The 42,289-nt window shown below is 61.2% G+C and carries 40 protein-coding genes and 4 pseudogenes; 29 read left to right on the top strand and 15 right to left on the bottom strand.

From position 1 onward, the window contains the following. A pseudogene (locus BJG92_RS06465) lies at positions 1–394 on the bottom strand (hypothetical protein); the annotation flags it as partial. A gap of 88 nt (positions 395–482) precedes the next feature. Here BJG92_RS06465 and BJG92_RS06460 point away from each other — a divergent pair. From BJG92_RS06460 to BJG92_RS06445, 4 genes are all read left to right on the top strand, one after another. Continuing rightward, on the top strand, positions 483–776 hold the full coding sequence (locus tag BJG92_RS06460) for a transposase (RefSeq protein ID WP_232083199.1): 294 nt from the start codon (positions 483–485) through the stop codon (positions 774–776). A 17-nt stretch (positions 777–793) separates the two neighbouring features. After that, a complete protein-coding gene (locus BJG92_RS06455) occupies positions 794–1,690 on the top strand; it encodes an IS3 family transposase (protein ID WP_232083203.1) in 897 nt (298 codons plus the stop codon). A gap of 174 nt (positions 1,691–1,864) precedes the next feature. After that, the gene (locus BJG92_RS06450) at positions 1,865–2,476 is read left to right on the top strand and encodes an RNA polymerase sigma factor (protein WP_232083198.1); all 612 of its coding nucleotides are present in this window, start codon (positions 1,865–1,867) and stop codon (positions 2,474–2,476) included. Then, positions 2,473–3,084, top strand: coding sequence for a hypothetical protein (locus BJG92_RS06445; RefSeq protein WP_232083197.1), 612 nt, complete (start codon positions 2,473–2,475; stop codon positions 3,082–3,084). Before BJG92_RS06450 ends, BJG92_RS06445 begins: the two co-directional genes overlap by 4 nt. Positions 3,085–3,602: 518 nt before the next feature. On the opposite strand, the gene BJG92_RS06440 is transcribed toward BJG92_RS06445, so the two are convergent. Then, entirely contained in the window at positions 3,603–4,097 is a 495-nt protein-coding gene (locus BJG92_RS06440) for a hypothetical protein (protein WP_232083196.1), read from the bottom strand. 400 nt (positions 4,098–4,497) lie between these two features. Between BJG92_RS06440 and BJG92_RS06435 the strand changes: the two genes are divergently transcribed. The 4 genes from BJG92_RS06435 to BJG92_RS06420 all read left to right on the top strand — a co-directional run bounded on the left by BJG92_RS06435 (position 4,498) and on the right by BJG92_RS06420 (position 8,426). Next, complete coding sequence (locus BJG92_RS06435; protein ID WP_232083195.1) at positions 4,498–4,872, top strand: hypothetical protein; 375 nt, start codon at positions 4,498–4,500, stop codon at positions 4,870–4,872. Positions 4,873–5,081: 209 nt separating this feature from the next. Further along, positions 5,082–6,227 (top strand): tyrosine-type recombinase/integrase, encoded by a 1,146-nt coding sequence (locus BJG92_RS06430; protein WP_232083194.1) that lies wholly within the window; start codon positions 5,082–5,084, stop codon positions 6,225–6,227. 13 nt (positions 6,228–6,240) lie between these two features. Continuing rightward, a complete protein-coding gene (locus tag BJG92_RS06425) occupies positions 6,241–7,881 on the top strand; it encodes a tyrosine-type recombinase/integrase (RefSeq protein WP_232083202.1) in 1,641 nt (546 codons plus the stop codon). Further along, the gene (locus BJG92_RS06420; protein ID WP_232083193.1) at positions 7,878–8,426 is read left to right on the top strand and encodes a DUF6262 family protein; all 549 of its coding nucleotides are present in this window, start codon (positions 7,878–7,880) and stop codon (positions 8,424–8,426) included. The genes BJG92_RS06425 and BJG92_RS06420 overlap by 4 nt, the downstream gene beginning before the upstream one ends. A 38-nt stretch (positions 8,427–8,464) precedes the next feature. Here BJG92_RS06420 and BJG92_RS06415 read toward each other — a convergent pair whose 3' ends face one another. Beyond that, the gene (locus BJG92_RS06415; RefSeq protein WP_232083192.1) at positions 8,465–8,731 is read right to left on the bottom strand and encodes a hypothetical protein; all 267 of its coding nucleotides are present in this window, start codon (positions 8,729–8,731) and stop codon (positions 8,465–8,467) included. Positions 8,732–9,959: 1,228 nt separating this feature from the next. Between BJG92_RS06415 and BJG92_RS06410 the strand changes: the two genes are divergently transcribed. Next, on the top strand, positions 9,960–10,511 hold the full coding sequence (locus BJG92_RS06410) for a hypothetical protein (RefSeq protein ID WP_232083191.1): 552 nt from the start codon (positions 9,960–9,962) through the stop codon (positions 10,509–10,511). Between the two features lie 292 nt (positions 10,512–10,803). On the opposite strand, the gene BJG92_RS06405 is transcribed toward BJG92_RS06410, so the two are convergent. From BJG92_RS06405 to BJG92_RS06395, 3 genes are read right to left on the bottom strand one after another with little or no spacing between them, the layout of a single operon-like run. Continuing rightward, complete coding sequence (locus tag BJG92_RS06405; protein ID WP_232083190.1) at positions 10,804–11,598, bottom strand: hypothetical protein; 795 nt, start codon at positions 11,596–11,598, stop codon at positions 10,804–10,806. Next, positions 11,595–12,266 carry a hypothetical protein gene (locus tag BJG92_RS06400; protein ID WP_232083189.1) on the bottom strand — a complete coding sequence of 224 codons (672 nt, stop codon included), beginning with the start codon at positions 12,264–12,266 and terminating at the stop codon, positions 11,595–11,597. Before BJG92_RS06400 ends, BJG92_RS06405 begins: the two co-directional genes overlap by 4 nt. A gap of 1 nt (position 12,267) precedes the next feature. Continuing rightward, the gene (locus tag BJG92_RS06395) at positions 12,268–13,080 is read right to left on the bottom strand and encodes a TIGR04255 family protein (protein WP_232083188.1); all 813 of its coding nucleotides are present in this window, start codon (positions 13,078–13,080) and stop codon (positions 12,268–12,270) included. A gap of 795 nt (positions 13,081–13,875) precedes the next feature. Here BJG92_RS06395 and BJG92_RS06390 point away from each other — a divergent pair. Next, complete coding sequence (locus BJG92_RS06390; RefSeq protein WP_232083187.1) at positions 13,876–14,937, top strand: hypothetical protein; 1,062 nt, start codon at positions 13,876–13,878, stop codon at positions 14,935–14,937. A gap of 284 nt (positions 14,938–15,221) precedes the next feature. Then, complete coding sequence (locus BJG92_RS06385; RefSeq protein WP_232083186.1) at positions 15,222–15,794, top strand: recombinase family protein; 573 nt, start codon at positions 15,222–15,224, stop codon at positions 15,792–15,794. A gap of 125 nt (positions 15,795–15,919) precedes the next feature. Here the strand turns inward: BJG92_RS06385 and BJG92_RS06380 are convergent, their stop codons facing one another. Beyond that, positions 15,920–16,429 (bottom strand): hypothetical protein, encoded by a 510-nt coding sequence (locus BJG92_RS06380; protein WP_232083185.1) that lies wholly within the window; start codon positions 16,427–16,429, stop codon positions 15,920–15,922. Between the two features lie 336 nt (positions 16,430–16,765). Here BJG92_RS06380 and BJG92_RS06375 point away from each other — a divergent pair, with 336 nt between their 5' ends. The 4 genes from BJG92_RS06375 (at position 16,766) to BJG92_RS06360 (ending at position 19,821) form a co-directional block, all read left to right on the top strand. Continuing rightward, positions 16,766–17,209, top strand: coding sequence for a GNAT family N-acetyltransferase (locus BJG92_RS06375; protein ID WP_232083184.1), 444 nt, complete (start codon positions 16,766–16,768; stop codon positions 17,207–17,209). Positions 17,210–17,295: 86 nt separating this feature from the next. Next, positions 17,296–17,838, top strand: coding sequence for a GNAT family N-acetyltransferase (locus tag BJG92_RS06370; protein ID WP_232083183.1), 543 nt, complete (start codon positions 17,296–17,298; stop codon positions 17,836–17,838). 388 nt (positions 17,839–18,226) lie between these two features. Next, positions 18,227–18,793, top strand: coding sequence for an RNA polymerase sigma factor (locus BJG92_RS06365; RefSeq protein ID WP_232083182.1), 567 nt, complete (start codon positions 18,227–18,229; stop codon positions 18,791–18,793). A gap of 35 nt (positions 18,794–18,828) precedes the next feature. Further along, positions 18,829–19,821, top strand: a complete 993-nt coding sequence (locus BJG92_RS06360; protein WP_232083181.1) for a CU044_5270 family protein — start codon at positions 18,829–18,831, stop codon at positions 19,819–19,821. Between the two features lie 244 nt (positions 19,822–20,065). Here the strand turns inward: BJG92_RS06360 and soxR are convergent, their stop codons facing one another. Further along, entirely contained in the window at positions 20,066–20,566 is a 501-nt protein-coding gene (soxR, locus tag BJG92_RS06355; protein ID WP_232083180.1) for a redox-sensitive transcriptional activator SoxR, read from the bottom strand. A 63-nt stretch (positions 20,567–20,629) separates the two neighbouring features. Between soxR and BJG92_RS06350 the strand changes: the two genes are divergently transcribed. Beyond that, positions 20,630–22,027: an MFS transporter gene (locus BJG92_RS06350; protein WP_232083179.1), complete on the top strand. Its 1,398-nt coding sequence runs from the start codon at positions 20,630–20,632 to the stop codon at positions 22,025–22,027. A gap of 110 nt (positions 22,028–22,137) precedes the next feature. Here the strand turns inward: BJG92_RS06350 and BJG92_RS06345 are convergent, their stop codons facing one another. Beyond that, entirely contained in the window at positions 22,138–22,653 is a 516-nt protein-coding gene (locus tag BJG92_RS06345; protein WP_232083178.1) for a DUF4265 domain-containing protein, read from the bottom strand. A 255-nt stretch (positions 22,654–22,908) separates the two neighbouring features. Here BJG92_RS06345 and istA point away from each other — a divergent pair. Beyond that, positions 22,909–24,583: pseudogene (gene istA, locus BJG92_RS06340) on the top strand (IS21 family transposase). Beyond that, a complete protein-coding gene (istB, locus tag BJG92_RS06335) occupies positions 24,580–25,398 on the top strand; it encodes an IS21-like element helper ATPase IstB (protein WP_232083177.1) in 819 nt (272 codons plus the stop codon). Before istA ends, istB begins: the two are co-directional and overlap by 4 nt. 191 nt (positions 25,399–25,589) lie before the next feature. Here the strand turns inward: istB and BJG92_RS06330 are convergent, their stop codons facing one another. Then, on the bottom strand, positions 25,590–26,201 hold the full coding sequence (locus BJG92_RS06330) for a hypothetical protein (RefSeq protein WP_232083176.1): 612 nt from the start codon (positions 26,199–26,201) through the stop codon (positions 25,590–25,592). A 501-nt stretch (positions 26,202–26,702) separates the two neighbouring features. Between BJG92_RS06330 and BJG92_RS06325 the strand changes: the two genes are divergently transcribed. After that, positions 26,703–27,854, top strand: a complete 1,152-nt coding sequence (locus tag BJG92_RS06325; protein WP_232083175.1) for an MFS transporter — start codon at positions 26,703–26,705, stop codon at positions 27,852–27,854. Between the two features lie 35 nt (positions 27,855–27,889). Continuing rightward, entirely contained in the window at positions 27,890–28,459 is a 570-nt protein-coding gene (locus tag BJG92_RS06320; protein ID WP_232083174.1) for a GNAT family N-acetyltransferase, read from the top strand. Positions 28,460–28,534: 75 nt separating this feature from the next. Here the strand turns inward: BJG92_RS06320 and BJG92_RS06315 are convergent, their stop codons facing one another. The 3 genes and pseudogenes from BJG92_RS06315 to BJG92_RS06305 all read right to left on the bottom strand — a co-directional run bounded on the left by BJG92_RS06315 (position 28,535) and on the right by BJG92_RS06305 (position 30,798). Next, positions 28,535–28,738 (bottom strand): tautomerase family protein, encoded by a 204-nt coding sequence (locus tag BJG92_RS06315; protein WP_232083173.1) that lies wholly within the window; start codon positions 28,736–28,738, stop codon positions 28,535–28,537. A gap of 64 nt (positions 28,739–28,802) precedes the next feature. Then, positions 28,803–29,552 carry a phosphotransferase gene (locus BJG92_RS06310; RefSeq protein ID WP_232083172.1) on the bottom strand — a complete coding sequence of 250 codons (750 nt, stop codon included), beginning with the start codon at positions 29,550–29,552 and terminating at the stop codon, positions 28,803–28,805. Between the two features lie 77 nt (positions 29,553–29,629). Beyond that, positions 29,630–30,798: pseudogene (locus tag BJG92_RS06305) on the bottom strand (IS30 family transposase). A 454-nt stretch (positions 30,799–31,252) separates the two neighbouring features. On the opposite strand from BJG92_RS06305, the gene BJG92_RS06300 reads away from it, so the two are divergent. Further along, complete coding sequence (locus BJG92_RS06300) at positions 31,253–32,368, top strand: hypothetical protein (RefSeq protein WP_232083171.1); 1,116 nt, start codon at positions 31,253–31,255, stop codon at positions 32,366–32,368. A 3-nt stretch (positions 32,369–32,371) separates the two neighbouring features. Further along, positions 32,372–33,340: an abortive infection family protein gene (locus tag BJG92_RS18535; protein ID WP_232083170.1), complete on the top strand. Its 969-nt coding sequence runs from the start codon at positions 32,372–32,374 to the stop codon at positions 33,338–33,340. Positions 33,341–33,497: 157 nt separating this feature from the next. Here the strand turns inward: BJG92_RS18535 and BJG92_RS06290 are convergent, their stop codons facing one another. Continuing rightward, on the bottom strand, positions 33,498–34,358 hold the full coding sequence (locus tag BJG92_RS06290; RefSeq protein WP_232083169.1) for a helix-turn-helix transcriptional regulator: 861 nt from the start codon (positions 34,356–34,358) through the stop codon (positions 33,498–33,500). Between the two features lie 217 nt (positions 34,359–34,575). Between BJG92_RS06290 and BJG92_RS06285 the strand changes: the two genes are divergently transcribed. From BJG92_RS06285 to BJG92_RS06270, 4 genes are all read left to right on the top strand, one after another. After that, complete coding sequence (locus tag BJG92_RS06285; RefSeq protein WP_232083168.1) at positions 34,576–35,976, top strand: MFS transporter; 1,401 nt, start codon at positions 34,576–34,578, stop codon at positions 35,974–35,976. A gap of 393 nt (positions 35,977–36,369) precedes the next feature. After that, complete coding sequence (locus BJG92_RS06280) at positions 36,370–37,128, top strand: phosphotransferase (RefSeq protein WP_232083167.1); 759 nt, start codon at positions 36,370–36,372, stop codon at positions 37,126–37,128. Between the two features lie 517 nt (positions 37,129–37,645). Beyond that, entirely contained in the window at positions 37,646–39,310 is a 1,665-nt protein-coding gene (locus BJG92_RS06275; RefSeq protein ID WP_232083166.1) for a class I SAM-dependent DNA methyltransferase, read from the top strand. Next, positions 39,300–40,349: a hypothetical protein gene (locus BJG92_RS06270; protein ID WP_232083165.1), complete on the top strand. Its 1,050-nt coding sequence runs from the start codon at positions 39,300–39,302 to the stop codon at positions 40,347–40,349. The genes BJG92_RS06275 and BJG92_RS06270 overlap by 11 nt, the downstream gene beginning before the upstream one ends. A 144-nt stretch (positions 40,350–40,493) precedes the next feature. Here the strand turns inward: BJG92_RS06270 and BJG92_RS06265 are convergent, their stop codons facing one another. Further along, on the bottom strand, positions 40,494–40,814 hold the full coding sequence (locus BJG92_RS06265) for a hypothetical protein (RefSeq protein WP_232083164.1): 321 nt from the start codon (positions 40,812–40,814) through the stop codon (positions 40,494–40,496). Positions 40,815–40,962: 148 nt separating this feature from the next. Here BJG92_RS06265 and BJG92_RS06260 point away from each other — a divergent pair, with 148 nt between their 5' ends. From BJG92_RS06260 to BJG92_RS06250, 3 genes and pseudogenes are all read left to right on the top strand, one after another. After that, on the top strand, positions 40,963–41,472 hold the full coding sequence (locus tag BJG92_RS06260) for a DUF4365 domain-containing protein (protein WP_232083163.1): 510 nt from the start codon (positions 40,963–40,965) through the stop codon (positions 41,470–41,472). Continuing rightward, complete coding sequence (locus tag BJG92_RS06255; RefSeq protein ID WP_232083162.1) at positions 41,469–41,912, top strand: hypothetical protein; 444 nt, start codon at positions 41,469–41,471, stop codon at positions 41,910–41,912. The genes BJG92_RS06260 and BJG92_RS06255 overlap by 4 nt, the downstream gene beginning before the upstream one ends. A 62-nt stretch (positions 41,913–41,974) precedes the next feature. After that, a pseudogene (locus BJG92_RS06250) lies at positions 41,975–42,289 on the top strand (IS21 family transposase); the annotation flags it as partial.

Raw genomic sequence — 42,289 nt, 5'->3', positions numbered from 1 at the left:
TATGGTTATCAACAGCCAGCCCTGGCAGCGTAGAAGAATCCACTAATTCCGCTGTCCGAAATACCCGCAGCAGCCCAGACCCGGGGGCGCCCGGTCCGGCGTTAACCGCAGGTTCTGCATTTTCCGGCGCTCTGGTTCCTGCCGTGTTCAGGTCATCGGGCGTGGGTTGGCAATCCCACGATCTTCCCAGGAAGGCCATGAGGCGCCGATGGGCTGGTGCTGTCGGTGGCGAGTTGAGTTCGGGTCCGAAGACATCCGGGACGCGGAATTGCTTCATCATTGGCATTTCTTGCATGGTGCCCAGCAAATGCTGAGCCGATGCCTCGTCAATGAGATGTTCTTGACTCGTGGCGACCGCTAGGTCGATTCCATGAACGATGACCTCGGTAGGCACCCGCCCGGCGTGTCAGGCCAACCATGGATCCACCGTTATTTGCGGCCGTATGGTTTTGTGAGACAGCTTGTTAGGAGCCTTTCTTCGCATGACCGACGGTAAGAGGTATAGCCAGAAGTACAAGGACGACGCCGTGGAGCTGGTGATTTCCTCGGGTCGTCCGATCGCCCAGGTGGCGACGGATATCGGTGTGAACGAGGGCACTCTGGGGACCTGGGTGCGCAGATACCGGGAGGATCATCCTGACCGGTTCGCGGCCGGGGAGAAGGATGCCGTGCCTTGGGAAGAGCATCAGAAAGCGCTGGCCGAGAACGCAAAGCTGAGACAGGAAATTGAGTTCCTGGGAAAAGTCAGCGCCTTCTTTGCAGCGAAGCAACGGTAGAGGATTTCTACGAGTTCATCGAAGCGGAGAAGGCGAACCATCCCGTCGCCTGGCTATGCCGGGCCCTGAAGGTCTCCCGGGCCTCGTTCTACCGGTGGCGCAACCCTGCGGGCCCGTCCCCGCGGGCCGTGCGCCACCAGGCGCTGGTGGAAGCGGTGGCCGGGAAGTTCAAAGACGCCGCCGGCAAGGCCGGCAGGGATCAGCTGGCCCGGATGCTCAAGGAGGACGGGATCAGCGTTTCCCAACCCACCGTCGGGGCCATCATGCGCGAGCGGGGCCTGCGCGCCGTCCGGACCCGGGCGTGGAAGAAGACCACCGAACAGGACCCGCAGGCGAAGACCGCCCATATCGAGAACCACATGCTCGATGAAAACGGCAAGCGGAACTTCTCCTCCGCGGTGCCCGGCACCCGGCTGTGCGGAGACATCACGTACCTGAAGACCGGCGAGGGCTGGCTGTATCTGGCCACCGTGATCGATTTGTGCACCGGCATGGTCATCGGCTGGAACATGGACCGCCACATGCGCACCGAGCTGTGCACCGGGGCGCTGGCCATGGCCCGCGACCACGGCTACCTGCACGCGGACGGGGCAGTCTTCCATTCGGACCGCGGCACCCAGTACACCTCTGCCGAATTCCAGGGCTGGTGCGGCGGGAACAACGTCACCCAATCCATGGGCAAGGTCGGCGTGTGCTGGGACAACGCCGTCGCGGAAAATTTCTTCTCACATCTGAAGACCGAGTTCTACCACCACCACAGCTTCACCAGCCGGCTCGCCGCCCGCACCTCGGTCATGGACTATATCGAGTCCTGGTACAACCGCAAACGGCCAAACGCCAGAGCGGGCCACCGAACCCCGGTCGCAGCCCTCACCGCCCACCAGACCCGCGGTCAGGAATCCCTGGCCGCGTAACCGAAATACAACGACGAAACTGTCTCAGAAACTTGACGTGCGCAATTCAGACAGTCCCGCTCTTTCAGGGCGAAGAGCATGAAGGATTGGCAGCGGCTTAGGTAAGTAGTTCCTAGCATCAGATTAGGCAGAGCCAAATATGGAACCACTTGAGCTGACCGGACATTATTAGGTATGGGCGAAGAGTCGGATATTTCAGACGGGGTCTTATGGTGCCGCGTAGTCAGCGGGGACGGTGACGCATTCGGTGCGGTTTTCGACCGACATCATGGCCGGGTATTGAGCCACGCGCTAAGGGTGCTGGGTGTGCCTCATCAAGCTGATGATGTGACGGCCGTGGTTTTCTATGAGGCCTGGCGTTGCCGCATACGTGTTCGGATCGTCAATGACTCGGTATTGCCTTGGTTGCTAGTTACCACGAACAACACGATTCGCAATCACTCCCGTCAACAGCAGCGGTATAGGCACTTTTTGAGCCAGCTCCCATCACCAGAAGCCGCCCCAGACGTAGCAGAGGACGTCGTAGACGCAGCCCAACGCATGAGCGAATCCTCCGTTATCAGAAGAGCCTTCGCTCAGCTGAGACCGCTGGACCGCGACATACTCACTCTCTGTGTCATTGAGGGTTTGAGCACCAAAGTGGCAGGAACCACCCTTGGCATAGCCGATGGGACCGTTAAGTCACGACTCCATCGCGCAAAATCCCGGCTCGGAATCCTGTTCAGCGAAGTTTCACGAGAGCATGCACCTGGGAATCAGGTAATGCATGGATGGAGGACGCAATGAATAAGCCCGCGTTTCAGGTAGACCGGAGAGTGGCTCTACGGAGGCAACTCGTTAGCATGGCGACTGCTACGAGCACAGAATCTCAGCCCACGATCATGCACAGGGTCGCATCGATGCGCCTTGGACTCAAGATTGTGATTTCCGGAGCCGTGGTTACAGGCGCTGCAGCAGCGGTTATTGCCACGGCTCCGTCTCCAGAAGACAATTCCCTGGACGCCTCACGGATCATACCGTCACTTTCCAACCCGCAGCAGGCCGCGGATAAAGTACCGGCGGCAGTGATGACCATGCTTGACCCGGGCCTGAAACTCGACCCTTCGCAGACACGCCTGCTTGGAAAAGTCGATACCGTCACGTACTACGGCGTCGCAGCGGGCGACAAGATCTGCATGGTTCCTGTCGATGCCACCGGAAAAGACAACGGGTTCATCGGTTGCACGCTGCTGAAAAGCTTCGAATCCGGCGGTTTGAAGTTCGAAAACGCGGAGCGGACGGAAGCGGCCTGGTTGATAGCTCCCGCAGCGGCAGCGAAGGCCCTGGGGTCCGTCAAGAGTGAAGCAGGCTGGAGCCAACAGGCCCCAAACTTCCTGGTCCGCAACAACAAGTAAATCTGGACCAGCCCATCGCCTATCGCCAGCTGCGTCTGTAGATACAACGCAAAAGGCCCGACTGGATCGCCCAGCCGGGCCATTGCGCGATCTAATACTAAGACTCAAGTGCGGCGTCCGCCGCTGTCACCCCAAGAATGGAATCCACCCCACCTGTAATCGTTGACATAGGCAGGGTAGGAAGAATAGGCCCAGTTGGAAGCAACGACGTAAGGGCCTCGGACGCTGCTCCACTCGTCATGAATGGCAGTTGCCACCTTAACATTTCCAATCCAGCAGAAATTGTTGGATTCGGTAGTGTACGCCTTGGCATAAGAAGCATCGAACCAGCTTGAGCCGTAGAAAGTTCCAGGATTGCATCCATATGGTTGTGCGCTCCAAGTTCCGTTTGCATAGGCATTGGCGGGCGATGCCTGAAGAGTGAGGAGAAGTGCCAATGCGGCTGCACCAATGCCGACTGTATTTCGCAAATTATTCAACGAGCTCTCACTTGTTCCTTTCAAAGATGGTCAAAGGAATTACTTGCTGTTCCGTACCAGGAAGTTTGGTGCTTGTTGGCTCCAGCCTGCTTCACTCTTGACGGACCCCATGCTCTTCGCTGCCGCTGCGGGAGCTATTAACCAGGCCGCTTCCGTCCGCTCCGCGTTTTCGAACTTCAAACCGCCGGATTCGAAGCTTTTCAGCAGCGTGCAACCGATGAACCCGTTGTCTTTTCCGGTGGCATCGACAGGAACCATGCAGATCTTGTCGCCCGCTGCGACGCCGTAGTACGTGACGGTATCGACTTTTCCAAGCAGGCGTGTCTGCGAAGGGTCGAGTTTCAACGTTGGGTCAAGCACGGTCATCACTGCCGCCGGTACTTTATCCGCGGCCTGCTGCGGGTTGGAAAGTGACGGTATGATCCGTGAGGCATCCAGGGAATTGTCTTCTGGAGACGGAACCAAAGCTGTGACTGCTACTGCAGCGCCCGTAACAATAACTCCCGCCACAGCCATTTTCAGCATACTTTTCATGACGTGCTCCCCCTTTGCAAGTCCAATATTGCTCCGAGGCTAGCGGTGCGGTCGTCGGGAAGCAAGCGTTTCAGACTAGAAATCTAACGGATGGAGAAAACCTGCGGAGAACCTTAGGATTGCGCCCGTTACTATGCAAGGATGGCCTTCTCAGAATAGATTGATCAATTAGCATTCCATGCGAAAAAAGCGCTTGCTCAACCTGGGCGCGGGGGTTTGGAGCCGAGAACCTGAAGCTTACCGAGCAGGAGCTTTCCCGACGCAACCACTCTTACCTAGCCTGGGGGTTTCATGGCGTGATTGTTGATGGCGCTTGTTTAAGCAGGGAAAGGGTGCCCTGAACTGGGAAAATATTCGTTGTCGAGACCTATATTTTGTCTGGCGAAGGAGCGCCCTTTCGATGCAGAAGCTGGCCTGTCTTTTCCCATTGGTTCCGATCGTTTTTACCGGCCGGTCGCTCGTTCCCCACGCCGCCGTGGCTGTACTGACCGGCTTCATGGACGCTGCGGGATTCGGGGCGTCGTGCGAGGATCGGCTGGGCCAGTGCGTTCCCGCCGGAGCGACGCATCGTCTCGGACGGCTGCTCGGGTCGCTGGCGGCGATGCTGGCCGCGGGCGGGGAACACGTCTCGGATCTGGACATCCAGCGTGCCTCACCCGGCGTGTTCGGCCAGGTTCCCTCGAACGCGACCATGTCGCGGTTCTTCGAGCGAACCGTGGTGAACTCGAAACACATTCCATACCAACCGGCTGGCGCCGCAGAACCGCCATTTTGAGTTGCGATTAAACCGCCATCCCGAACGAACAGTCACTCCCGCGCCACTGGCTTCTTGCGGGTCCCACTTCCTTGGTTCTATGGGGGTCCGATCGCCTGTCGTGGACTGTGGCACAGGCTGGGTCGCTTGCTTGGTGGACGACGGGTTCTCTCCGTGTGTCGGTCAGGTGTTCTTCGTCATGGCGGCCATGATTGGCATAGGAGATGACTATGCGAACTTTTCCAGTCCAGATGCCTTCTGGAATGCGCTACTGGACAGTGATCGGCGAGGACCTGCTGGTCATGTCTGTGGCGGATGCATACCTGCGGTACTTACGGTTCGGGCGTGACGCTGCCGAGTCGACGACTAAGACCTACGCGGGCGCGGTCGCACTGTATCTGTCGTGGTGCGCGGCCACCGGGCAGGATTGGCGTGCGGCTGCGGGGAAGATGCCGGCGTTCGTATTGTGGCTCCGCCACTCCCCGTCACAGCCGGGGACAACGCCCGGCGGTCCGGTCGAGGCTGCGGTCCGAGGACCGCGGCGGATTAACTGCGTGCTCGCAGGGGTGCGGGGCTTCCTGACCTTTGCGGTGGATCACGGCGAGGCTCCGAGAGGAGTGCTTGGTCATCTTTACGAGCTTGCCAATAGCCAGGATCTGCCGGCTGAGGCGCGCGGTGAGGACGGCGCCTGGAGGCTGCGGATGAAGGCCCGGCACCGGGTTCCGGCTATCAGGCAACGGCCGGACCGGGCCAGCGATGAAGACGTCCTCGCACTGCTGAGGGCATGCCTCTCGGCCCGTGACCGGCTGCTGGTGATGCTGCTCGCGCGGGCGGGGTTGCGTCGCGGCGAGCTGGTGGGGCTGCGGCGTGAGGACGTCCATTTCCTGGTCGACTCATCGTCCTTGGGCTGTGGCTTCCCTGGATCTCACCTGCATGTGGTGCGGAGGCAGAATACCAACGGCGCGTGGGCAAAAGCGCGGCACTCCCGCATCGTCCCCGTGGATTCACTGGTCGTGCATGCCCACGACCAGTACTTCACCGAGAGAGTCATGAATCCCGCGGCGGGTGAGAGCGATTTCGTGTTCGTGAACCTGTTCCGGGCACCCATGGGCGCGCCGATGACTCCGGCTGCGGTAAACGAATTGCTGGCCGCGGCCTCCCGCCGTGCGGGTCTGGATCCGGCCGTGCACCCGCATGCGCTGCGTCATGGATTTGCCAGTAACGTCCTGGACGCCGGCGGGAGCATCGACGAGGTCCAGGAGCTCCTCGGCCATGCCTCGATCAGCTCGAGCCAGGTGTATCTCCACCCGGCACCGGAGCGGTTGCGCGCAGCGGTGGAGCGGGTAGCCCTGGCCGCCACGTCACCGGGAACGTGACGAGGTGACCGCGATGACAGCCCGTGCTCTGGTCACGTCGACGCACGAGCACCAGCTGGAAGCAGAACGGGCCAAAGACATCTGGGCGATGTCCCTGTTTGGCCACAGCGGGCGGTTGGACTTCACGGCGATCAGCCAACCCTGGTTACGCGAGGGTGCGAAACGGTGGGCGATCCACGACCTGATACGTCGTCGGGGCGAGGGCGCCACCACGGTGCTGAGGGCCCACGTGGCGGCAATGGCGGGGCTCTCAGAAAGCTTGTGCGCCCATAGAAGCGACCGCGGCCTGATCATCCGTGACCTCGGGCGCCCCGACATTGAGTTGTTTCTGCAACGTCTCGCCTACCTGGAGGATTGCGGGAAGATCACCGCGTTGTCCCGATCCCTGAGCTGTCGAAAGGCTCATCATGCGCTGCGTCAGATGCGGCTGCTCGGCCTGACACGGGCTGGTGACCCGCTCAGCGGGCTGCCTGACGACTTCGCGTTCCGCCGCGAGGACGTTCCCCGGCGCCCAGACCGGCAAACTCCCAACCGGTCGCTGCCGTCCGAGATCCTCGCCCAGCTCTGCGATGCCCTGCCGCTGCTGCGCACCCGCGTGCCGAAAGAGTTGGCCGTTGCGATCGAGTTGCTCATCGACACAGGCCGCCGGCCCGGGGAGATCCTGAACCTGCCCTGGGACTGCATGGACCGCGACCACGACGGGAACTATGTCCTGGTCTACGACGACCTCAAGAACAACAGGCCGGGCCGGCGGCTTCCGATCACCCACACGACCGCCGACCTGATCACCGCCCAACAGCAGGAAATCCGGGAGCGGTTCCCCGGCAGCAACCCGGCGTCGCTGGTTCTGCTGCCCTCTGACGAAGACCCGGACGGCCGGCGTCCGCTGGCTCGGCATCGTATCGGCCGGGCCCACCGCGGCTGGCTCGCTTCGCTGCCCTCTCCTCTCCGGCGGTCCGACGGCAGCAGCTACGATCTGACCACGATCACGCCCTACTCCTATCGGCACACCTACGCGCAACGGCATGCAGACGCCGGCGTCGCGCTCGATGTACTCGCCGAGCTGATGGGCCACGAGCTATTGAGCTCGACTCAGGCCTATTACCAGGTCGGCGAGAAACGCCGCCGTGCCGCGGTCGACCGGCTGGCCGACCACCGGTTCGACCGGCACGGAAACCACCTCTGGCGGGACGCCCAGGCTCTACTCGACGACGAGCACGCGCGCCACACGCTCGGCCAGGTATCGGTGCCGTACGGCAACTGTCACGAACCCTCTAACGTCCAGGCAGGGGGTGGTGCCTGTCCATTCCGGTTTCGCTGCGTCGGCTGCGATCACTTCCACACCGATCCCTCGCATCTGCCGGAGTTGAAGGCATACCTGCATGACCTGCTCAGTGACCGCGAACGCGTGCTGGCCACCACCGATCTTGAAAACTGGGCCAGAACAGAAGCTCTACCCTCGGAGGAGGAAATCCGCCGGGTGAAAGAACTCGTGCACCGGGTCGGGGAACACCTTGAACAGCTCGCCCCCGCCGAGCAAGCCGACATCGTCGCCGCAATTTCAGCCGTCCGGCGCACCCGCCAAGTGACCAATCTGGGCATGCCCGCGATCAGGGGCGAGCCCGGTCCCAGCGCGGGAATGGAGAAACTGTGAACAGCAACACCAGCGGCATCGCCGCGGCCCGGCAGGCCCACAGCACACGATGCCGGCAACGTGTCCTCGCCGCGCTCGAGCAAGCTGTCCATCTGGGCGCCGAAATCAGCATCTCCTCGATCGCCCGCCGCGCCGGGGTGGACCGCAGCTTTCTCTATCGCCACAGCGACCTCCACGCCGCGGTGCTTCTCAAGGCCGCCGAACCAACCACCGCAAAGACCGGAGGACCGAGCGTCAGCAGGCCATCCCTCATTACAGACCTGGCCAACGCCCATGAGCGCATCGCCCGTCTGTCCCGCGAAAACGCCCAAGTCCGCCAGCGTCTGTCCGAGCATCTCGGTGAAGAGGTGTGGCGGGAGTCCGGCCTCGGGGCCCCCGACGATGTCGACCGTCTGCATCACCGCGTCACCGAACTGGAACAACACACCGCAGAACAACGTCGACAACTCTCAGAACGCGACGACGAGCTCGACGCGGCACGGGCCGCAAACCGAGAGCTCATGACCCGACTTAACCGGCCGCACCCCGACGAGAGCAACCACTAGGCCCACACCTGCGGGCGCCAGAGTAACGCCCGATCAAATCAGCTGCACTTCACATCCGAATAGACCTCGATGAGGCGGGTGGGCGCGTCTGGGAACCCCGCTTCAGCCAGACCCGATCTGACTTCAGCCCTAACTGCCTCAACGTGCGCGAACCCTTCGAGCCGGCTCTCGGTGATCTCTCGGTCGCCGGACTGAGATTCCGTGATGGTCCTCTTCCACTCCTCTAGCTCAGACGCTTCAACCTCGGCCGAGGTGAGCGCCCGGCTGGCTGCGTCAGACGCTGCCCTGGGGACATCGTCAACCATTGGTTCAAGCCACCATTGAGCAGTACATTCTGCTCCTTGGACAGCGAAAGTTTCCTCCCTGTCGGGAGCGCCTCGAGCTTCGCCGCATCCTGAAACCAACGCCGCAACTACCAAAGCGAAAACACTGATCAATGAAAATCTCCCCATACGACCACCCTACAGAGGCTCTTCCAATGATGAATCGTCAGGATCCAGATCAGAGTTCGCTTGGCGGCTCAAGATGTCGTGGTCTAGGACTGGCCGATGAGTCTGCCCCGGTGCGAGCTGATGGCCCGACTCAACCGGCCCCACTCCAACAGGTGAAAACACTAGGACCACACATGTGGCCCACGTCAGTAGGGCGTCCGACGACGCCTGACCTGCACAAACGAGCTCTGTTCCTTGCCGGAGTCCTCTCGACCCCGAGAGAACCTTGGAAGTGGAACGCCCGGGGCCGGTTCTTTGAAAAATGGCGACACGCCATCCGATTTCGTTCCACAACTATGTTCTCTTCGGCGTCCCACGCGGCGCCGTGTTGAAGCGTGACGAGGCATCGAGCACTGCCGCGGTCATCAAGGGTGCTTAATAATTCAGCGTCTCGAAACGCTAGGGTTTTGAGGCGCGGAGATTTCGAGACACTGCTACGGGGCTGGCCTACGACCGCTTCGGCGAAAACTGACGCCTCAGCGGGGTCGTGATGAAATCAACTATGGACCGCAAATCACTTGAGAGCCTGGGCTTCGAGAAATTCCACCCCTTCACGACCATGGACCCGATGGCTCCACCACTCGACTTCGGGGCATACGTAGTTCTCCGACCCTCTTCCGAAGAGCCGAACTTTCTCCGGGAGAGCCGAGGAGGACGATTTAAGGGTCAGGATCGAACTGTGCGGCCCGCTGACGCTCTCATTAGAAACTGGGTTCCGCATACCCCGGTGCTCTATATCGGAGGCGCGGGCATGAAAGCCGGTCAGATGACACATCTTCGTGGTCGCATAGATTCCTACCGTCAATATGGCAAGGGTTTCCCTAAATCGCATGCCGGCGGGTGCCGTATCTGGCAACTCGCCGATTGTGAGGAGCTCCTCATCACATGGAAAGCGACTCCTGGAGTGCCAGGGCTGATTTTGGAACGCAGGCTGCGAAAGATCTTTGCGGATGAACACTCCGGAGCAAGACCGTTCGCAAACGGACCCCTCAAAGAGAATTAAGCTTCTCCGGTGCTGTTCTAACGACGATTGGATCTGCTCATGTCCGACCCTCTATCACCCCTCCAGCGAGCGACGAAACTGGTTGCTGGTACATACAAAGGGCCACACTGTGTGGAAGCGGCTGCTCTGATGCTCGAGGTAGGGGAGCGCTTGGGCTACGACCTCGAAGCCCGCCCCGTCTCGTTGTTCGCCGTCAACGTGGGGACTGGACGGAGTGTAGCCACTGGGGAATACGGCCGGGCCTTCGGGCAGAACTTCCTCGGCCGATACGGCTCCGTCACCATCGGGGGCGAATTAGAGGAAGGGACGGCCTTCCAGCGCCACGCAGGACACATGATCGTCGTTTCAAAAACGCACGAGTTACTTCTCGATCCCACCTTCGCTCAGTTCCAGCAACTTGGCGACCTGGCTGTGGCTCTCTTCGCGTCAGAGACGCGTCTCCACAAGAGCGGGCGGTTCTGGCACGTGGGTGACGAGGACTTTTTCGCTCGCTACTTTACAGCGGATGACTTTATGGAGCTGGACTTCGAATTGGTCCGCAAAACTGCCGTTGACCGCGCTGAGAAGATCGTCGCGTACCTCAACAAGTAAACTCTGCCCTCGCCCCACGTGTGACCTGCCCGGGTGAGCGACGTCGCGGCCTCAATCGTCCTGATGCCCTTTTGGACGGCTCCCTACTCTGCAACATGCATTCATCTCTCGAAACCCTAGGGATGCGAGAGGCTCTGGTTGCATGACACCTGAGTGCACCAAGTAGCGGCCCTGCTGCTGCGTGCACCTCACACGTCAGCGATTAGCCCTGGCCTGAGCTCGCGCACACACATCACCTGGCAACCGAACCGCGTCTTACGACCCAGAATCGATCATCGGGAACCGCGGCCTGCTAGATCGAGATCGAAAGCGGCTGGTCGCCGGCTTCATCGCCACGAATTGTGTAGGAGTCGAAGTCGAGCCGCGTGTAAGTCCTGAGCATGCTGATCGGGACGTCATCTTCGGATTCGACGAAGTGTTTGTCCACAATGATCCCCTTCTCGTCGTTCCATAGGTCGACGATCTGGTCGGCGGCCTTGTTCGCGTCGGCCCAGGCCGAAGGGTCATTGAGCACCTCTGGGAGAATAGTGAACAGCAAGGTGACCGTATAGACCTCGTCGTCGCCGAGCTCCGCGTCTGCCACATCGATGTACACCCCCGACAGGCTTGAGCCAAGCCGCTTCAGGGCCGTGTTGACACGTTTTGACGATGGCTGCCGGCGGTCGTTGAACGCATCTGGGAAGAACGGCCGGGAGTACCGGCTGCCCAACCACTGAGCGAACGTGCGGGCCGACTTCTTGTCCAGGTTCCCGGCGGGCGTAACGTTTCCGAGCAGTTCCCGACTTAGCGTCCGCCGACCGATCAGGTCGGCTTCGAATGCGCGTTCAACGATGTCGACGTGGAGTTTTCTGGGGTTCGCCCCGAAGGCGTAGGTGCCGTCAACTGCGTCGACCAGGCGCACGGGCACGAGGTCCACGAAAGGTTCGTTGCCCAAACTCCGGGAGACTACATCACACGGGTGAGACGCGACGAGCCATCCGTCGATGTCGTCACCGTCGAGCCCGATGTCGCGTGCGGCGTCAGTGCCGAGAAAAGATCCCTGCGTCCATCCCCTCGCAGTGATTGCCTCGAGCTCACTGAAGCTCATCTGATCGTCTGGGGGCCGAGGGGTCTTCCCGTCGCAACGTCAAAGTTTGACTCTGAACGTCGCGGGGTACGCGACCTGAGGTCTTCCCGGAAGCGGCTACGACGCGTGACGCTCCTCGCCGCCGTCGCCTCATCTGCCAGTGTCATCCGAATACCATCGGCGTCGAAAACTTCGGAAGACAGAAGTTCGACGAAGTCCCTCGACGGCGCTGCAGCATGGAGGGAGGTGGGCCCCTGCACCCCAGGCACGAGCTTCAGCCACTCATCCGCCAGCGATGCCATGAGGCGAAGACGATCCTCATTCTCCGGGCGAAGCTCGGGATTGTCCTTCAACCACGAGTAGATTGTTGGACGCTTGACGCGCAGCACCGACGCGAGCTCGGTGACGGACAGTTGGAATGCCGACCGGATAGTGTCGACGAGGTCTGAGACAGGACGACGCTCTAAGACGGGTGCCTGCGGTTCCCGGTCGAACAAGGACCACGACCTGGTCGACGACATGTGACTGCAGTAAGCCAGCCACCGAACAGGGTCGGATCCCGTCCCTAAGCCCGCCGAAAGCGCCTCGACCAGCTGCCGCGTGGCATTTGCCCCGCTGTCGCTTCCCGCGGCCAATGGCGTGAATGCCCACTGGGTGCCGGTTCGCGGACGTTCGAGTGTGGTGGTCATTTCATTCTCCTGTCTGGTCGCTTGGCACGAGTCCCCACTTCTTCATGGCTTCCGGCCTCACGGATTTCCAAAAGGCCGCGCTGGCCGGCCCGTGCACCGACCAGAGTCGGGGCTCGATCACGTCGAAGTTGAATGCGGTTCGGGACTCATCCGAGCTGTCAATGTCCAATATTGCATGGATACCCGGCTTAACCGCGGCCAACTGCGGAAAGTCGGGTGTCAGCAGGTCCGGCGGGAGAATCGGGGTGTTCTCCACCTGGTTCATCCGGATCAGGAGCTGCCCGACTGCCGACCGGGCGAGGATCTGTTGGCTGGACAGCAGCGATTCCACCCCCAAGTCCTCCGGGCTAAACGTTGTAACGGCTTCCGTGAAGGTTTCGGTGAGATCGGAGCCGACGTTCACGACGGCGTCGACATACCTCAGGCCTATCCGGTCGGCATAGCTAGGTTGAACCTCTCGTCTCAGCACATCGACGACGAGACGCAACGCCTCCTGAAAGTCCTCGAACGTCCGGTAATCGGTCACCTGCAACGCGATCGAGGAAGTTGTCAGGGTTATCACGCGCTTCTTGTCGGCCGAGGCGAACGACCAGCGAAGACTCGGCTGCAGCTGGACGCCTCCATCGACGCCGAACTGAATCTGCTGCTGGGTGGCGACGGAGTAGTCGGGGAAACCGTTGTTGCGAAGATGGTCCTGAATAGCGGTGACGTGTTGATCAATTGCCAGCACGGGAGAGAAGCGGATTTCGCAGAGGACGAGCACTAAGGGCGAGTTCTCCAAGTGGGGACGACGTGAAGCGGCGACATCTGTCATGACCGCAGTTTACACACAACTTTACACTCGGAACATACATTCAGAAGAAGGACATAGGTGCGTCATGAACTGAGCCTTCCCGTATTCTGTCGGTCAGTAAACCCGCCTTCTGCGGTCAAGCACGTCGAGGTCTTGTCCACTTGCCAAGGATGAACGCCTGAACGACCCGAGCGGTCGTAAACGACCATCAGATTGGCACCTTCGAGGTAGACGTACCCCGCAGGTGCCGTGTATCGCAGTGAGGGGATCTTCCACGACGATCTCAACTCGGTCGTCGCCGTCGATAAATTGAAGCAAAGCGGCACAGGCCTCCGGCTGCCACGCTCCCGGCCACGAAATGGATTCCCTGGCACGATCTTTCCCTATGCCGAGCAACTCTGCGGCGCCCGCCCTGCATAAGGCAGTGTCCGCGACACCGCCCTGGTAAGCCGTTCGGCACCATTTGCCAATGTTAAAGGTCCCGGCAGTTCCCATCCCCAACCGGATGCCTCTCACAACCCTTGAGATACGAGACGTCTCACCGACCAGCGACCGCTGCGACGGTAGTTGTCAGTTTCCGAAGTCGACTGCACAGAATGTCCAAAGTCGTCTGCACAACCCCGCCCGTTGGGAGACCGCCTGAATCCGCCGATCCTCAAACGGGGCTTCGTGGAAGCGAACCAGCTGGCGGGCATCGATGTCCTAGACGGCCATGGCGGCGAAGTACGTGTGGTGCGGTGGATCTCCCATCGACTCAGGGATTCCGCCGCCGATACGATTGCGTCGCCCGCAGCGGACCGCGTCTAACATTTGAGGATGAACTCCAGCAATCCCACTACCGTGAATCTCACATCTGATGAGGTAACCGTCCTCACCGCGCTGATGGGTGACATCCAGGTGGCCGCATCGGCGTTCTACGCGAAGACCGCAACGTCGGCGGATATTGAGTCACTGGGCACTGAGGTCCGAACTTTCCTCTCCGCAGCTCAAACCTTGAATGAGCGCCTGGGCGGCAGCATCCTTGAAAAGAAGGCGTACCAATCGGAGCTCTTGAGCACAGACATTGGTGAGCTAATCGACGCCGTCAAGTATGTGCGAAACGTCAGCCAACACGTGCTTCATGTCGTCCGTCCTTCGGAAGACTCCGGTGTTTTGGTGGGAGGACTCCATGGCCTCCGTATCTACGTAGCCTGGGACGACGTGCCCCTAGCAGCGCATAGTTCCCTCCGCCCGAGCACTCAGGCGCTACGGCCGGCGTTTGAGGCACGGCTCCGTGGGCAGGAGGTCGCTGGCACGATGCTTTCGGTGCTGCGCGCGTTCGCAACACTTGCGCCTCAGATTGTTCATCGTGAACAGCGTGGGGAGTGGACGGGGTTCCCCCTCAAAACGCAGCCGTCTATGCCGGGGCGCCTCCATCCCGAGGAGCCTGAGGATCTCGAAGAGTCGTTCGCGTGGCTGGACTCACGCCCACCCAACGGAGATGCACGACTGGTGGTCGGTCAGGTGACCATTGAGGGCGGTCGTCACCTCCTGGGTTACACCATCGACGGCCGGCTGGCTCCTGGAGTGTTCGTCGAATCTAGTCGCCAAGTTACGGACGACATCGCCGCGGGTTTCAGATACCTCTTAGGTGATCCGGCGGGTCACGTAGAACTGGAACACGACCCTCATAGCCGCTTTCCCAGTCGTCAAGTGCTTCGCATCGTCGACCCTATAAGCGAATGGGCGACGCCACTAGCAGGTGCGGAGCAGAGTGAGGATTGGGGCGTTGATCTAACGGACCCAGAATGGGCACGCGTGGTCAGATTTGCGCAAAACGACTACCTGCCGGACGTTGGCAGGTATGAAGTGCGACGCTCGCAGCGACTCAACGCATAGCGAGATCATTGCCGAATTGCAGGGCAGGCCCGACATTTCGGTGCCCGTTCCTGCACTATCTGGCGACCTTGTTGTGACAATCCCACCTTCTCGACAAATGTGTTGCCCACGGGACAAGGAACTCGGGCTGCCGTGGGTGCCCGTAAGCCGGTCCCCCACCGCGACACCTTCGACCCGCTCCCCCGCCGTGAAAAATCCCACATAGATGCTGGGATCCGAGATTCGCGTATACCCCGCCCGCAAAACTGTCCCGCTTAGGTCGCTCAACCGCTACAGTTGCACCCATGACTGCGCACATCATCGGCTACGCCCGGGTATCCACCAACGAACAGGACCTGACCGCGCAGCGCAACGGCCTCGCCGCCCTCGGCGTCCCCGCTGACCGGATCTACGTCGACCACGGCCTGACCGGCAGAAACAAAGAACGACCCGGACTGCGCGAAGCCCTCGCCGCCGTCCGGGCCGGCGACACCCTCGTCATCACCAAACTCGACCGGCTCGCCCGCTCCCTGCCGGATGCGCGGGACATCATCGAAGACCTCACCAAGCGAAACGTGAAGCTCAGCATCGGCGGATCCGTCCACGACCCCACCGACCCCGTCGGACGACTCCTCTTCAACGTCCTGGCTATGGTCGCCGAATTCGAATCAGACCTCATCCGCGCCCGCACCCGCGAAGGCATGCAGGTCGCCAAAGCCAAAGGCCGGCTCCGCGGCAAACAACCCAAACTCAGCAAAAGCCAGGAAGCCCACCTCGTCTCCCTATATAAGGGAGGTCAACACACCACCACCGAGATCGCTGAGCTGTTCAAGGTCGCCAGGAGCACGGTGTACCGCATCGTCCAACGCACCCCGTAGTCATCGAGTCAATCAAAAGCCTCTGCAGTCCCATTCTTGAGGGCAGTGTCGACGGAGCTGCCCAGCACACGGCGACTTGGACCCAGGCGGGGGCGCTGCTCAGTTTGAAAGGCAGAGCCGCCTATCTATCCCACCGGCTGGCCGGGCTGCCGCTCAAGGAATGCCTTCACCCGCTCGACATACTGTCGGCAGTAGAGTCTGTGCTGCCGTTCGTATTCGCCGAGATATCCGGCCGCCCCGGCCGGCAGTGTGAAGTACTGCCCATGTTCGAGGACCGTTGCACCATCGTCACCATCACGAAGTACTGTCCGTCCCCGCCCAGCTGGATCTTCTCCCCCCACGGACCTGGTGATCGCCAGCTCCTGCGGAATCTCTTCCATCACTTCCAGGGCCGAGACACGTTCCAGTCCGTCGCGGATCGAGATGAATACTTGGAGCTCTCCCACACCCTCTGTGCCCGGCGCCTTGAAGCCGCACACAATGTCGGGGTCCATGAGAACGCCGTTCTCTGGTGGCTTGATGAATTCCCAGACCTGTCGACGTGTGGCTTGGATGGCCGTAGCAGCTGATACGAAATGCACGGAAGCTTCAATCGATAGCGGCGGGACCTTCTTGCGTTCAAACAGAGGACTCATGGCGAGAGTGTTTCATCGTCAAGACCGTCCAACAACGCGACCCGCTGGAGTGTCATTCGGACGGCGTCAAGATCGGTCAATCAAAAACGCTTCCCCGGGTCTTATGACCAACTTTGATAACGATGGCGAGTTCTGACCATCAGCAGCAACCTGCACCCACATCCAGAAATTGGCGGGCCAACGCGATAGACAAGCCGCAATGGCGCACCTACCAATACCGCCCAGGATGGCCCCACCGGGCAAGTCACTAAGGGTCGTTTTTGACGTGGGCCTGCTGCTGGGACTGGATCACGAGCATTGCGGGTGCTGCTGTAACCCCGAAGTATGGTGGGTGCCATGATCACAATTCGGGAAGGAAGCCCAGATGACGCGCCCGGTCTTGCAACGCTAAGAGCTATGTGGGCGTCCGAACAGGAGCCTGCCATCCAGGAAGATCCAGACTTTGAAGACACCTACCGCGATTGGATGGATGCCAATCCTCGAAAGTTCTTTGTGGCCCAGCAGGACGGCGAGCTTATCGGGATGCTCAACCTCATGATCTTCGAGAGGATGCCCAAACCAGGGAAGGCATCTTCCCGGTGGGTCTACCTGGGCAACGCCTACGTGCTCCCAGCCTTTCGGAACGCCGGAATTGGGGGCCGGCTCGTGGAGGCATCGATTCAGTTCTCCAAGAGCATCAAGGCGGCACGGATGGTGCTTTCTCCCTCAGTCGAGTCGAGGGACTTCTACGCACGACTAGGTTTCCAGCCTGCCGCGGAGTTGAACATTCGCACGTTCTAACTTGAGGGGCATCCTCACCTTACCCGGGGGCGCTGATCGGCGGCCGAGCCTGATTGGAAATCGACGATTTGGGCTAATGTTGACCGATGATTAAATCGCACCAGCTCAGCGAGAGCGTCAGCATGCGCGTATTGCGCCTGAGTGATGCGGGAGCGCTTGCCGCCGCGTACGTGCGCAACCGTGAGTACCTTTCACACTGGGAGCCGGTACGGCCCGAGGAGTATTACACCGAGTCCTGGCAGGCTGCCGACATTGCCAGCCGCCTCGTCGCGCATGAAACCGGCGAGGGGCATCCGTTCGGCCTGTTTGCCGGCGATACACTCGTCGGTCGATTCAACGTGGCTGGAATCGTGCGCGGCCCGTTCCAGAATGCGGGGCTGGGTTACTGGGTGGATAGCGATTATGCGGGCCGCGGGTTGGCATCCGCTGCGGTCCAGAGGATAGTCGAAATGGCACGCGACGAACTCGGACTGCATCGCATCGAGGCGAGCACTCTTCTACACAACGTTGGCTCGCAGCGGGTGCTGCAGAAGGCCGGGTTCCAGCAGATTGGCATGGCACCGCGATACCTGCAGATTGCCGGAAAATGGCAAGACCACAACCTCTACCAGGTAGTCCTGCGCGACTGAAGCGTCGAGTGCATGCACCAGCTGGGCTAGGAATATGTCGCGGCCGGCCTAACAACCGGAAGCTGCGCGGTTCTGTTGTCACTGATCAGCCAGGTCACCAGGACGCCGCCGGATCTCGCTACGAATTGCACGCGACCTTGCTCCGGTTTCGACCCACATAAGTCAGAACTCATCGGCCAGCAGTTTTGCAGCACCCGAATTTCGATAACGGTCGTTATTGATGTTCTCGACAGGGCCTCTCCCCTGGCGTTCCCGTCGCGGCGGACCGCCATGGTGTTCGACGCATCAAGCCGCCAAGGGTTACTAAACGGAACGACCGCGACGTTGATTTCCAGAATTAATTGCCTGCGTGCGACACACTTGGTCGGGTAGCAGACAGGTATAGGGCATGAGGCACTTTTCGCAAGCTCCTGATCGGGAGCACACCTTCAGATCGTTGTATGAAGTGGTCTACCCAGACCTCATTCGATTTGTGCAACGTCGCGCACACCCAGACCACGCCGAAGACGTGGCCGCCGACGCGTTCCTTGTCGTGTGGCGCCGCCTCGATGAGTTGCCGGGCCGCCATGAGGACGCGAGAGCCTGGATCTTCGGCATCACGCGAAACATTCTGTTGAACACGCATCGAGGCGAACAGCGTCGCTTCGCACTCGGTGTTCGCCTCGCAGATGCCGCAGCTCTGACCTACCTGGACCAAGACGCTGACCCGATCGTGAATCGCGTGGACCTGGGAAGAGCCTGGCGCATACTCTCAGAGGTCCATCAGGAGGCATTGGGCCTCGTTGTCTTCGAAGACCTCACCGCGCCGCAGGCAGCGGCCGTGCTCGGCATCTCACCGGTCGCCTTCCGTCTGCGACTGAGCCGGGCCCGCCGGGCGCTCCGCCTCCTTCTCGAACACCTGCCCCAGCCCTGCCGCGCACCAGCTTCCTCCCTTGAAAGGACAACCACGCCATGACCCGCAATCAAGACATCGACACTTTGCTTCGATCGTTGGACGCCGCAGACCACAGGGGCTCCGCCGATACGCTACGGGCGCGCGCCGATCTTAACCGCATTCTGGCCACAGACCCAGCCACGGCGAGTCCCATCCGCATCCGGCGCCGTGTCCTGATGGCATCGGCGGCCGCCGCACTGCTCGTCGGCGGCATTGTAGTGGCCGACGTCGTCGTCCCCGGCCGCCCTGGAGCGACCGCCGAAGCAGCCGAAGTGTTGAACGCCGCCGCAGCCGCAACCATCACCACCTCTGACCCGGTCGTCGGGCCGGCCCAATACTTGAAGATTGATACCACTTCCGTCTACTCTTCCGCCGTCCGATCAGAAGACGGCAGTCTGCTTGCGTGGCTGGACAAGACGTCCGATCATCTCTATGTCCCCGCCGATCACACAGCCGAATGGACCTGGAACCGCGAAGCCCGGATCCCGACCACGTTCTTCAGTGAGGCAGCCAAAGCAGAAGCCAGCAAACAGCAGCAGTTGATGGCTGACGCAGGGAGGGACGGCAGCGAACTGCTGCGGGCTCCTGGAGGGAAGTTCTACAAATCGGAGCGTCAGCTCTTCGGCATGCCCCTGGACGAGGGCATAAAAACTCTGCCCCGCGACCCCAAGGCTCTCCTGAAAATCATTCAGGCGTGGAACAAGGGCGCCGGTCGCTCACCGGAAACCAAGGCGCTAACAGACATCGCGGAGACCTTGCGCACCGGAGTCATCCCGGCAGACCTGCGGGCCGCGCTCTACAAATCGGCCGCACTCATTCCCGGAGTCAGCGTCGTAGACCGGCAGGCAACCTTGGACGGCAAGACCGGCGTGGCGATCGGGATTGATTATCCGGATGGACGAAGCCGGATGGACATCATTATTGGTCCGGCCACCGGGCTGCTGATCGGTGAACGGGAGGTCATGCTGAAAGCCGATGAGAACTTTCCAGCAGGAACGGCAATCAAGTGGACGTCGGTCCAGACCTCAGTGGTCAATTCAGCGCCATAGCCATCCAAGCAACCGCGGGAAAACGCCGAGGCGGCCGACCACTCTTTGGGTGGCCGGCCGCCTGAATGTGTCAACACAAACGGAGCCCACTAGGATCCAAACGGTACCCACCTGGCGCCGTGTGAGGGAAGCCCGATGTCGCGTACAACTGCGGATAACGAGTGGATTTGCGGCGATGGACCCACGTACCCATCGTTAATTTACGTGCTAGGCCGTGGGACGTTGTAGGAATCGCACAAAACGGTCACTGAGCGCGAAGCGGCCTGCCCACGGTTGTCTTCTTCGCGCCATCGGCAGCGGTGATGATCCACCGGGATCCGGGACCCCCGTCCGCGGCTTCATCCTGTGGGTTCAGCACAGCGCAGGTCTTCATTGAAAGGCACCCGCAGCCGATACAGTCGTCCAGGGACCGCCTCAAGACGTTCAGTTCCCGGATTCTGGCATCCACCCTGGCTTTCCAGGGTCCGCTGATCCGTCTCCAGTCCGCAGGTGTCGGTGCCGTATCCAGCGGCATCCCTTCAAGGCTTTTGCCGATCTCGGCCAGGCTCAGACCGACGTTTCGGGCCGCAGCGATGAATGCCAGGCGGCGCAGCACGCTGCGGTCAAAAACCCGCTGGTGTCCGCTCCGGCCTGCGCTGCGCACAAGGCCGAGCTCCTCGTAGTGGCGGATCGCTGACACCGCGAAACCCGACCGCGCGGCCACTTTGCCGATACTCAGGTGCTGCTGCTGGGCAGGTGGAGACATGTAGTCAAGCTACCGGGGGTTCGCCTTGCGCTCAAGTGCACTTGAGCGCATAGCCTCTGGCCTATGACGGTCGCCGTGCAGCATGATTCCTACTGGCAGGTGCTGCGGACGAAGCGGCTCGCAGCCTTCCTCACCGGAGACACCGTTGCCAAAATCGGGGACGGAATGGCCTTCATAGCCCTTCCCATCCTGGTCCTTCAGATCCATGGAGACTTCAGCGCCGCCCTCGCTATTTCCCTGGTCTTCGCGATTCCATTCCTTATCCCTACAGGCATCAGCCTCTTCTACGGGCTCAGCCGGTACCGGTATATCCCGAAGACTGTCGTCCTCGCCGACACGGCGTTTAGGTCTGCTCTCCTGACCCTTGCAGCGGTCCTGGCGTGGACCGAACAACTCACGGTCTGGAGCCTGATCGCGCTCCTGACGGTCAGTTCCTTTCTTCGTTTGCTGTCTTCAAGCGGCCAGCGCCTGCTGGCCCTGGGTCTCGTTGAAAAGCAAGGCCAGTACTCGGTAAACGGCATCCTTGGCACCACGGACAGCATGGGCCTCTTTATCATCGGACCTGCCGTTGGGGGAATGCTCGCCGCCACTGCAGGACCCGCATTCGTGCTTGCAGTCAATGGAGGAACCTCGTTCCTGCTTCTGCTCACCACGCTTTTCAGCATTCCCGCGGCACGCGGGCCAGTACAAAAAAGCAGACGCGAATCCCCTTCCTCTGGCCTTCAGATCCTCACCCGCAACCCGGCCGCCGTACGCCTTTTCCTGCTGATTTTCTTCTTCAACCTCTTCTACGGACCCGTGGAGGTAGCCCTGCCCCTGTTCATCACAGGCGACCTTGCAGAACCAGCCACCGCACTCGGCCTGGTGTGGACCTGCTTCGGGATAGGCGCGTTTATCGGCGCATTCGCCGTCAACTTCCTGCGCAAAGCACCTCAGCTGGCCGTCATAACCGCCATCGTCGCCGGATGGGCGCTCTGCGTCATCGGACTCGGCCTTGCGACAACCGTGACCGGAACGTGCGCAGCCTTCTTCTTCGGAGGCCTGGTCTTCGGACCATTCACGGCCCTGGTGTACTCGATGCTTCAGTCATTTCTTCAGGACCACGAACAACAACCGGCCTTCACCCTCTGGGCTGCCGGTCTCACACTCGCCAGCCCATTAGGCCTCGGTATCGCCGGCCCACTCATCAGCACTGCCAGTCCCCGAACAACATTCTTCATCTGCGCCGCAATCACCGCGGCACTCATCCCGCTATTCCTCATACGGCCAAGAAAGACCACCGATACGAGGACGAAGAACCCGCCCCCACCGAACCCCGCGATCTCGGTCGACAGTGCCCCCTCGGCGACACCCGACGCCGCTGCCAGGACCCTGACCGGTTTGGGTGACGCCCACTCAACTCCCCCTGGACCGGAGCGCAGAGGACTTCGGACATTCCGTGCAGACGACTTCGGAAAATGACAGCAGTGGGCTGTGACTTTCGGCGATAAATGGCGGGGTTCTGGCGGCGCTCTTTGCCGCATGGCCCGTCCGGAAGGGGATCCTAGAACGGGCGCCAGCTCCCATGGCGCCTATCCCGGCTGCCGCGTTCGACCAGTCTCATAATGAAGGACGCCCTCGTGTTGCAATGCGAACAATCTGTCGGCGACTTCCTGTGCCTGGGCCTCGCTGGAAGATACGGCGAAGAACCGCGGAGAGATGAGATCAAGAAGGCAGCCGCGCTCGGCAAGCTCAGATCCTAGGGGCTGCCACGCGTTGGGGTCGTCAGATTTCAGCAGGACTCTGAAGGTGAAGTTCCGAGCGTCGTGCTCCACCCCGGTGGCAACGAGAGCGTTCTCCGCAGATTGCATGACGTTCACACGATCACCGAAGTTAAGGTCATAGAGATAAGCGGGGATGCCCAGAACAGTCGCTGTGCCGTCCTTCTCCAGTCGACCGCGAAGACCCTCCCACATCTGTTCCGCATCAGGTTCAGGGGGCACAGCAAACCATATGGTCTCTCCCGCATCCTGTGCTTCTGGATGGGGCTGGAGTGAGTCATCGCGCCAGTGTGCCACGACGCTGGGATGTTGCCGGTAGTCAGTCACCAGCTGAGACTATCCAACGAATGCAGCCATGACATCGTTTAGTCGGACAGGTTTACCCTGTGGTGTCCGGTAGAGGATCCTTTACCGGACGCCGTGCGAGTCGGATGAGTGGCTGTGACAGGTTTGGATGGCCCCGGTAGGACGGTTATATCTGGCCCCACTTCATGACTCGCCGGGCGCTTGTGACGGTTATTTGTGGCCCCACCTTCAACGTTGGATCCATCAGTGGATGGATGCGGCGGAAGGCTGGTCTGGATGGAGTCGAGAGTGGAGTTGTTCGCGCGGATCCGAAGGGACGCCCGGGTTGAGGGCCTGTCGGTTCGTGCGTTGTCGGTCCGGTACGGAGTTCATAGACGAACGGTGAGGCAGGCTCTGGATTCGGCCGCCCCTCCGGAGCGCAAACAGAGACAGGGTGTGTCCTGGAGGCTCGAGCCGTTCAAGGGCGCGATCGACACGATGCTGGCCGAGGATACGACGGCGCCACGGAAGCAGCGCCATACCGCCCGCCGCATTTTGGCCCGACTCATCGAAGAGCACGGTGCGCAGGAGCTGTCGTATTCGACAGTTCGTGATTACGTAAGGGTCCGTCGAGCCCAGATTGATGTCGAGGCCGGCCGCCGCGTCGAGGTGTTCGTCCCTCAGGAACATGCTCCGGGCGCGGAGGCCGAGGTGGACTTCGGCGAGGTCTATGTCGTGCTGAACGGGGCGAAAACGAAGTGCCACATGTTCATCTTCCGGCTATCGCATTCGGGCAGAGCAATCCACCGGATCTACCCGACCCAGGCCCAGGAAGCCTTCCTCGAAGGGCACATCGAGGCCTTCAAAGTTCTGGGAGGCATCCCCACCAAACACATCCGCTACGACAATCTCACCAGCGCGGTGACCGCTGTGGTGTTCGGGCAGGGCCGGCACCGCCAGGAGAACGACCGGTGGGTGCTGTTCCGTTCGTTCTACGGCTTCGATCCCTTCTATTGCCAGCCTGGCATCGCAGGGGCCCATGAAAAGGGCGGCGTCGAGGGTGAGGTGGGCTGGTTCCGCCGCAACCGGCTTTCACCGATGCCGGTCGCTGGCTCCCTGGACGAGCTCAACGACCGGATACGGGCTTGGGAAGCCGAGGACGAGGCCCGTCGGATCAACGACAGGATCCGCACCATAGGCCAGGACTTCGAGATCGAACGGCCATTCCTGGCCCCGTTGCCGGCCGAGGAATTTGATCCTGGCCTGGTGCTGAACCCGAGGGTCGATAGGTCCTCGATGATCACGGTCCGGATGGTGAAATACTCCGTCCCGGCCCGGTTCATCGGCCGGAGGGTCCGGGTCTCGCTGCGGGCGTCCGAGGTCGTGGTGTTCGATGGCCGCACCGTGGTCGCCAGGCATCAGCGGGTCGCCGCCCGGTCCGGTCAATCGGTCCAGCTGGATCACTATCTCGAAGTTCTCAAAACCAAACCCGGAGCCCTCCCCGGCTCCACCGCTTTGGCCAGAGCGCGGGAGTCCGGGGCGTTCACGTCCGCCCACGAAGCCTTCTGGGCCGCCTCCCGCCGGGTCAACGGCGACGCCGTTGACCCGGGAACTGATCGACGTCCTGCTCCTCCACCGGTCCATGAATGCCACAGACATTCATGCAGGGATCAGCGCGGCGCTGGGAGTGGGCGCGGTCAGCGCCGACGTCGTCGCGGTCGAAGCCCGCAGACACGCCATGACCTCTTCCCTGGGTGGGGCCAGCTCCGACCGTCATCCCGGTGCTCATGTTGAAGAGAAAGTGCAACGGGTTGTCAGTCTCACCCAGCGCCGGCTCATGGACCCCGCCGCGGTCATTGCCGGACTCCCGCCTGACATCCGGCCCCTTCCCTCGGTCAATGCCTATGACGAGCTGCTGGCCAAACGCTCCGAATACCCCGCAGGAACCGCGTCAAAGGAGAACATCTCATGAGCCCCACCGCACCGGCCACCACCATCACCCCGACCCTGCGCCGGCGGCGCGGCCTGACTGAGCAGGCAGCGGTCGCCGCCGTGGACCAGGCCTGCCGCCGACTGCGCCTACCCACCATCCGCGGGGTCCTCGATGAAGCCCTCATCGTCGCGGGGAAGGAACAACTCTCCTACCAAGGCTTTCTGGCCGAATTGCTGCTGGCCGAATGCGACGACCGGGACCGGCGCTCCTCGATCCGCCGAGTCAAAGCCGCGAACTTTCCCCGGGACAAGTGGCTCGGGGACTTTGATTTCGATGCAAACCCGAACATCAACCCCGCCACCATCCACACCCTGGCCACCGGGGAATGGATCCGCAAAGGACAACCCCTCTGCCTGATTGGGGACTCTGGAACCGGCAAATCCCACCTGCTCATCGGACTCGGCACGGCCGCCGCCGAGAAGGGCTACAGGGTCAAGTACACCCTGGCCACCCGGCTCGTAAACGAACTCGTCGAAGCCGCCGATGAGAAAGTCCTGGCAAAGACTATCGCCCGCTACGGGCGGGTGGACCTGCTCTGCATCGACGAACTGGGCTACATGGAACTGGACCGCCGCGGCGCCGAACTCCTCTTCCAGGTCCTCACCGAGCGCGAGGAGAAGAACTCCATCGCCATCGCGTCCAACGAATCCTTCTCCGGCTGGACCAAAACCTTCAGCGACCCGCGTCTCTGCGCCGCCATCGTGGACCGGCTGACCTTCAACGGAACCATCATCGAAACCGGCACCGACTCCTACCGCCTTGCCCACACCCTCAACCAACAAGCCGCTAGCTAATCGCTGGACCTAGGCTGGTTGCCGGTGTCTCCGCTCTCTTGGTGGGCGGAGCAGATGAGGTTTGGCGCGCCGTGAGCTACGACCACGGATTTCTGGTCTATGCGAGATAAGCATCGTTCCGTGGCATGGAGCTGACCCCACCCCGCTGACTTGGGTCAGGGCGCGACAGTCTGACGGAATCCTTCAGACCCTCACCAGGACGTGGGGCACGGGGCGGAACCGACGGGGATGACAGGCCTTCTGGCCCCCTGAGTCCCCGCCACCTCCACGCTCAGCCTGATGCATCTGGTCTCCGTTCCGTGGACCAGGAAGCCGCCCGGCCACCAGGTGTAGGGGGTTTTCTCCTCCGGGCACGCCGTGAAGGTCACGGATGTGTTGCCCTCTGTCGCCCCGTACTGGGCCACGAGTCCCACGGTCGTCTGCTGCTCCGACGCCACGGTGACGGTGACCGTCTGCCCGGCGCGCAGCCAGTACGGATCCTTCATCCATTGAACGCCGTTCATAGGCTGAGGTGTGACATCGCCGGTCTGGGAGTAGTTGTCCCTGATGAACAGCGGGTCGACGTTGAAGTGCCTTCCGCCGGTCGGGCTGAACCCCGCAGCGTCGGTCTGGCCCTGCAGGCATCCCGCCTCGTAATGCCCGGCAGGCGGAGGAAGTGCCGCGACGGAGGTTGGGGCCGTGGACGACGAAGGCGGGGAGTCGCTCGCAGGATCCGGCGCCGGAGTGCCGCCGCCGGCGCATCCAGCCAGCAGCAGGATCAAAGGAACCAGTCCGAGCGGATGGCACCGCGTCTGCTCCACCATGCCCTCACGCTACGCCGGCGCGTCGCGGGCGGAAAGTACAGGACGGCGCCACAGTCTATGCAGTGGTAAATGAAGGATCCATGACCGCAGGGCACCCGCGGGACCAGAGCAACCAAAGTTCCTCAGTGGGGCCAGAAATAACCGTCATGCTGGGGCCAAAAAAGGTTGACATAGTCAGATGAGGCCCCTATTCAGTCCAGGAACCTGGGTGCAGAGATATTTTCCCCTATGGAAGCTTGGGGACAAGAAGAAGACCGGCACGTTAGTGCCGGTCTTCTCCCTGATCTGGGGTTAAGGGGCGGCGTCAGAGACGGCTGTTTCCACAGCGGTCGACGTGATGACAGTTCCCGCGGGCATGAATGCGGCCGCGACCAAGACTGTCGTCAAGACGGTTAACGCCCGGCAGAAAGTTGACTGGATTCTCCATCCGGCGGGTGCAAGAGTGACCCGATGGTGCAAATTACTAGCGCTGAGCGTCGTGGACGGTTGGGGTTCCGGGCAATGCTGGTCGGCCTCGGCGTGGACAACTTCGGTTCGGGTCTCTTTCTTCCCCTAACCCTCGTGTACCTCGAGCAGGTTGTGGGGATCCCGCTGAGCACTGCCGGCGTCGTGTTAGCCGTAGGAACTGTGGCGGGAACCTTCGCTCCAGCTGCCGTTGCGCGTCTTGTCGACAGTTGGGGGCCTAAGCGCGTCGTCGTGACGTCCCAGGTCCTTCAGGCCACAGGCATGCTTGCCTACCTCGCGGCGCGGGACGTCCCACTTGCGGTCGTGGCGGCCGCCTTGACCGCTGCCGGGGTGCAGGTCTTTTACTCCGCGCTCGGGGCGATGACCTCCGCCGCGGCGCAGGATGGGGACCATGACCGGGCCTTCGCGACCGTGAACATGGTCAGGACCGCAGCGTTCGGCGTCGGTGGCCTAGCAGGGGGTCTGCTCTTGGGAATTCCGGGCAACGTGGGTGTGGTTGCCTGTGTCGCATTGAATGCAATCACCTTCGTTGCGGCATCGGCGACCCTCGCGGTTGCGGTGCCTTCGGCGCGGCCGGTGGCCACCGATCGGGAGATCCCGCCGGCCAGCGTCTGGGCTCCTCTGCGCAATAAGACATTCCTTCTCCTTGGAACAACCGCATTCTTGCTGTTCCTCAGCGTTGACTTGTTCCTGGTCGTGATGCCTCCGTACGCCGATGGCATCCTCGGTGTCTCCGGATGGGCCGTGGGGGCGTCGATCGCGGTCAACACAGGGCTCGGTGCGGTCGCCGGAACCTGGGCCGTGGCCCAAACCAAGCGCTTCAGCCGGACCACGAACCTGGCTCTCGCAGCGGGCATCCAGGCAGGATGGGGAATCGCGATGGCGCTGCTTGTGGCCTTTCCCTCCGAGTACCGGCCCGCAGCACTTATCGGTGCGACCGTGCTGCTAGCAGGAGGAAGCCTGATCGGCGGCCCCAGAGCATTCTCCTTACTGACCGAGATCGCACCGCCAGAACAGAAGGGCGCCTATTTTTCGCTTTTCCAGTACTCGTTCACCGCCGCCGCCCTCACCGCTCCGCTCTTCGCAGGACTCCTTCCCCTCGCGCCCTGGGCTCCCTGGGGGCTAAATGCCCTCCTCGTTCTTCTCGCCTTCCCTGTAATTGGCCTACTCAGGAAATCAATTCAGTGACTACTTACTTTGGTGCCCAATGCAAAATTAGGGATATGAGCATGAGCGGTGACATTCCGCCCTGGCCGTGTTCCGATCCGGAGCATGGCCGTATCCGGCTGCGCAGGTTCACGGATCTGGACGCGGCGATGGCGATGGACCTTTCCCAAGATCGGTATGTCCCCACGGTGGGAAGCCTCCCACCGCATGCCACTCATGAAGAAGCCCTGGCGTGGATTGAGCGGCAGCGGCAGCGCCACGTCGAAGGGACGGGATTCTCCTTCTCGATAGCCGACCTTGAAACTGATCGCTCCGTGGGGAACATCGGACTCTGGATCAGGGAGCTGGACACAGGTCGCGCTCAGGTTGGATATGCCGTTGCCCCAAACGAGAGAGGCCACAGAATTGCATCCGATGCGCTGTGCGCCCTCACTGCCTTTGCCTGGACGATTCCGCATCTGCACCGTGTCGAGTTGTATATCGAGCCGTGGAACGCAGCTTCTATCCGCACCGCCGAACGTGCCGGCTACGAACGCGAGGGACTGCTTCGCAGTCACCAGGAGATCGCCGGAAAGCGTTGCGACATGTTCCTCTACGCCGCAATCCGGGAGAGCACAGTCCGGTAGACGATCCTCGAACGGTTTACTGCGGTGGTCCAAAACTCAGTCGGAGCAGCGGGTCCCCCAAGCTGCGGCGTCAGTTCAGATGGATTCGTCCTGTCCAGACTCCGCCAAGGTGATGCCGGCGACAGACCAGTTCTCGCGCGGGAGCTCCTGCAAGGTCACCCGGATCGTGTCAGGACGAATTTCCATGACCTCAGCGTAAGTGGCCGTCAGCGCAGCCAGCAGCTGCCGCTTCTTTTCCGTGGATGAGGGGGAGGCATTGAGAACTTGAATGAGGGGCATTCACAGATTGTGGCATCCTCTTGAGAGGAATGGACGGACGCCGTAACGGGAGGCCGGCCCCAGCTTAGGTCAGGGCCTGTTTCCAGGCGTACTGATTGCGTACGACATAGTCAGCCGCAGTGCGCCAGTGCGCACCGTGTCCGTTGACGTACATGTCGGCCCAAGGCTGGAATCCGGTTTCATGTGAGGACTTCAGCAGCTCGTGCATGGCCGCCGTCCTCTTTCCCAGGGCCTCGGGCAACGCTTCGCGTATGATCTCGTCAGCCCCATAACCGTCAATAACGGCGCGGAGCCTGGCAGCTGCCTCTGGAACCGGTTGGCCTTCAAAGAGCATCCCAAAGGACTGCGCTGCATATGCCAGGTCCCAGAGGCGCGTGCGCGGGCCCGCAGCGTCCCAATCGATGAACACCCACCGTTCACCCACAATGAGGTTCCATGGAGCGAGGTCGTTGTGGCACATGAGGTTCGGATTCTCGGCGGGAAGCAAAACGTTCCATCCGGTCGTGTCCGGGAGTTCAAATCCTTCGCTGGCATCGTGAATCTGACGAATCAAACGGCCGACCCGCAGGAGGTCATGCTGTCCTAGTGGCAACTGGTCCAGCGCAGACACACCCTCGACGTACTCGGTGACATACCGCCCAGCGTGATCCTTGCCGAGGGGTTTGGGAACGTCGAGGCCAGCTGCTTGGAGGGCTTTCAGGTACTTCTGGACAGCGGCAGAGTTTTCCAGCCACGGTTTGCGGACCGTATTGCCAATACGAACGACACTCTCGGAAGCGTTGCCGCCGGAAAGTATTTCAGCTTCCTCATTCACCCGAAGAACACTACTGCGTGCCAACAGGCCAGCCGAGCCGACATGATTCCCGCTGAGGGATCGGCGGATTCAGGCGGTCATTGCAACAGGAGTCCTTCGATCAGTTCGATCGGTTTTCTGAACTCTAGTCTTTTGCGTGGCCGGTCGTTGAGTTCCTGAGCGACCCAGTCGAGGTCTTCGGCGCTGTGGATGCTCAGGTCGGTGCCTTTCGGAAGTACTGGCGCAGCAGGCCATTCGTGTTTTCGTTGATGCCTCGCTGCCAGGGTGAGTGCGGGTCGCAGAAGTAGATCTCGATGCCGGTGTCGATCTTCACGGTTTTCCAGTCCTGCATTTCGATGCCCTGGTCCCAGGTGAGGGAATGCCGCAGCGCCTCGGGGAGCGTCTTGATCTTCGCGGCCAGCGCATCACGCATCTGTTCGGCCTTGTACCCGTCTGGCAGGTGCACGAGCATCGTGTAATTGGTGGTCCGCTCGACCAGCGTCCCGATCGCGGACTGATTCCCTTTACCGATGATTAAGTCCCCTTCCCAATGCCCCGACACGGCCCGGTCCTGAACCTCGGGAGGACGTTCGGAAATATTGATCATCCCGAGGATCCGGTTCTTCCGCTGGCCGGCTTTCCTGCAGGGCTGCCTGAGTGCACGTCCGGTGCGTAAACACGCGGCCAGATCACGGTTGAGCGCTCCGCGGGACTGCACGTAAAGGGACTGGTAAATGGTCTCAGGTGACACCCGCATCTCCGGCTCATCAGGGAAGTCAACCCGGAGTCGTCCTGCTATCTGCTCCGGCGAGTACTTCTTTTTCAGGTCCTCTTCCACCTTCACACGCAGCACCGTGTTCGTGTGCAGTTTCGCCGGTTTCGGCCGCGGAGCCCGCTCATACGCCAGAACGTGAGCCGACGTTGCCCGGTAAGGCAACCCGGCCACCGAATTGCGCCGCAGCTCCCGGGACACCGTCGAGGCCGACCGGCCGATCACGGCCCCGATCCGGCGCAGCGAGTATCCCTGGGCGCGCAGTATTGCGATCTCTTCACGCTGGGCGAAGGTCAGGCACCTGCCCTTCAGATCCCGGCCGCGGCGTGGCCTGACACCCCCGGCCTCGGCCAGGACCCGGCGTCCGGTCCGTCTGCTCGTATTGATCGGCACAACGGCGTCGGTGATGAAATGACCGGCCTGCATCCCGGTCCAAAACAGCTGCAGAAGATCCGGTCTTACGTAAATCGAATACCTCGCCACGACAACACCCATCCGCTAAGTGTTGCAATCACCGCAAGAACCCAAGGATCCCTCAGTGGGACAGGCATCAACGACGTCTGTATGGGACGCGTCCCTTAGATGACGACACCGCAGCCACGGACTCGAGGCTTCGCGCCAAATAGCGCCGCAAAAAGACCGCCATTTACCGCCGAAAGTCACAGATGCGAATGACGGATTTCGACCGAAAGTAGGTCAAAACTCATCCGCGAGAAGTTTTGCACCCCGCGAAAGTCGATAACGGTCGTTTTTGAGCGTTGCTGATAGGCGCCTCCACCGCCTCTTGCCGTCGCGGCTCACAGGCTAAGGTGGCAGCGTGATCTCTCGCTACCATTTGCGTTGTCCCGGTTGCTCGCATGTATTCGTGGCTCGGGTCGGCGCAGAACCGACTACGTTGACGAAGCTCTATCTGCCGTGCCCGCACTGCCATCTCCCCATCCGGGCACGGATGTCGGGTCAGGAACTGCCGGCGCACCGTGTCGATTTCACGTGTGATGTGGTCGAGGAAACGGACCTTCCGGCCGAGCATCGCGTTGTTACCGTGAATCCGTTCGTGCCCTCTCGGTATGACGCTGATTCGCATAGCGGCATCGGATCGTTCTCTACGCTCACGCTTTTCAGCGTCCTGGGACAGGACTCCCTCCTCACCTTCGGCGAGGATCGGGGTACGGCAAATGGTGCAATTGAAGGCCTTTGGCCCGTCGTGCGTATCGCGTTCGAGTACTACTTGCAGCAGAACTGGGAAATGTTCGACAAAACTGTCAGGTCCAAGTTTGGCCTGAAGTCAGTGGGCCAGACAGCTCATCAGCGAACAACGATCGCCTACCAAGCGGTTGGCGTGTCTACAGCCGAAATCGTGGGACGCACGGGAGACCGCAGCGCAAAGCTGTTCGAGCGCTTTGGGCGCAAGCACGTCGCAGCGCTACGGAACGAGGCATATACCGCTGTCATCCGTAAGCGTGGTGGCGAGGCACAACAAACTGAACATGATCTATTTCGACTGATTGACCACTTCGTTTCGGACTATGAGTCCTGGGAAATGGGCAAACTCGTCAGGTACATTGCAGCTGACAGCCCGGGCAACCTGGACGAGCTCGTACTATTTCGTGACGAATTCTCCTTGGTGCGTGACCTCTACCAACAGGGGTTCGAGATGGCCTGTAAGTGCCTCTGGATTCCCGTGGCGGCGCAGAACGGGACAAAGCGTATGGATCCCAATGACTTTGGCGACGATCACCCGGCAGACCTCAAACCCGCCAGGACGCTCACACAATTCGACAAGCTCGCCAACGCCCACAAAATCGCCTATGCAGCCCAAGTTCCTGGTTGGGAGTGTTTGGCTTCTTTTCTCAACAGCGGCAGGAGAAACACAATCGGTCACGCGACTGCCCGTCACGATCTTAGATCTGGGCGGATTGTCTCCGACAAGGATCCGAAGGGGATCAGCTACATTGAATTTCTCGGCGAGACCTTCGGGGTGTTCGAAGCATTGACGGTACTCATGCAGGTCCTGCGCGCTGTTCGAGTGGCTTCCTCACCGGACTTCGCTGATTTGGGAGCCTGAGTCGTGAGCATCGACGATGACTGGCTCCTAGAGGACCGGATCAAACGGATTCGCGCACTCGTCCGCTCGGGAGTCAAACACCTCGTCTTCTTGCACGAGGCTGTCCCGTATTACCTCCGCCAGGCGGAGGCTTCGGAGGCTGTTACAGCAGAGCTGCTGATGAGGGCTCAGAACTCGTCGTCTCCGACGTCGCTCCGAGCAGGTTTGAGCCCAGAAGCTCGCCGTGACCACGACATCGCTCTCGGGATCTTTATTGACCAACGTCAAGACCGCGTCTACGACAAAATCCTCAAATGGGTGGCTGACGTAAATGACGCGGCGATGCGAATATTCACCGACGATCGTTTCAGAAGCTACCGGGCACTGGGCGCTCCCCCACCTCTGGTGGCCAGCACCGCTGACCCGGGATCAGTCGAACGTAGCCTGACCAACTTCACCGCCGACATCCGAGGGCGGATCGTCGAACTGACGGAATCGCTTCGCGATCTCGGGGAAAATGAGGACGTTGCTCCTGCAATACGCGATGCCCCGGGAGGGTGGCCCCATCTACGTGGATTAGTCGGAGACTCGGTCATCGACGGTCACCTTCGACACATGCGAACTCGGCGGACGCGAGCTGAGATCTCAAGCGCAATAGGCTCTGCGAAGGAAATTGTTGAGGCAGCCTTCAAAGCCCTTTCCGCGACACACGGCGTTGCCCCTACAAAAGCCGCGCCGGATCTGAGCGACTGGTGGAAAGTTTTGCGGCCCCACCTCGCAGACCAGAGCATCGACAAGGCTCTCGGGTCGACAGACGGAGCGCTGATCAAACTCATCAGCAGCCAAGTCTCATTGGTGCAGAACCTGGGTGAACTCCGAAACAAGGTGGGGTCAGGTCATGGGAAAGCTAAACACCCAGCCGGCTTGGGCCCGGCCCATGCACTTCTCGCTGTGGATACAGCCCACACGCTGACACGTTTCCTCGCAGACTAAGGCACCCTCGGACCTGCAACAGAACGAGCCAACACGTAAGTGCCGGCTCTTTCGGGTCCGAACACACTGGAACAGACAACGGCCTTCATCGAAAATGCCTCCCGAGAGCACTTGGAAGCGAATCGGTCCGCATACTCGCGAAGCGAGCTTCTTTTGATCAGGGCGTCAAAACAGTTCGTTCGTCTGTGAGCCGGGCCAGTGCGCGGGCCTCTGCGCTGCCGGGTTCGGCCGTGTAGGTCAGGATCCGGTGACCGGAATCATCCGGCATGGTCAGGACCTCAAACCCCAGGTCAAGCGGGCCGAGCTCGGGATGGTTCATTGTCTTGTTGCCGGACATGCAGTTTTCTACCGGGTGTTCGGCCCACATCACGCCGAACTCCGGGCTTTTGAGGGTCAGCTCACCGACCAGCGCTGCAAGATCGGCGTCGTCGGCGAACCGGCCGGACAGGAGCCGCAGGGAGGCCACCGCACGGCCGGCCTCGGTCCGCCAGTGCGGATACAGGTCCCGTGTGGCGTCGTCCAGGAAGAGCATCCGGGTCATGTTCGGCCGCTGTGACGGCGTTTCCGGGGAATCGAAGTCCAGATGCGGGGCGACCAGGCGGTGGCCGGCGACGTTCCAGCCCAGCACCTCAGTGCGCTTGCCCAGCACCACCGCCGGGACCGTGTGCATGTTCTCGATCAGCCGTTTCGTCCCGGGCCGGACATGGTCCGGGCGGCTGCGGGAAGGCTTCGCGTTCCGCCGCCTGATGCCGGACAGGTCCGCGAGGTGCTTGCGTTCGACGTCGGTCAGGGCCAACGCCCTGGAAAGGGAGTTAATGACGGCGTCGGAGGCGTTCAGGTGCTGGCCCTGTTCCAGCCGGGCATAGTAGGTCACGCTCATGCCGGCCATCATCGCCACCTCCTCACGCCGCAGGCCAGGCACCCGCCGCGTCCCGTAGTCCATCAGCCCGACATCGCCCGGGCTCAGGGAGGCCCGTCGTTTGCGCAGGAACTCGCCCATGGCTGCCGGTTGATTCATACCTGTGAGTATTCCCGAACATCGCCAACTGTGGGTAGCACTGGCAGTGCTACCCACAGCACGGCGTGGCTGTCCGTGCCCGGGACCGGCAGGGTGGAAGGGAACCCATCCCAGACTTCAGCGATCGGACATCCCCGCCATGACAGCCCGCGACACCTCACCACTCCCCCAGCTCACCGCACCACCGGCCCCGCCAGCTCCCGCAGCGCCTGCCCGGATGACCGGTCGGCAGCGGCTCATCATGGTCCTGCTGCTGACCGCCAGCTTCACCCTCGCGGTGGACTTCTCCATCCTCAACGTCGCGCTCCCCCGCATCGGGGCCGACGTCGGATTCTCCCTGGAACACCTGCAGTGGATCGCGACGTCGTTCGCGCTGTGCGCGGCAGGATTCACCCTGTTCTTCGGCCGGGTCGCTGACCTCTTCGGCCGCAAACGCCTCTTCATCGCCGGCATGGCGCTGCTCGGGATCGGTTCCCTTCTCGGCGGCCTCGCCACCGATCCGGGCCTGTTGCTGGCCGCACGTGTCGCCCAGGGCCTCGCCACCGCCGCCGTCACCCCGGCCGCCCTGTCACTGCTCACGACGTCCTTCCCCGAGGGACCGCTGCGGGACAAAGCCCTGGGACTGAACGGCTCCCTCATGGCCGCCGGCTTCACCACCGGCGCGATCCTCGGCGGACTCCTGACCGACCTGCTCTCCTGGCGGTGGGCGTTCTTCATCAACATCCCCGTCGCGGCCTTCGTTCTGATTTTGGCCCCGAAACTCCTGACCGAATCCGCCCGCGGGAACAGGACGAAGCTCGATGTCCCCGGCGCCGTCACCGTCACCATTGCCCTGCTCGCACTCGTCTTCGGCCTGACCACGGCCGGCGAGAAGGGCTGGGCCGACCCGCTGGCCTGGGGCTCCCTGACCGCAGGCGCGGCATTGTTCATCGTGTTCTTCTTCATCGAAAAGAACACAGCACACGCCCTCGTCCCCGTGACCATCCTGCGCCGGAACAACATCGCCTGGGGCAACATCGCCGGGATCCTCGCGTTCGCCACCGAAACCTCCCTGGTCTTCGTGCTCACCCTCTACCTCCAGCAGGTCCTCGGCTACACCCCGCTCGGGGCCGGCATGGCCTTCGCCGTGCTCGGCGCCGGCACCATCGTCGGCGGCCTGATCGCGCCGAAGCTCATCGGCAGGCTCGGCAACAAAAACACCATCATCCTCGGCCTCACCATCCAGGCCGCCGCCACCGGATCCCTGCTCCTCATCAACACCAGCCAGGGATCGCTGATCATCGTGCTGATCGGAACCTTCATCGGCGGCGTCGCCAACCTCGCCGCCATCGTCGGTTTCATGGTCACCGCCACCACCGGGCTGCCAGACACCGAACAAGGCCTCGCCACCGGGCTGACGACCATGAGCCAGCAGGTCGGCATCACCATGGGCATCCCGGTCATGAGCACCATCCTCGCCGCGTCCCTCCTCCGGCACGGCAGCGGCAACGCCCCTCAGCAGGTCCTGGACGCAGTACTGCCAGCCATCGGCAGCAACGCCGGCCTCTGCCTCGCCACAGCAGTGCTCGTCGGACTCTTTCTGCGGATACGTCCTGCGGTCCCGGCAGACGCAAATTAGACCCAGTCGTCCAAGAGCTCATGCCGCGTACCTATTTCGTCTGGCGTCCCAGCAGCGGAAGAGCCCCACGCCGGCAAGCCATGCCGTCTCCGTTCCGCGGCACGGAGACGGCATGGTCTGCGTAGTCAGCCGGCCCGCCGAACCCCGAGACATGCGAGTCCATGGCCCGTCCGGCCGATTGATTATTCCGAGGCCCGGGTCGGACCTCGGCCCATTGCCACCCCGTCCAGGAAAGGACGCAGAGGTCATCGACACCACGCACATCACAGCGGACCACGCCGCGCAGCAGATCGCGGATTCAGTACTTAGTCGCCGACGGCACACAACCTCCGACATCGTGCCCGTCGAGGGGCGGCTTTCGGACACCCATCTTTCGAGAACTAGTCTTTAGCTATGAAAGACGAGGAAATACTCAGCGGAGGAAACGCCAGCGGCGTCGTCGTGCGTGTGGGTTCAACCGTCCGCAAACCGTGGACCAAGGCAACCCGTAGTGTGCTCGCGTTCATGACAGCAGTTCGGGAGGCGGGTGTCGATGTCCCCACTGCCCTCGGCCAGGATGAGCAGGGCAGGCAGGTCACCGAGTTCATCCCAGGGCGGCTTGCGCTCGATTCGGATCCACTCAAACATTCGGAACTTGGCAGGGTCGGAGCGATGGTGCGAGCTATCCACGACGCCAGCGAAACATTTACACCCGACCCCGACGCGTCGTGGACCACGGCGATCCCCAGCCCCGGCGAAGAGCTAATCTGCCACAACGACCTCGCACCGTGGAACCTCATCATCGGCGAACGATGGACCTTTATCGACTGGGACGCTGCCGCGCCGAGCACCCGCCTTTGGGATCTCGCCTACGCCGCCCAAGCCTTCACACTTTCCAACACCCAGCAGGCTCCCAAGGAATCGGCACAGAATCTCGCAGCATTCGTGGATGGCTATGCAGCAGACCTTGGCCTGCGCGCAGACCTCCCTGCCGCGATGCATCGGCGTGCCGCAGCAATGTACAACCTTCTGAGCTCGTCTCACGAGACAGGTCAGGAGCCTTGGGGCACGATGTTTGCCAGCGGGCACGGTGACCATTGGAGAGCCGCAACTCAGTACGTCGGCCAGCATCAGGCCATCTGGGCGAAAGCCATCTCCCCTCAAAGGAATTGACGGACGCGGGCCGACGTTCGACACATGGCGCCGCCGTGTGTCGCCGAAAGTCACAGAAGGGGATCCACGCTTCGCCGTCGACACTCGCTGATGGCCCGGGGTGCCCATGGCGCGAGTGTTACGAGCCCGGAGAAGAGTGGGGCGATGAGGGCTGCTGCTCCCGCTGTCGCCTGCGCCATCGGATCACTCTCACTCCTGCGGACGGACAATCCAGTCACGTCCTGCAGCATGTAGTTGAACCCGGAAAACCGTACGGTGACAACCGAGAGTCGAAACTCACCCTTTTCGAATTGTCCGGTGAAGGATCGGCTTACGGACACCCCGGTGTCTCGCTGAACCACCGGCTTACGGGCCCTGCGGTCATCTCGCGCGGGTTGGGACCCCGCTCTCGGGGCCAGCCTCGCAACCCGTCGAACGTGACCGAGAAGATCCCCCAAACGCGACGCTCGCGGACATATTCCGGACCCGCGACCATGCGTGGCCTGGGATGTCAGCCGTATGCACCAGAATAGAGGGCATGCCTTCCCCTCTGTCTGCCGACGTCGACACGGCGGAGCTTCGTAAAGCCCGTGGGGCGTTCTTCACCCCTGAGGCCATCACGCGCTTCATCTCAGATTGGGCGATCCGCAGCTCCGACGACACCGTTCTGGAGCCGTCAACGGGAGACGCTGCTTTCCTGGTCAGCGCTGTTAAGCGCATGCGTCACCTCAGTGGTGAATCTGCGCTGGCTCCCCGGGTGGACGGTGTGGAAATTCACGCCAACAGCGCCCGCGTCGCCCGCTCTCGGGTCCAAGAGGCAGGTGGAATTCCAAACATAGCCGTCAGCGACTTTTTCCGTGTGGAGCCACAGCCCCGCTATTCCGCAGTTATAGGAAACCCTCCGTACATTCGCTACCAGGACTTCACCGGGGAATCACGCACTCGTTCCCGCGAAGCGGCCCTGAAGGTTGGAGTGTCACTGACTGCACTGGCATCAAGTTGGGCCGCATTCACCGTCCATTCCGCCTTATTCCTGCAGCCGGGCGGCAGGATGGGACTAGTCCTGCCGGCCGAGCTTCTGAGTGTGAATTACGCTGCGGCTGTCAGGCAGTTCCTCTTCGACAAGTTTCAAAGCATTGAACTGGTGCTGTTTACGGAGCAGGTCTTCCCTGACGCCGAAGCTGACGTCGTGCTGCTCCTGGCCGATGGATTTGGCGAAGGTCCAACGGACCACGCCGCGATCCACCAAGCCAAAGATGCCTCCTCCCTGGCGACCATGGACTTGCCTCTTAGATGGACACCACCGGACCCGGCAGGAAAGTGGACGGGGCTGCTCGTCGGAGCTGACGCCATCGAGCCATTGCACAGCCTCAAGGAAGCAGGCCATTTCACACATCTTGAGACGTGGGGCGATACGACCCTGGGAATGGTTACAGGCAACAACAAGTTCTTCGCGCTTTCCCCAGCCCGTGTTGCTGAACTCAGACTCACTCGCAAGGATCTGATCAGGCTGTCCCCTCCAGGAAGCACCCATCTACGAGGTCTTGAGCTCTCCACGTCCCAGATGTCCAGTCTCGGCCGTGAGGGTAAAGCGACTTGGCTCTTCAGACCCAGCGAGTCGTTATCGCCTGCTGCACAGGCATACGTTGAGACCGGACACCGGGCAGGGGTGGACCAGGCGTACAAATGCCGGGTCCGGAAGCCGTGGTATCGCGTACCGCTCGTTCCTTCCGCTGACTTGTTACTGACATGCATGAATGCCGATACTCCGCGGCTAACCACGAACAGTGCCGCCGCGCACCATCTAAATTCCGTACACGGCGTCTACCTTCGCGAACCCATCTCGGAGTTGGGTCGGGAGCTGCTGCCGCTGGCGAGCCTGAACTCCATCAGCCTGCTCAACGCGGAAATGGTCGGGCGCTCCTACGGCGGAGGCATCCTCAAACTCGAACCACGCGAAGCGGACGTGTGGGCAATGCCATCACCCCGTTTGATAGGTGACCGCGAGGACCAGCTCCGCGGTGTTAAAACCAAAGTGGGCAGACTGTTGGAGCAGGGCAAGCTTGCAGATGCGGTGCATCTCGTCGATGAGGCCCTTCTGCTCAGCTCGGGCGTCATCTCCCAAGGCGCGGTCGATACAGTCCGGGAGGCACGTAAAAACATGGCAAACCGCAGGGTAACAAGGGGACGAAGTGGCCGCTGAACCATCAACAAAGACCAAAGCATGGGCCATCTTTGACCGCATCGTTGCCGACGCAGCACCCGGCGGACTGCACACCAACCCCTGGACCAAAGACAACGACGGGGTTCTAAAGTTCGACCCGGATTACGAAACCCTCACCCGGCTGCTGGGCGTCCCCCTTTATCTCAAGGCCGAGACCACTACCGGGGTCCCTGCCCTTGCCCTGGACGTCTGGGTATCCTACGAGCTGCGTCGCGCCGGCTTCGACGCCGATGCCGTGTGGCCCCGTCCCACGGCGCCGCGGATCCTGCCTGGGCCAATCGTGAGCCTCCTCGAAAAGGTCACATCCAAGGAACGCGAGAACCTGTGGAAACGTCTTCGTGCCGCCACTCCCCCGGCCGGCGCCGCTGCATCCAGCGCCAACATTTTGGGAAAGAACTACGTCAAACAGGTCGATGTCGTGATGGCGAACTGGGCGGCCGGACCTGAACTCCTCATTAGCACAAAACGGATGGATTCGAGTTTTGGCAAAAACGCGGCCAACAGGGTCGAAGAGTCCTACGGCGATGCTAAGAACTTGCGGCTGCGGCATCCACTGGCGGCCCTGGGCTTCATGTACGGCCTACGTTCAACAATCTTTGAGGAAGCACCTGACAAAGCCGAATGGCTGATCGACTTGCTCCAAAAGCTTGGTCGAGAAGACGACGCCTACCACGCGGTCTCACTCATCATCATCGAGTACGGGGCTCACCTTGCCGCTACCAACGACACGGACGATGCCGGAGATGGTGAGGATCCCCTTGCAGAGGCTGGCCTCACCCTGCCCTCTGAGGAACCCCACGCGGACGACATCGTTGAGGAATCTGAAGTTGAAGCAGCACTGGCAAATCTGCCCGCAGTTATTGTCCAGAGGGACCGTGTTCCAGACAATTTGCAACCCGGACACTTCATAGGAGAAATGGCAAGGCGCGTTATTGAGGCCACCCCGGTGACCCACCACCGAGAAGCTCGATTCCGCCGGGCTAGCGCACGTGCCGCCGGCTCAATCAGGGACATCTAGTGGAAGTGCGAGCTCACCGAAAACGTGATCCAACTCGGTGAGACCAGGCGTGTCGACCTGAAGCGCTCGAGCACCCATCTTGTCGCCGACCTGGGTGAGGGAGCATGACCAGACGTGGTGGAGATGTCATCTACACCAGGTCAGCTATTTTCTATCGTTCGGCGTCCAATCCAAGTCATTTCGCTCCGCGATCGCCTTGAAGTGGTCAACGCTGCCGTCAGTTGTGACTCTGACGACGACCCTAAGCTCGTTGTCCTTCTTGCCAACCCAATGTTCAACGCTTACGACCTGTGGACGGTAAGAAAGATAGGAATTGAGCCGCAACTCCTCAGGCAGCAACTCATCGAAAGAGACCACTTCGCCGATTCGAGGGAGTACCTGAGTGGTTACAGGTTTCAGCCGGAGCCATCCCACTACACCGTTGTTGCGCGTTATATCCAGACGTGGGGTCCAAGTAACTGTCATGGATTCACCATATGCAGGACGAGTCGTAAACGGGCGTTTATCCGGCGACGAGCGACACATGACTTCCCCGGCGAGGACCTGCCAGGGCCGCAGCCTGCCCTCTCCACCTGTAACATGAGCAAACTTGTTCATTGATATGGGGAGTTCCGTGAATAGCGCACCACCAATCGGGTCAACCTTGTCCCCAAATGCGCGCAAAGGTCGCTACGGGATCGCATACTTCCAGAACGTTTGCGCGCAGTTTGGTGTTGGGTTCGACGAAACCTCCCCAGACGAAGATGTGCTTGCAATCGACGGCTCAGTCCAGTTTCCGGCACTTCCGGTGCGAATTCAGGTGAAGTGCACGAAGAAGAGCTTCGGATCCGCCGGTGTCCTGTCGTGGCCGGTCACCCAAGAGTGGAAAACAAAGTGGTCTAGGAACATCGGCCCGGCGTACTTCGTGGTGGTTCAGGTGCCAACCGATGTACCAGGAGACTGGATCGACTACGACATCGCGGACATCACAACGCACCGTTCAACGGCTTATTGGGCGAAAATCGATCCGACATCCATGAGTGCCTCAATCACGATCAACCGAACGAATAGACTCACGGCAGAGACACTTGCCTCATGGAATGCGGACCTCCTGGCCTGCTTCTCCCAGGAAGACGCCGCATGATGACCTCGGAAGGCCTCGAATGGTTCCTGACCAGGCACGAGTGGCGGCCAATGAACCAAGGAGCGGCAGGCAAACTTTGGAGGCATGATGAGGGGGCGGTGGTTGCTATCCCATGGGAATTGTCACCACGTGACTTGCAGTGGGATGGAGTTATCGCCCGCATAGCAGCTCCCCTACGTGAAACTGCGGCCACCGTGTCGACAGCAATTCAGAATGCATATGTTGATGTGACAGATTTCCGGGCAGCAGACGACATCCTCATTGAAGGCTCGATCCCGGTCGAAGCCGGCTTCTCTCTAATTTCGACAGCAAGGACAATCCTCAGGGCCAGTGCCACGACGTCGCGTGGCCCCCGAGCCCACATTGCAGGCAACTATTCCAAGCCGGCAGAGAGAATTGTGGAGCGGGCGCGCTTTGGTCACACCAAGAAGGGGTGTTAACGCCAACCGAAAATAGGGCCAGGAACGCCAACTGAAAATAGGGCCACCGACCATCATGGAAGGTGATCAATTTGGATGATTGGGCGGAGATACGCCACCTGTTTTCGACGGGCAAGCACTCGAAGCGTGAGATCGGCAGGATCGTGGGGGTTTCCCGCGGAACGGTGGACCGGGCGCTGGAGTCGGACCGGGCGCCGAAGTACCAGCGGGCGGCCGGAGTATCGAGTTTTGATGCGTTTGCTCCCAGGGTGCGGGAGCTGTTGGTGAAGACGCCGACGATGCCGGCCGCGACGCTCGCGGAGCGGGTGGGCTGGTCCGGTTCCGCGTCGCTGTTCCGGGCGAAGGTTGCCGTGATCCGGCCTGAATACGCCCCGCCT

This window comes from Arthrobacter sp. SO5 (assembly GCF_020532805.1).
GTDB lineage: Bacteria > Actinomycetota > Actinomycetes > Actinomycetales > Micrococcaceae > Arthrobacter.
The sequence above is the reverse complement of the archived record's forward strand: the minus strand, read 5'-3'. Positions and strand labels throughout refer to the sequence as shown.

What these genes read in the sequence shown, in the direction of transcription:
- BJG92_RS06460 (WP_232083199.1), top strand. Translation starts at nt 483, where the DNA reads ATGACCGACGGTAAGAGGTATAGCCAGAAGTACAAGGACGACGCCGTG.
- BJG92_RS06450 (WP_232083198.1), top strand. Translation starts at nt 1,865, where the DNA reads ATGGGCGAAGAGTCGGATATTTCAGACGGGGTCTTATGGTGCCGCGTA.
- BJG92_RS06445 (WP_232083197.1), top strand. Translation starts at nt 2,473, where the DNA reads ATGAATAAGCCCGCGTTTCAGGTAGACCGGAGAGTGGCTCTACGGAGG.
- BJG92_RS06440 (WP_232083196.1), bottom strand. Translation starts at nt 4,097, where the DNA reads ATGAAAAGTATGCTGAAAATGGCTGTGGCGGGAGTTATTGTTACGGGC.
- BJG92_RS06435 (WP_232083195.1), top strand. Translation starts at nt 4,498, where the DNA reads ATGCAGAAGCTGGCCTGTCTTTTCCCATTGGTTCCGATCGTTTTTACC.
- BJG92_RS06430 (WP_232083194.1), top strand. Translation starts at nt 5,082, where the DNA reads ATGCGAACTTTTCCAGTCCAGATGCCTTCTGGAATGCGCTACTGGACA.
- BJG92_RS06425 (WP_232083202.1), top strand. Translation starts at nt 6,241, where the DNA reads ATGACAGCCCGTGCTCTGGTCACGTCGACGCACGAGCACCAGCTGGAA.
- BJG92_RS06415 (WP_232083192.1), bottom strand. Translation starts at nt 8,731, where the DNA reads ATGGTTGACGATGTCCCCAGGGCAGCGTCTGACGCAGCCAGCCGGGCG.
- BJG92_RS06410 (WP_232083191.1), top strand. Translation starts at nt 9,960, where the DNA reads ATGTCCGACCCTCTATCACCCCTCCAGCGAGCGACGAAACTGGTTGCT.
- BJG92_RS06405 (WP_232083190.1), bottom strand. Translation starts at nt 11,598, where the DNA reads ATGAGCTTCAGTGAGCTCGAGGCAATCACTGCGAGGGGATGGACGCAG.
- BJG92_RS06400 (WP_232083189.1), bottom strand. Translation starts at nt 12,266, where the DNA reads ATGACCACCACACTCGAACGTCCGCGAACCGGCACCCAGTGGGCATTC.
- BJG92_RS06395 (WP_232083188.1), bottom strand. Translation starts at nt 13,080, where the DNA reads ATGACAGATGTCGCCGCTTCACGTCGTCCCCACTTGGAGAACTCGCCC.
- BJG92_RS06390 (WP_232083187.1), top strand. Translation starts at nt 13,876, where the DNA reads ATGAACTCCAGCAATCCCACTACCGTGAATCTCACATCTGATGAGGTA.
- BJG92_RS06385 (WP_232083186.1), top strand. Translation starts at nt 15,222, where the DNA reads ATGACTGCGCACATCATCGGCTACGCCCGGGTATCCACCAACGAACAG.
- BJG92_RS06380 (WP_232083185.1), bottom strand. Translation starts at nt 16,429, where the DNA reads ATGAGTCCTCTGTTTGAACGCAAGAAGGTCCCGCCGCTATCGATTGAA.
- BJG92_RS06375 (WP_232083184.1), top strand. Translation starts at nt 16,766, where the DNA reads ATGATCACAATTCGGGAAGGAAGCCCAGATGACGCGCCCGGTCTTGCA.
- BJG92_RS06370 (WP_232083183.1), top strand. Translation starts at nt 17,296, where the DNA reads ATGATTAAATCGCACCAGCTCAGCGAGAGCGTCAGCATGCGCGTATTG.
- BJG92_RS06365 (WP_232083182.1), top strand. Translation starts at nt 18,227, where the DNA reads ATGAGGCACTTTTCGCAAGCTCCTGATCGGGAGCACACCTTCAGATCG.
- soxR (WP_232083180.1), bottom strand. Translation starts at nt 20,566, where the DNA reads ATGTCTCCACCTGCCCAGCAGCAGCACCTGAGTATCGGCAAAGTGGCC.
- BJG92_RS06350 (WP_232083179.1), top strand. Translation starts at nt 20,630, where the DNA reads ATGACGGTCGCCGTGCAGCATGATTCCTACTGGCAGGTGCTGCGGACG.
- istB (WP_232083177.1), top strand. Translation starts at nt 24,580, where the DNA reads ATGAGCCCCACCGCACCGGCCACCACCATCACCCCGACCCTGCGCCGG.
- BJG92_RS06330 (WP_232083176.1), bottom strand. Translation starts at nt 26,201, where the DNA reads ATGGTGGAGCAGACGCGGTGCCATCCGCTCGGACTGGTTCCTTTGATC.
- BJG92_RS06325 (WP_232083175.1), top strand. Translation starts at nt 26,703, where the DNA reads ATGCTGGTCGGCCTCGGCGTGGACAACTTCGGTTCGGGTCTCTTTCTT.
- BJG92_RS06320 (WP_232083174.1), top strand. Translation starts at nt 27,890, where the DNA reads ATGAGCATGAGCGGTGACATTCCGCCCTGGCCGTGTTCCGATCCGGAG.
- BJG92_RS06315 (WP_232083173.1), bottom strand. Translation starts at nt 28,738, where the DNA reads ATGCCCCTCATTCAAGTTCTCAATGCCTCCCCCTCATCCACGGAAAAG.
- BJG92_RS06300 (WP_232083171.1), top strand. Translation starts at nt 31,253, where the DNA reads ATGTCGGGTCAGGAACTGCCGGCGCACCGTGTCGATTTCACGTGTGAT.
- BJG92_RS06290 (WP_232083169.1), bottom strand. Translation starts at nt 34,358, where the DNA reads ATGAATCAACCGGCAGCCATGGGCGAGTTCCTGCGCAAACGACGGGCC.
- BJG92_RS06285 (WP_232083168.1), top strand. Translation starts at nt 34,576, where the DNA reads ATGACCGGTCGGCAGCGGCTCATCATGGTCCTGCTGCTGACCGCCAGC.
- BJG92_RS06280 (WP_232083167.1), top strand. Translation starts at nt 36,370, where the DNA reads ATGAAAGACGAGGAAATACTCAGCGGAGGAAACGCCAGCGGCGTCGTC.
- BJG92_RS06275 (WP_232083166.1), top strand. Translation starts at nt 37,646, where the DNA reads ATGCCTTCCCCTCTGTCTGCCGACGTCGACACGGCGGAGCTTCGTAAA.
- BJG92_RS06265 (WP_232083164.1), bottom strand. Translation starts at nt 40,814, where the DNA reads ATGACAGTTACTTGGACCCCACGTCTGGATATAACGCGCAACAACGGT.
- BJG92_RS06255 (WP_232083162.1), top strand. Translation starts at nt 41,469, where the DNA reads ATGATGACCTCGGAAGGCCTCGAATGGTTCCTGACCAGGCACGAGTGG.